General features: G+C 63.0%; 61 protein-coding genes and 2 tRNA genes (2 of these 63 cut by a window edge). 34 read left to right on the top strand and 29 right to left on the bottom strand.

The genetic code is table 11. From position 1 onward, the window contains the following. The 12 genes from SynMINOS11_RS11890 to SynMINOS11_RS11835 all read left to right on the top strand — a co-directional run. On the top strand, positions 1-1271 hold the 3' end of the coding sequence (locus SynMINOS11_RS11890; RefSeq protein ID WP_186548732.1) for an ATP-dependent Clp protease ATP-binding subunit. It extends 1384 nt beyond the left edge of the window; 1271 of the gene's 2655 nt are visible here — the last part of the coding sequence; its start codon lies beyond the left edge, outside the window; its stop codon occupies positions 1269-1271. 38 nt (positions 1272-1309) lie between these two features. Next, positions 1310-1609, top strand: coding sequence for a preprotein translocase subunit SecE (secE, locus tag SynMINOS11_RS13040; RefSeq protein ID WP_255445412.1), 300 nt, complete (start codon positions 1310-1312; stop codon positions 1607-1609). A gap of 5 nt (positions 1610-1614) precedes the next feature. Further along, a complete protein-coding gene (gene nusG / locus SynMINOS11_RS11880) occupies positions 1615-2271 on the top strand; it encodes a transcription termination/antitermination protein NusG (RefSeq protein ID WP_043738429.1) in 657 nt (218 codons plus the stop codon). A gap of 87 nt (positions 2272-2358) precedes the next feature. Next, complete coding sequence (gene rplK, locus SynMINOS11_RS11875; RefSeq protein WP_011936770.1) at positions 2359-2784, top strand: 50S ribosomal protein L11; 426 nt, start codon at positions 2359-2361, stop codon at positions 2782-2784. A gap of 72 nt (positions 2785-2856) precedes the next feature. Next, positions 2857-3564 carry a 50S ribosomal protein L1 gene (gene rplA / locus SynMINOS11_RS11870; RefSeq protein WP_011936769.1) on the top strand — a complete coding sequence of 236 codons (708 nt, stop codon included), beginning with the start codon at positions 2857-2859 and terminating at the stop codon, positions 3562-3564. A 243-nt stretch (positions 3565-3807) separates the two neighbouring features. Then, entirely contained in the window at positions 3808-4332 is a 525-nt protein-coding gene (rplJ, locus tag SynMINOS11_RS11865; protein WP_011936768.1) for a 50S ribosomal protein L10, read from the top strand. A 39-nt stretch (positions 4333-4371) separates the two neighbouring features. After that, the gene (gene rplL / locus SynMINOS11_RS11860) at positions 4372-4764 is read left to right on the top strand and encodes a 50S ribosomal protein L7/L12 (protein ID WP_186548730.1); all 393 of its coding nucleotides are present in this window, start codon (positions 4372-4374) and stop codon (positions 4762-4764) included. 243 nt (positions 4765-5007) lie between these two features. After that, positions 5008-5751, top strand: a complete 744-nt coding sequence (locus SynMINOS11_RS11855) for a ribonuclease H family protein (protein WP_186548728.1) — start codon at positions 5008-5010, stop codon at positions 5749-5751. Beyond that, the gene (locus SynMINOS11_RS11850) at positions 5748-6902 is read left to right on the top strand and encodes a quinone-dependent dihydroorotate dehydrogenase (protein WP_186548725.1); all 1155 of its coding nucleotides are present in this window, start codon (positions 5748-5750) and stop codon (positions 6900-6902) included. Before SynMINOS11_RS11855 ends, SynMINOS11_RS11850 begins: the two co-directional genes overlap by 4 nt. A 50-nt stretch (positions 6903-6952) precedes the next feature. Next, positions 6953-7867, top strand: a complete 915-nt coding sequence (locus SynMINOS11_RS11845; RefSeq protein ID WP_186548723.1) for a hypothetical protein — start codon at positions 6953-6955, stop codon at positions 7865-7867. Next, on the top strand, positions 7864-8538 hold the full coding sequence (locus SynMINOS11_RS11840) for a PilN domain-containing protein (RefSeq protein WP_186548722.1): 675 nt from the start codon (positions 7864-7866) through the stop codon (positions 8536-8538). Before SynMINOS11_RS11845 ends, SynMINOS11_RS11840 begins: the two co-directional genes overlap by 4 nt. Continuing rightward, on the top strand, positions 8535-9239 hold the full coding sequence (locus SynMINOS11_RS11835; RefSeq protein WP_186548720.1) for a hypothetical protein: 705 nt from the start codon (positions 8535-8537) through the stop codon (positions 9237-9239). Before SynMINOS11_RS11840 ends, SynMINOS11_RS11835 begins: the two co-directional genes overlap by 4 nt. Here SynMINOS11_RS11835 and SynMINOS11_RS11830 read toward each other — a convergent pair. Further along, a complete protein-coding gene (locus SynMINOS11_RS11830) occupies positions 9187-9963 on the bottom strand; it encodes a pentapeptide repeat-containing protein (protein ID WP_255445411.1) in 777 nt (258 codons plus the stop codon). The genes SynMINOS11_RS11835 and SynMINOS11_RS11830 overlap by 53 nt on opposite strands. Before the next feature lie 56 nt (positions 9964-10019). On the opposite strand from SynMINOS11_RS11830, the gene cobD reads away from it, so the two are divergent. Together cobD and thyX are read left to right on the top strand one after the other, a co-directional pair. Continuing rightward, positions 10020-11111, top strand: coding sequence for a threonine-phosphate decarboxylase CobD (gene cobD, locus SynMINOS11_RS11825; protein WP_186548716.1), 1092 nt, complete (start codon positions 10020-10022; stop codon positions 11109-11111). Between the two features lie 25 nt (positions 11112-11136). Further along, on the top strand, positions 11137-11859 hold the full coding sequence (gene thyX, locus SynMINOS11_RS11820; RefSeq protein ID WP_186548714.1) for an FAD-dependent thymidylate synthase: 723 nt from the start codon (positions 11137-11139) through the stop codon (positions 11857-11859). A 3-nt stretch (positions 11860-11862) separates the two neighbouring features. Here thyX and dcd read toward each other — a convergent pair whose 3' ends face one another. Both dcd and SynMINOS11_RS11810 read right to left on the bottom strand, forming a co-directional pair. Next, positions 11863-12456 carry a dCTP deaminase gene (dcd, locus tag SynMINOS11_RS11815; RefSeq protein ID WP_186548712.1) on the bottom strand — a complete coding sequence of 198 codons (594 nt, stop codon included), beginning with the start codon at positions 12454-12456 and terminating at the stop codon, positions 11863-11865. Next, positions 12450-12992, bottom strand: coding sequence for a cob(I)yrinic acid a,c-diamide adenosyltransferase (locus SynMINOS11_RS11810; RefSeq protein ID WP_186548711.1), 543 nt, complete (start codon positions 12990-12992; stop codon positions 12450-12452). Before SynMINOS11_RS11810 ends, dcd begins: the two co-directional genes overlap by 7 nt. A 179-nt stretch (positions 12993-13171) precedes the next feature. Between SynMINOS11_RS11810 and ntcA the strand changes: the two genes are divergently transcribed. The 3 genes from ntcA to SynMINOS11_RS11795 all read left to right on the top strand — a co-directional run bounded on the left by ntcA (position 13172) and on the right by SynMINOS11_RS11795 (position 15455). After that, positions 13172-13846: a global nitrogen regulator NtcA gene (gene ntcA / locus SynMINOS11_RS11805; RefSeq protein ID WP_011936756.1), complete on the top strand. Its 675-nt coding sequence runs from the start codon at positions 13172-13174 to the stop codon at positions 13844-13846. Positions 13847-13908: 62 nt separating this feature from the next. After that, positions 13909-15033, top strand: coding sequence for a DUF3084 domain-containing protein (locus SynMINOS11_RS11800; RefSeq protein WP_011936755.1), 1125 nt, complete (start codon positions 13909-13911; stop codon positions 15031-15033). Beyond that, on the top strand, positions 15030-15455 hold the full coding sequence (locus SynMINOS11_RS11795) for a polyamine oxidase (RefSeq protein WP_011936754.1): 426 nt from the start codon (positions 15030-15032) through the stop codon (positions 15453-15455). Before SynMINOS11_RS11800 ends, SynMINOS11_RS11795 begins: the two co-directional genes overlap by 4 nt. Here the strand turns inward: SynMINOS11_RS11795 and SynMINOS11_RS11790 are convergent. Genes SynMINOS11_RS11790 through psbH form a run of 4 tightly spaced genes read right to left on the bottom strand, consistent with a single transcriptional unit; the run spans position 15433 to position 16739 of the window. Then, complete coding sequence (locus SynMINOS11_RS11790; RefSeq protein WP_011936753.1) at positions 15433-15690, bottom strand: DUF3146 family protein; 258 nt, start codon at positions 15688-15690, stop codon at positions 15433-15435. The two genes, SynMINOS11_RS11795 and SynMINOS11_RS11790, sit on opposite strands and share 23 nt — an antisense overlap. Positions 15691-15692: 2 nt before the next feature. Then, positions 15693-16298, bottom strand: a complete 606-nt coding sequence (gene pth / locus SynMINOS11_RS11785; protein ID WP_186548709.1) for an aminoacyl-tRNA hydrolase — start codon at positions 16296-16298, stop codon at positions 15693-15695. Continuing rightward, on the bottom strand, positions 16264-16533 hold the full coding sequence (locus SynMINOS11_RS11780; protein ID WP_186548707.1) for a TatA/E family twin arginine-targeting protein translocase: 270 nt from the start codon (positions 16531-16533) through the stop codon (positions 16264-16266). The genes pth and SynMINOS11_RS11780 overlap by 35 nt, the downstream gene beginning before the upstream one ends. 5 nt (positions 16534-16538) lie before the next feature. Next, the gene (gene psbH / locus SynMINOS11_RS11775) at positions 16539-16739 is read right to left on the bottom strand and encodes a photosystem II reaction center phosphoprotein PsbH (protein ID WP_011936750.1); all 201 of its coding nucleotides are present in this window, start codon (positions 16737-16739) and stop codon (positions 16539-16541) included. A gap of 84 nt (positions 16740-16823) precedes the next feature. Between psbH and psbN the strand changes: the two genes are divergently transcribed. Then, positions 16824-16964, top strand: coding sequence for a photosystem II reaction center protein PsbN (psbN, locus tag SynMINOS11_RS11770; RefSeq protein ID WP_011936749.1), 141 nt, complete (start codon positions 16824-16826; stop codon positions 16962-16964). Here psbN and SynMINOS11_RS11765 read toward each other — a convergent pair. Beyond that, positions 16952-19867: an alpha-mannosidase gene (locus SynMINOS11_RS11765; protein ID WP_186548706.1), complete on the bottom strand. Its 2916-nt coding sequence runs from the start codon at positions 19865-19867 to the stop codon at positions 16952-16954. The two genes, psbN and SynMINOS11_RS11765, sit on opposite strands and share 13 nt — an antisense overlap. A 77-nt stretch (positions 19868-19944) precedes the next feature. Here SynMINOS11_RS11765 and SynMINOS11_RS11760 point away from each other — a divergent pair, with 77 nt between their 5' ends. Together SynMINOS11_RS11760 and SynMINOS11_RS11755 are read left to right on the top strand one after the other, a co-directional pair. Continuing rightward, positions 19945-20064 carry a photosystem II reaction center protein I gene (locus tag SynMINOS11_RS11760; RefSeq protein ID WP_011936747.1) on the top strand — a complete coding sequence of 40 codons (120 nt, stop codon included), beginning with the start codon at positions 19945-19947 and terminating at the stop codon, positions 20062-20064. Positions 20065-20140: 76 nt separating this feature from the next. Then, entirely contained in the window at positions 20141-23245 is a 3105-nt protein-coding gene (locus SynMINOS11_RS11755; RefSeq protein ID WP_186548704.1) for a DUF3769 domain-containing protein, read from the top strand. 5 nt (positions 23246-23250) lie between these two features. On the opposite strand, the gene SynMINOS11_RS11750 is transcribed toward SynMINOS11_RS11755, so the two are convergent. From SynMINOS11_RS11750 to SynMINOS11_RS11720, 7 genes are all read right to left on the bottom strand, one after another. Continuing rightward, a complete protein-coding gene (locus SynMINOS11_RS11750) occupies positions 23251-23724 on the bottom strand; it encodes a pentapeptide repeat-containing protein (RefSeq protein WP_186548702.1) in 474 nt (157 codons plus the stop codon). Between the two features lie 39 nt (positions 23725-23763). After that, positions 23764-24387, bottom strand: coding sequence for a 3-isopropylmalate dehydratase small subunit (locus SynMINOS11_RS11745; RefSeq protein WP_011936744.1), 624 nt, complete (start codon positions 24385-24387; stop codon positions 23764-23766). A gap of 6 nt (positions 24388-24393) precedes the next feature. Continuing rightward, on the bottom strand, positions 24394-25803 hold the full coding sequence (gene leuC, locus SynMINOS11_RS11740; protein WP_186548700.1) for a 3-isopropylmalate dehydratase large subunit: 1410 nt from the start codon (positions 25801-25803) through the stop codon (positions 24394-24396). A 29-nt stretch (positions 25804-25832) separates the two neighbouring features. Continuing rightward, positions 25833-27086, bottom strand: coding sequence for a competence/damage-inducible protein A (locus SynMINOS11_RS11735; protein WP_186548698.1), 1254 nt, complete (start codon positions 27084-27086; stop codon positions 25833-25835). Beyond that, positions 27083-28228, bottom strand: a complete 1146-nt coding sequence (locus SynMINOS11_RS11730) for a glycosyltransferase family 4 protein (protein ID WP_186548696.1) — start codon at positions 28226-28228, stop codon at positions 27083-27085. The genes SynMINOS11_RS11735 and SynMINOS11_RS11730 overlap by 4 nt, the downstream gene beginning before the upstream one ends. A 35-nt stretch (positions 28229-28263) precedes the next feature. After that, a complete protein-coding gene (gene glyA, locus SynMINOS11_RS11725) occupies positions 28264-29535 on the bottom strand; it encodes a serine hydroxymethyltransferase (RefSeq protein WP_186548694.1) in 1272 nt (423 codons plus the stop codon). Positions 29536-29663: 128 nt separating this feature from the next. After that, a tRNA-Arg gene (locus SynMINOS11_RS11720) sits at positions 29664-29737 on the bottom strand. An 88-nt stretch (positions 29738-29825) separates the two neighbouring features. Between SynMINOS11_RS11720 and SynMINOS11_RS11715 the strand changes: the two genes are divergently transcribed. Genes SynMINOS11_RS11715 through SynMINOS11_RS11705 form a run of 3 tightly spaced genes read left to right on the top strand, consistent with a single transcriptional unit; the run spans position 29826 to position 30672 of the window. Beyond that, a complete protein-coding gene (locus SynMINOS11_RS11715; RefSeq protein WP_186548692.1) occupies positions 29826-30056 on the top strand; it encodes a hypothetical protein in 231 nt (76 codons plus the stop codon). A 24-nt stretch (positions 30057-30080) separates the two neighbouring features. Then, entirely contained in the window at positions 30081-30371 is a 291-nt protein-coding gene (locus tag SynMINOS11_RS11710; protein ID WP_186548690.1) for a DUF3181 family protein, read from the top strand. A 49-nt stretch (positions 30372-30420) separates the two neighbouring features. After that, on the top strand, positions 30421-30672 hold the full coding sequence (locus tag SynMINOS11_RS11705) for a hypothetical protein (protein ID WP_011936737.1): 252 nt from the start codon (positions 30421-30423) through the stop codon (positions 30670-30672). On the opposite strand, the gene murJ is transcribed toward SynMINOS11_RS11705, so the two are convergent. Continuing rightward, positions 30665-32299, bottom strand: coding sequence for a murein biosynthesis integral membrane protein MurJ (murJ, locus tag SynMINOS11_RS11700; protein WP_255445410.1), 1635 nt, complete (start codon positions 32297-32299; stop codon positions 30665-30667). The two genes, SynMINOS11_RS11705 and murJ, sit on opposite strands and share 8 nt — an antisense overlap. A gap of 84 nt (positions 32300-32383) precedes the next feature. Here murJ and sfsA point away from each other — a divergent pair, with 84 nt between their 5' ends. Further along, positions 32384-33133, top strand: a complete 750-nt coding sequence (sfsA, locus tag SynMINOS11_RS11695) for a DNA/RNA nuclease SfsA (protein WP_043738413.1) — start codon at positions 32384-32386, stop codon at positions 33131-33133. Here the strand turns inward: sfsA and SynMINOS11_RS11690 are convergent. After that, a complete protein-coding gene (locus SynMINOS11_RS11690; protein ID WP_255445409.1) occupies positions 33066-33320 on the bottom strand; it encodes a hypothetical protein in 255 nt (84 codons plus the stop codon). The genes sfsA and SynMINOS11_RS11690 overlap by 68 nt on opposite strands. Before the next feature lie 84 nt (positions 33321-33404). Continuing rightward, positions 33405-33617, bottom strand: coding sequence for a DUF4278 domain-containing protein (locus SynMINOS11_RS11685; protein ID WP_011936733.1), 213 nt, complete (start codon positions 33615-33617; stop codon positions 33405-33407). Positions 33618-33968: 351 nt separating this feature from the next. Here SynMINOS11_RS11685 and SynMINOS11_RS11680 point away from each other — a divergent pair, with 351 nt between their 5' ends. The 3 genes from SynMINOS11_RS11680 to SynMINOS11_RS11670 all read left to right on the top strand — a co-directional run bounded on the left by SynMINOS11_RS11680 (position 33969) and on the right by SynMINOS11_RS11670 (position 37392). After that, the gene (locus SynMINOS11_RS11680) at positions 33969-35423 is read left to right on the top strand and encodes an ammonium transporter (RefSeq protein ID WP_011936732.1); all 1455 of its coding nucleotides are present in this window, start codon (positions 33969-33971) and stop codon (positions 35421-35423) included. A gap of 101 nt (positions 35424-35524) precedes the next feature. Further along, the gene (locus SynMINOS11_RS11675; protein WP_186548684.1) at positions 35525-36745 is read left to right on the top strand and encodes a 4-hydroxy-3-methylbut-2-enyl diphosphate reductase; all 1221 of its coding nucleotides are present in this window, start codon (positions 35525-35527) and stop codon (positions 36743-36745) included. A gap of 41 nt (positions 36746-36786) precedes the next feature. Then, positions 36787-37392 carry a DUF1997 domain-containing protein gene (locus tag SynMINOS11_RS11670; protein ID WP_011936730.1) on the top strand — a complete coding sequence of 202 codons (606 nt, stop codon included), beginning with the start codon at positions 36787-36789 and terminating at the stop codon, positions 37390-37392. A gap of 3 nt (positions 37393-37395) precedes the next feature. Here the strand turns inward: SynMINOS11_RS11670 and SynMINOS11_RS11665 are convergent, their stop codons facing one another. Together SynMINOS11_RS11665 and purH are read right to left on the bottom strand one after the other, a co-directional pair. Further along, complete coding sequence (locus tag SynMINOS11_RS11665; protein ID WP_011936729.1) at positions 37396-37854, bottom strand: DUF4079 domain-containing protein; 459 nt, start codon at positions 37852-37854, stop codon at positions 37396-37398. Between the two features lie 49 nt (positions 37855-37903). Beyond that, positions 37904-39445, bottom strand: coding sequence for a bifunctional phosphoribosylaminoimidazolecarboxamide formyltransferase/IMP cyclohydrolase (gene purH / locus SynMINOS11_RS11660; protein ID WP_186548682.1), 1542 nt, complete (start codon positions 39443-39445; stop codon positions 37904-37906). Between the two features lie 62 nt (positions 39446-39507). Between purH and SynMINOS11_RS11655 the strand changes: the two genes are divergently transcribed. Further along, entirely contained in the window at positions 39508-40077 is a 570-nt protein-coding gene (locus SynMINOS11_RS11655) for an alpha/beta hydrolase (protein WP_186548680.1), read from the top strand. A 9-nt stretch (positions 40078-40086) separates the two neighbouring features. Here the strand turns inward: SynMINOS11_RS11655 and SynMINOS11_RS11650 are convergent, their stop codons facing one another. Further along, entirely contained in the window at positions 40087-40455 is a 369-nt protein-coding gene (locus SynMINOS11_RS11650) for a DUF3155 domain-containing protein (protein ID WP_011936726.1), read from the bottom strand. Positions 40456-40853: 398 nt separating this feature from the next. Here SynMINOS11_RS11650 and SynMINOS11_RS11645 point away from each other — a divergent pair, with 398 nt between their 5' ends. Next, positions 40854-41960, top strand: a complete 1107-nt coding sequence (locus tag SynMINOS11_RS11645) for a sensor histidine kinase (protein WP_186548678.1) — start codon at positions 40854-40856, stop codon at positions 41958-41960. Here the strand turns inward: SynMINOS11_RS11645 and cobS are convergent. Next, positions 41953-42708, bottom strand: a complete 756-nt coding sequence (cobS, locus tag SynMINOS11_RS11640) for an adenosylcobinamide-GDP ribazoletransferase (protein ID WP_186548676.1) — start codon at positions 42706-42708, stop codon at positions 41953-41955. The genes SynMINOS11_RS11645 and cobS overlap by 8 nt on opposite strands. Before the next feature lie 66 nt (positions 42709-42774). Between cobS and tgt the strand changes: the two genes are divergently transcribed. Further along, positions 42775-43908, top strand: coding sequence for a tRNA guanosine(34) transglycosylase Tgt (gene tgt, locus SynMINOS11_RS11635; protein ID WP_043737433.1), 1134 nt, complete (start codon positions 42775-42777; stop codon positions 43906-43908). A 30-nt stretch (positions 43909-43938) separates the two neighbouring features. Beyond that, a complete protein-coding gene (locus tag SynMINOS11_RS11630) occupies positions 43939-44082 on the top strand; it encodes a photosystem II reaction center protein K (protein WP_011936722.1) in 144 nt (47 codons plus the stop codon). Here SynMINOS11_RS11630 and SynMINOS11_RS11625 read toward each other — a convergent pair. Then, on the bottom strand, positions 44021-44794 hold the full coding sequence (locus tag SynMINOS11_RS11625; protein ID WP_186548674.1) for a WecB/TagA/CpsF family glycosyltransferase: 774 nt from the start codon (positions 44792-44794) through the stop codon (positions 44021-44023). The genes SynMINOS11_RS11630 and SynMINOS11_RS11625 overlap by 62 nt on opposite strands. A gap of 33 nt (positions 44795-44827) precedes the next feature. Here SynMINOS11_RS11625 and SynMINOS11_RS11620 point away from each other — a divergent pair, with 33 nt between their 5' ends. Next, positions 44828-48019 (top strand): glycoside hydrolase family 15 protein, encoded by a 3192-nt coding sequence (locus SynMINOS11_RS11620; protein WP_186548672.1) that lies wholly within the window; start codon positions 44828-44830, stop codon positions 48017-48019. Here the strand turns inward: SynMINOS11_RS11620 and SynMINOS11_RS11615 are convergent. From SynMINOS11_RS11615 to SynMINOS11_RS11590, 6 genes are all read right to left on the bottom strand, one after another. Beyond that, entirely contained in the window at positions 48016-49011 is a 996-nt protein-coding gene (locus SynMINOS11_RS11615) for a Gfo/Idh/MocA family protein (protein WP_186548670.1), read from the bottom strand. The genes SynMINOS11_RS11620 and SynMINOS11_RS11615 overlap by 4 nt on opposite strands. Positions 49012-49044: 33 nt before the next feature. Further along, the gene (locus tag SynMINOS11_RS11610; protein WP_186548668.1) at positions 49045-50346 is read right to left on the bottom strand and encodes a hemolysin family protein; all 1302 of its coding nucleotides are present in this window, start codon (positions 50344-50346) and stop codon (positions 49045-49047) included. A gap of 34 nt (positions 50347-50380) precedes the next feature. Further along, on the bottom strand, positions 50381-50566 hold the full coding sequence (locus SynMINOS11_RS11605; RefSeq protein WP_186548666.1) for a hypothetical protein: 186 nt from the start codon (positions 50564-50566) through the stop codon (positions 50381-50383). Positions 50567-50639: 73 nt separating this feature from the next. After that, positions 50640-51218, bottom strand: coding sequence for a glutathione S-transferase family protein (locus SynMINOS11_RS11600; protein WP_186548664.1), 579 nt, complete (start codon positions 51216-51218; stop codon positions 50640-50642). A gap of 4 nt (positions 51219-51222) precedes the next feature. Next, positions 51223-51295, bottom strand: a tRNA-Ile gene (locus SynMINOS11_RS11595). A 28-nt stretch (positions 51296-51323) separates the two neighbouring features. Next, positions 51324-51806 (bottom strand): Occludin/ELL family protein, encoded by a 483-nt coding sequence (locus SynMINOS11_RS11590; RefSeq protein WP_186548663.1) that lies wholly within the window; start codon positions 51804-51806, stop codon positions 51324-51326. Positions 51807-51865: 59 nt separating this feature from the next. On the opposite strand from SynMINOS11_RS11590, the gene pyrE reads away from it, so the two are divergent. Both pyrE and ygfZ read left to right on the top strand, forming a co-directional pair. Beyond that, the gene (pyrE, locus tag SynMINOS11_RS11585; RefSeq protein ID WP_186548661.1) at positions 51866-52435 is read left to right on the top strand and encodes an orotate phosphoribosyltransferase; all 570 of its coding nucleotides are present in this window, start codon (positions 51866-51868) and stop codon (positions 52433-52435) included. After that, positions 52432-52930, top strand: the 5' portion of a protein-coding gene (gene ygfZ, locus SynMINOS11_RS11580; RefSeq protein WP_186548659.1) for a CAF17-like 4Fe-4S cluster assembly/insertion protein YgfZ. It continues 341 nt past the right edge of the window; 499 of the gene's 840 nt are visible here — the first part of the coding sequence; its start codon is at positions 52432-52434; the stop codon falls past the right edge of the window. The genes pyrE and ygfZ overlap by 4 nt, the downstream gene beginning before the upstream one ends.

The following is a 52930-nucleotide window of genomic DNA, read 5'->3' as shown; positions in this document are numbered from 1 at the left end:
CCATGGAGGAGCGCGTGCAGCACCAGCAGCGCCGCAGCGACGCTCTCGACAAGCTTGAACAACTGCAAGACCGCTGGCAGCACGAGCGTCAGCAGCTTCAGGAGTTGCGTCAGCTGCAACAGCGTGAGGAGGAGCTGCGCCACGGCATTGCTGAGGCCGAGCGGCTCACGGAGTGGGAAGACATGGCGCGCCTGCAGGTGGAACTGGAGCAGGACGTGCAGCGTCGCCGTCAGGAGCTGGAGATGGAGCTGCAGCAGCCCGGCCGCCTGTTGCGGGATTTGGTGGCGGCCCAAGACATCGCCGATGTGGTGGCCCGCACCACCGGCATTCCTGTGCAGCGCTTGATGGCCGGTGAGCGCCAGAAGCTGCTGGAGCTGGAAAACCGCCTCGGCGAGAAGGTGCTCGGCCAAGCCGATGCTGTCGCTGCCGTGGCAGCGGCGATCCGGCGCGCCCGCGCTGGCATGAAAGATGCCCGGCGGCCCGTGGGCTCGTTTCTGTTCTTGGGCCCCACCGGTGTGGGTAAAACCGAGCTGGCCCGCACCTTGGCGGCCAACCTCTTCGATGAAGACGAGGCGCTGGTGCGGCTCGACATGAGCGAGTTCATGGAGCGCAATGCCGTAGCGCGCCTGATCGGCGCGCCGCCGGGCTACGTGGGTTACGAGGAAGGAGGCCAGCTCACCGAAGCGGTGCGCAGCCGGCCCTATGCGGTGGTGCTGCTCGATGAAGTCGAGAAGGCACACCCAGAGGTGTTCAACCTGCTGCTGCAGGTGCTCGATGACGGCCGCCTCAGCGACTCCCAGGGCCGCAGCGTTGATTTCCGCCACACCGTGGTGGTGATGACCAGCAATCTCGCTAGCCGCGCCATCCTCAGCCACGCCCGTGATGGCGATACCGCTGCTTTGGAGGCTGAGATCGATCGCAGCTTGGCGGCCCAATTCCGGCCGGAATTCCTCAACCGCATCGATGAAGTGATTCGCTTCCGTCCGCTGCAGCCGGAGGACCTGGTGCCAATCGTGCGTTTGCAGCTCGCGGAGCTGGCCGCCCTGCTGGCTGAGCAAGAGCTGCCTTTGCAGGTGGATGAGGACGTGGTCCAGTGGCTGGCCACCGAGAGCTACGACCCGGAATACGGGGCCCGGCCCCTGCGGCGACTGCTGCGCCGGCGCTTGGAAAACCCCCTGGCCACTGAGCTGCTGGAAGAGCGCTACCAAGGCGCCGCGGGGGTCCACGTGAGCTTGGAGGAAGGCGGTCTGCGCTTTAGCCCAGTTCTGTAGGCTGTTTGTTTGCGGTTCATCCCCCGCGACGGAGGAGTGTGGTTTTCAGCCAGCCGAACAAATCTGGTGATCCCACGGCCCCTGAGGGGGCGGTGATTGAGGCTGAAGCCAAGCCGGAGAACGGCAACGCTGCAGCGTCTCAGCCCCCTGGCGCCCCTCGGGAGCCGCGTGGGCCTATCGAGTCCACCTTGGCTGAGCTGCGTCGTGTGGTTTGGCCAAGCCGCCAGCAACTGATCAGTGAGTCCGTCGCTGTTCTGTTGATGGTCACCCTCTCGGCTGCTGCGATCGCGTCATTGGATCGCTTCTTCCGCTGGATGTCCCAGCTCGTTTTCCGTTGATCGCCTTGTCAGAGCTCACCGAACCCCTTAACGATCAAGACGTCCTTGAGACGGCTGATTCAGCTGCAGCCGGCGAAGAGCAGGCCGAAAGCAAACCGCAAGTTGCTCGCTGGTATGCCGTCCAGGTGGCGTCGAGTTGCGAGAAGAAGGTCAAAGCCACCCTCGAGCAGCGGGCGGTAACCCTTGGGGTCTCCAATCGGATCTTGGAGATTGAGATCCCCCAAACCCCAGCGGTCAAGATCAAAAAAGACGGCTCCCGTCAAAGCACCGAAGAAAAGGTGTTCCCCGGCTATGTGCTGATTCGCATGGTCATGGATGAAGACACCGAGCAAGCGGTGCGTAGCACCCCCAACGTGATCAACTTCGTTGGCCATGAAGAGCGCCGCACCACCGGCCGTGTGCGCGGCCGCATCAAGCCTCGCCCCCTGAGCCGCTCGGAGGTGAATCGCATCTTCAAGCGGGCTCAAGAGAAAAAGCCTGTCGTCAAGGTCGATCTGGCCGAAGGCGATCGGATCAGCGTCACCGCTGGTCCCTTCAAGGACTTCTCCGGCGAGGTCATCGAGATCTCAGGCGATCGCAGCAAGCTCAAAGCCTTGCTGTCGATCTTTGGCCGGGAAACCCCGGTGGAGCTCGAGTTCTCCCAGATCAGCAAAGACAGCTGATCTCAGGGCCGTCCCGCTGCGGGGGTCGGCCTTTCGTTCAGCGCCCTTCTTCGGGTGCACCGCAGCACTGTCCCGTCCGTCAAATCGATGGCTAAAAAAGTCACCGCCGTCATCAAGCTGGCCCTGCAGGCTGGCAAGGCCAACCCGGCGCCTCCCGTGGGTCCTGCCCTCGGTCAGCACGGGGTCAACATCATGGCCTTCTGCAAGGAGTACAACGCCCGTACCCAGGACAAAGCCGGTTTTGTGATCCCGGTGGAGATCTCGGTCTTTGAAGACCGCAGCTTCACCTTCATCACCAAGACCCCTCCCGCTTCCGTGCTGATCGTCAAGGCAGCCGGTATCGAGAAGGGTTCCGGCGAATCCGCCAAGGGCAGCGTTGGTTCCATCACCCGGGCTCAGCTCGAGGAGATCGCCAACACCAAACTTCCTGACCTCAACTGCAGCAGCGTTGAATCCGCCATGCGGATCATCGAAGGCACAGCCCGCAACATGGGCGTCGCCGTTAAGGACTGAGCTTCGCTCCGCCCTTTGCACACCCTTATCGGGGGAGACGGTTGATCACCGTCGCCTGCACCCCATCTCGCTATGAAATCCATTTCCAAACGCTTCAAGGCCGCCCAGGCCACCGTTGAACCCCGCGCCTACGCCCCGCTGGAGGCGGTGTCGCTGGTGAAGGCCAATGCCACGGCCAAGTTCGACGAAACCATCGAAGCCCACGTGCGTCTGGGCATCGACCCCAAATACACCGACCAACAGCTGCGCACCACCGTGGCACTGCCCAAGGGCACTGGCCGCAGCATCCGCATTGCCGTGATCACCCGCGGCGAGAAGGTGGCTGAAGCCAAAGCCGCTGGCGCTGAGCTGGTGGGCGACGAGGAGCTTGTCGACTCCATCGCTGGTGGCCAGATGGACTTCGATCTGCTGATCGCTACCCCCGACATGATGCCCAAGGTGGCCAAGCTCGGCCGGGTCCTGGGTCCCCGCGGCTTGATGCCCAACCCCAAGACCGGCACTGTCACCACCGATGTGACCAACGCGATCAACGAATTCAAAGCCGGCAAGTTGGAGTTCCGCGCCGACCGCAGCGGCATCGTGCACGTGCAGTTCGGCAAGGCCAGCTTCAGCGCTGACGACTTGCTGGAGAACCTCAAGTCGGTGCAAGAGACGGTGGATCGCAACAAGCCCAGCGGTGCCAAGGGCCGTTACTGGAAGAGCCTCTACATCACCTCCACCATGGGCCCTTCGGTGGAAGTGGACTTCTCTGCCCTGCAGGACCTCAGCAACGCTGAGTGACGGCCTGATACGGTGAATTGATCCGGTATTTCACCGGAATCGGGTTTTGCACCCAGCGTTCGGCCTGAGAGCTTTGTCTCAACGGCCACTCGCAACCGAAGACAGCAGGTGGAGGCGGTTTCCGCAGCCATAAGTCCTGCCGAGGTTTGCGCATCGGTTTCACCCCTTGTGGTGCGGATCGGTTGTTGCGACCTCCACCGGTCCGCACAACCCGGCTTGTTCCCCTGATCCGATCCTCAACCTATGGGCCGCACGCTGGAGAACAAGCAACAGATCGTCGAGGAGCTCAAGCAGTTGCTCGGCGAGGCCGAAATGGCCCTGGTGCTCGATTACAAAGGCCTCTCCATTAAGGAGATGAGCGACCTACGCGGTCGCTTGGCTGCGAACGGCATTTGCAAGGTGACCAAAAACACCTTGATGCGTCGCGCCATCGATGGCAACGACACCTGGTCCGACCTCGACCCCCTGCTCACCGGCACCAATGCCTTCGTCCTCGTCAAAGGGGATGTGGGTGGTGCGGTGAAGGCCGTGCAGTCCTTCCAGAAGGACAGCAAGAAGTCGGAGCTGAAGGGAGGCCTGTTTGAAGGTCGCCTGCTCAGCCAGAACGACATCAAGGCCATCGGAGACCTGCCCTCCAAGGAGGGACTCATGGCTCAGATCGCCGGGTCCATCAATGCTGTGGCCACCAAGCTGGCCGTCGGCGTCAACGAGGTTCCCTCTGGTCTCGCCCGTGCGCTTCAGCAGCACGCTGATAGCGAAAACAGCTGAGTTCCACCGATCTCCCGTTCTGTTGCTCTCTTCTCAACCATGTCCGCAAAAACCGACGAAATTCTCGAGTCGTTGAAGACTCTCTCGCTGCTGGAAGCCTCTGAGCTTGTTAAGCAGATCGAGGAAGCCTTTGGTGTGTCCGCCGCCGCCTCTGCTGGCGCTGTGGTGATGGCCGCCCCTGGCGCCGCTGATGGTGGTGGTGAAGCCGCTGAGGAAAAGACCGAATTTGACGTCATCCTCGAAAGCTTCGATGCCGCCGCCAAGATCAAGGTGCTGAAGGCTGTTCGCGAAGCCACTGGTCTCGGCCTGGCCGATGCCAAGGGCCTCGTCGAAAAGGCTCCGACCCCTGTCAAGGAAGGCGTGGCCAAGGCCGCTGCCGAAGATATGAAGAAGGCCATCGAAGAAGCCGGCGGCAAGGTCACCCTCAAGTGATCGCCCCGGTCCTTTCGGACCACCTTCATGCCCTCCGCTCCGGCGGAGGGTTTTTTTTGCCAAGAAAAAAGCCCCGCCGAAGCGGGGCAGGAATCGGACGAGCTCAGGAGTCTGTCCTTGTTTCGACCCTGAGAAGCGTCCGCACTCCTCACACGAAATAAAACTATTTCCTCAGAGGAAAATGTGCCACCCCCTGGAGAGACGGTTCTCTGAGTGGTCTGCCCCGGTGATTAGGTTCCAGTGATGCCTTCCAAAGCTTCCCCTTCAGTTGAAGATGCCCCCGTGGTGGTGGCCGCTGCCTGTGATGGCGCCTGCCGCGGCAACCCCGGGCCGGGAGGTTGGGGCGCGCTGCTGCGCTTCAGTGATGGACGCGTTGAGGAGCTGGGTGGCTCTGAGGCGCAGACCACCAACAACCGCATGGAGCTCAGCGCTTGTTTGGCGTTGCTAGAGCGCCTGCAGCAGTTGCCGCGGGCCCAAGGCCTGGCCATCCGCACCGACAGCAAATATTTGATCGATGGCTTCACCCGTTGGATCAACGGCTGGAAGCGCAAGGGCTGGCGCACGGCTTCTGGCAGTGCGGTGCTCAACCGTGATCTCTGGGAGGCGCTCGATGCCGCCCGCCTTCCTGATGTGGCCTTGTCCCATGTCAAAGGCCATAGCGGTGATCCTGATAACGAGCGCTGCGATGCCATTGCCGTGGCCCACTCCCACGGCCAACAGCCAGCTGCAAACACAGCCACGCCTGTCGAGCCTGTCGATCCGGCGCCAGCTTCGCTGCGGGATGTGCTGACGCGGCTGGAGGTGGCTGATCGCCTGGCCAGCGGCGGCTACGGCCTCACCTCGGTGGAACTGGCGCAGTTGGTGGAGCAACCCTTGCGTCAGCTGGAAAGCCGTGATGGCCCCTGGCAGTGGCGCGATTTTCAGGTGCAACCGCTGGGCGATGGCCGTTGGCAGTTGCAGCGCTCCAAGCCAGAGGCAACGCCATGAGCTCCGATCCTTGGCAGCGCTGGCTGGGGCCTTTGCTCTCCGCTGATGACGGCGCCGATGCCGAGTGGATGAGCCAGTTCACGCTGAGCGCCCTCGGGCAGGCCAGCCGCTGGCGCGCTCTGCCGCCGGTGCGCGCGACTCTTGATGCCACAGCCAAAGCCTTGCAGCGTCACGACCCTCGCTTGGCCCAGACGGTGTTTGGTTGCCGCTTCGCCAATCCGGTGGGTTTGGCGGCTGGTTTCGATAAAAACGCCGTGGCGGCCGGCATCTGGCAGGCCTTTGGTTTTGGCTTTGCCGAACTCGGCACCATCACGGCCCAGGCGCAGCCGGGGAACCCCAAGCCGCGCCTCTTTCGCTTGGCCAAGGAGCAAGCGGCCCTCAACCGCATGGGCTTCAACAACAAAGGGGCGGCAGCGGTGCAGCGGATCCTGCAGGCCCAGGGCTTGCCGCCGGTCGGCGAGCGCCCTTTGGTGCTGGGTTTGAATTTGGGCAAATCCAAGGTCACACCGCTCGAGCACGCAGCGGATGACTACGCCAGCTCCCTGGAGGCCCTGGCTCCGCTGGCGGACTATGTGGTGATCAATGTGTCCTCACCCAACACTCCGGGATTGCGGGAGCTGCAGGATGAAACCCTGCTGCGCCAGCTGGTGGAGCGCTTGCGCGGTCAGAGCGGTTGCCCGCCGCTGTTGGTGAAAATTGCCCCGGATCTGGCCGATGAAGCGATCGATGCTCTGGCCCGGCTTGCCTATGCCGAGGGTCTGGCCGGCGTGATTGCCACCAACACCAGCCTGGATCGTTTGGGGCTGGAGCAGCGGCGCTTGCTGCAAACCGGCCGCACCTTGGCCGAAGAGGCGGGTGGCCTCAGTGGGGTGCCGTTGCGTGCTCGGGCCCTAGAGGTGCTCAGGCGCTTGCGCGTTAGCGCCGGCCCGCAGTTGCCTCTGATTGGTGTGGGAGGGATCGATAGCCCCCAGGCGGCCTGGGATCGCATTGCCGCAGGGGCCTCGTTGGTGCAGCTCTACACGGGCTGGATTTACCGCGGCCCGGAGTTGGTGCCCTGCATCCTCGATGGCCTGCTGCAACAGCTGGAGCACCACGGTTTGCCCACCATCGCTGCAGCGGTTGGTTGCGGTTTGCCCTGGCAGGAGGGCTAAGGGCGCTCTAGTTTCTGCCAAGTTGCCAGTGATGTGGCGTGTTCTCGGGAGTGACCGAGCAGCTGGCCCCCCTGCGTGAGCAACTGCTCAGGCCGCTGCGCATGGGCCGTGTTGCCCTCGCCATGGAGGCTGATGCGCTCACGCTGCTGGCGTATCAGACCATCGGTGGTCAGTTGCAGCTGCAGAGCTGGCAGCAAGCGCCACTGCCCAGTGGCGTTGTTGAGGCTGGCGTGCCTCTGCTCACCGAGGCCTTGGGTGATCTGATTGGTGATGTCCTGCTTCAAGGTGGTCTGCAGGCTCCGGGTGCTCGCGCCTTGTTGCCCCCAGAAGCTGTGGTGTTGCGCTCGCTGAAGCTGCCGGCCGGCCGGCAACCTGATGCTGAGATCATGCCGTGGCTGATGGGGCAAGAGGCTGCATTGGCCTTGCCCTTCCCGCTGGCTGAGGCGGCAGTCAGTTGGCAGCAGCGAGGCGATCACTGGCTGTTGGCCTGCCTACCCAATGAGCAGCTCGATCGCTGGATCGACACCTTCGCAATTGCTGGCCTTGATCTGCATGGCCTTGAGCCATCGGTGCTCGCTGTTGAGCGTCTATTGCCTGCGCCCCTACAGCAGCAGGATCAACAGCAATGGACCGGCAGCCTCGATGTGCGCGGGGAGTCTTGGCAGCTGCTGCTCTGGCGTGGAGCGGTGCCGCTGCGTCAGCTCAGCTTGGCGTCAGCCTCAGGGCTGGATGAACTCCAAGCTGTAATCGCTGAATTGGATGGTCAGCCGCCAACCCTGTGGGTGTTGGCTGACCCTGAGCTGACCCCACCGCTGGAGAGCTGGAGTCAGCAGGTGGGTTGCCGTATGGAGCGGATCGATGCCCTCAGCCAGGCCGCAGTGAGTGACGCCGAGGCCTGGGTGAGCCCTGCGCCTGCAGCGGTTGATCGTTTGATCGGCTTGGCCCTGGGGGGACAGCCCCGATGACCCTTGATCTGCTCGAGCAGCGGCGCGCCCAGTTGGGGGTCCCGGCTGATCGCATGATTGCCGTGCGGCCACTGCTGATTCGTGGTGGCGTGGTCGGATTGGCCTGCGTCGGTGTGGTCGCCCTGGCTGGCGTGTGGCTGAGCTGGCGCCAGTCCCAGCTGCAGCAGCAGGTCAGCCAGTTGCAGCCAACGGCCTCGGCCAGTGAAGCGTTGGGTCAACAAGCCGAGGGGGTGGGGCGCCAAGCGCAGCGTCTGAAAGCCGCTAACACGCAGTTAGCCGAAGCCTTGGTCTCGGTTCCCTCCAGTTCGGCTTGGCTCACGGCCTTGGCCCAAGAGGTGCCAGCCGGGCTGCAGCTCACCAGTGCGGTTAGTGAAGATCGCCTGCTCAAGCTGGAGGGCGAAGCCACCGATCCCAATGGCTTTGTTCGGATCAATGGGTTGCAGTTGGGGCTGCAGCAGTCGCCGCTGTTTGTGCCATCCAGCATTCAGGTGCAAGAGGCCAAGCGCAGGGATGCCGGCCAAGCTGAGCCATCAAGCAGCATTCGCTTTCGCCTGGAAGCGCAGTTCGGCAGCAGGATCCCGTTGCTCGATGGGGCGCAGTTGCAGGCCCTGCAGGCCCAAGGCATGGCCTACCGGTTAGCGGTGATTGAACAGTTGGGGGTGCTGCCATGACGAACTTTCAGGCCCAACCGCCGAGCCGCTTCGGCATCACGCCAGAGCGCCTGGTGTTGGTGTTGCCGGCCCTGGCGGGAGGCTTAGTGGCCGCAGGACTGGCGTTGGCATGGCTGTTGCCCGCTTGGCAGCGCAACGGAGCTCTTGACCAGCAACGCCAGTTGCTCAAGAGCCAAGGAGAGGCATTGGCAGCCAACCGTGCCCGGCTAGGCCGCTCGCGCCAGGGCCTGCAACAGGCTGAGGCTGATCAGCGCAAGCTGCTGCAGATCGTGGCGGGCACCGATCAGCTCGACACCCTGCTGGCCCAATTGGCGGTGGAAGCGGCTGCTGCTGGCGTCACGCTTGAGAGCTATGAGCCTCAGGTGCCGCCGCCAGCGCCCAGCTCCAAGCGCAGCAACACCAAAGGCAACGAGGCGCCCCCAAGTGATCCTTTGCTCGTTGATGGCGCGCTGGTCAAACGCGAGCAGCTGGTGATGGCCTCCGGGGCATTCCCACAACTGCTGGTCTTTTTGCGCCGCATCGAGAGTCTTTCGCCCTTAGCGGTGCTCAGGGATCTGAATCTCTCGCACCCGGCCCCGGCTGGAGATGGTGAGGATTCGGCCGAGCCCACTGTCCTCAAGTTCAACTTGAGCGTTTACAGCCGCGCCCCTAAAGAAGACCTGGCCCCATCAACTTCAGGGCGTAAGGAGCCAGCTGCTTAAACAGTCCTGCCGCACCGCCCAAGATCGCGCTGCCCCAGCCATTGCCATTGGGCTTTTTGGGGTTGTCGCGCAGCTGCTGGGCCGCCTTGTCCAGCTGATCGGCTAGATCGTCGTTGCCTCCTTGGCGGTAGAGACGGCCGGCCTGCTGCAGATCCGCAGCGGCCTCCAGCTCACGGCCCTGTTCGCCGCGGGAGATGCCGCGGGCGAGCCAGCTGATGGCGGCTTGGGGTCGCCGGCCGATGGCGGCACTAAAGCGCTGTTCTGCTTCTGGATGACGACCTTTCAGCGCCTCTTCCACGCCACTGTTGTGGAGATCGGCATAGCTATTGGCCCCTGTTGGAACCCCTTGCGCTCCTTGCCAGTGGCTCGTGCTGAGGGCGCCAGGATCCAACTTGGCGCCAGTCAGATCGCTTTGGCGTAGGTCACTGCCGCTGAGTTGGGCACCGCGCAGATCAGCCCGGCTGAGGTCGGCTCCCAGCAACACCGCCTGGCGCAAATCGGCATTCCGCAGATCGGCTCCGCGCAGCGTCGCCCGGCTCAAGTTGGCTCCCTGCAGTTGGGCCTGTTGCAACTGTGCGCCGCTGAGCTCGGCGTGCACCAAATCGGCATTGTTGAGCTCGCAGCCTTGGCAGCTCTTGTCTTCCAGGAGCTGCTGAAGATCCTGCAGCTCGGCTGCGGCGATGGGTGTTGCCAGCAGCAACAGGGTGGCCAGGGGCCGCAGCATGGGGGTTGTGTTGCTGCTCCGTTTTATCGGTCCTAGAGCTGGGTCACCATGGGGCGATGGCACAAGTTCCGCCACGCCATGGCGGCAACCTGCAGCAAGCAGCGTTGCGCCTGGGCTGCGCCCCAGAGCAGGTGTTGGATTTCAGCGCCTCGTTGGTGCCCTTTGCGCCACCGGCAGCCGTTCGGCGCAGCCTGCGCCAGGCCCTGGCTCTGCAGGTGTATCCCGATCGCAGCTACAGCGCCTTGCGCCAGGCCATCGCCCTGAGGCATCAGGTGCCTGCTGATGCAGTGCTCCCCGGCAATGGGGCCGCTGAGTTGTTCACCTGGGCTGCCAGAGATGCTGCCGCCTTGGGGCTGAATCATTTGCCGGCTCCTGGATTTGCCGATTACGAGCGCGCCTTGCGTTGTTGGGGAGGCCGCTGGCAGCACGAGCATCTGCAGCTCCCCCATCAACAAGTAGGCCCACAAGAGCTACCCGAGGCGTTTCGATCGCAGTTGGCCCACTTGCAGGGGCCCCTGTGGCTCACCAATCCCCATAACCCAACCGGTCAGCTCTGGAGCCAGGAGTCGTTGCTGGCGTTGTTGGAGCGCGTGCCGCTGTTGGTCGTTGATGAGGCTTTTTTGCCTCTGGTGCCTGGTGGTGAGCAGCACTCCTTAGTGCAGCTGGCTAGCCAGCACCCTCGCCTGGTGGTGATTCGCAGCCTCACCAAGCTGTTTGGAATCGCTGGGCTGCGCCTGGGCTACGCCATTGCTGAGCCCCAGCGTCTGCAGCGCTGGAGCCAGTGGCGCGATCCTTGGCCCGTCAATGGCTTGGCCGCCGCCGCCGGTGAACGGTTGATGGCCGATGCCGCTTGGACCAAAAAGGTGCAGGCCTGGGTCGCGACAGAACGGCCCTGGTTGGTTGATCAATTGGTGCGGCGTGGTTGGCAGGTGAGCCCCAGCAGTTGCAATTTCCTGTTGGTGCAGCGCGGCCACGCGTTGGAGAACTGGCGCCAAAGGCTTGAGCAGCAGCACCGCATCTTGGTGCGCGATTGCCGCAGCTTTATTGGCCTCGATGAGCGTTGGTGGCGTCTGGCCCTGCTGGACCGGCGCCGGAACCGGCGATTGCTGCGCGCTCTTGATCAGGTGCAAGCGACCGATCGCGCTTAAGGTCCCTGCCAGAACGTGCCATGGCATGGACCGCTTCCGGGTTGATTTAATCGCTGCCACTCCGAATCCTCAGCGCTGCATTTACGCGGCGATGCACCAGGACTATTCCGAGGGCTATGTGGTGGCCGATCAAGCCCAGTGGCCTGATGAGGCAAGGGCTGGTGAGGTTTGCGTCAAGCGCCTGCTCTCTGGCGAGCGCGGCCATTACGGACCGCTGGAGCATGCGCAGATCGTTTTGAACGTGGGTTGGTTCCCCCATTCGGTGATGCAACAGGCCCGCACCCACCGGGTCGGCGTCAGCTTTGATGTGCAATCGATGCGCTACACCGGCGATCGGATCTGCCGTGCCGCCAAAGGTGAGCTGGATCTTGAAGAGGTGTTCTACCTGCGCCCCGTTGGCAGCTACAGCGATCGCCAGGGCAAGAAGTACCAATACACCAAGGAGGAACGGGGTAAAGACCTCGAGCACTGCCGCCGCTCAGCGGAGCGGTATGCCGAAATGCTGGAAGCGGGCTTTGCCGAAGAGCATGCCCGCGGCATCTTGCCGTTCGATTATCGCCAGCATTTTGTGGTGAGCTTCACGCTCAGGGCGTTCCTGCATTTCATGGATCTACGCGCCAAGCTCGACGCCCAAGAAGAGATTCGCCAGATGTGCGATCTGATGTGGCCCCACATGGTGCAGTGGGCCCCTGAGATCGCCGCTTGGTATGAGAAAAGTCGTCTTCACAAGGCGCGCTTGGCGCCCTGAGAATCAGATCCGAGCCAAGGTGACGCGTTCGGGTTGGTGCTGGTATTTGCCGGAGCGGTCTTTGTAGGTGGTGTCGCAGGGATCACCTTCAAAGAACAGCAGCTGGCAGATGCCCTCGTTGGCATAGATGCGGCAGTCAGCACCTGAGCTGTTGCTGAACTCCAAGGTGAGATGCCCTTCCCAGCCGGCTTCAGCTGGGGTGGTGTTCACAATGATGCCGAGGCGGGCATAGGTGCTCTTGCCCAGGCAAATCACGGTGATGTTCTCGGGCACCTTCATCTTTTCCAAGGCAACACCGAGCCCATAGGAATGGGCCGGGAGGATGAAGTAGCTGCCGTCCTCGTCACTCTGCATGGGAGCGGGCTCAAGGTTGGCGGGGTTAAACCGCTTGGGGTTCATCACCGTGCCAGGCACATGGCGGAAGATCAGAAATTCCTGGGGCGATAGGCGCAGGTCGTAGCCATAGGACGAGCAACCAAAGCTGAGCACTGCGCTGCTGCGGTTCTCAGGATCGAGATGGCGCACCAAGGTGGGCTGGAAGGGTTCCAGGAGCCCATGCTCAGCTTGTTCGTTGATCCAGCGATCGTTCTTCAGCATCGGTCGCGGCGCAGTTCGGTGACTTGATCGGCCATTGCCATTACAGGCTCCGGCACGGCAGGTCCGGTCAGGATCACATCCATTCGCCCCGGACGGGTCTGCAGGGTGCTGATCACAGCATTGGCATCCAGTAAGCCGTAGTCCAACGCGAGCCCGAGCTCATCAAGAACCACAAGATCGGGCGCTTCTTCCAGGATTTGACGCTGGGTTTCTTGCCACAGCTCCTGCACGGCTTGCTTGTCGTCTGCGCTGTGGTCGGCCTGCAGGCAGCTCGTCACAGCAGGGCGCAGCCAAGTGAGGCGCCCACACATCTGCACCGGTTGATGGGGGCCTTGATCAACGCCGCCGCGCAGGAATTGGCAGATCAGCACGCGGCTGCCGAGGCCCGCGGAGCGCAGGGCTTCGCTGAACACGCTGGCAAAACTGCCGCGAAAGCTGGCGGTGTGGACCTGCAGCAGGCCTTCGGGCTCGCGAACCACCAGCCGCAAGGGTGCTGTGGACGGCCTGTGGTGGCGTTCAGCAACGCGGCTGAGCATGGGCCGTCTAAAGCGGGGTGCTCCTGAATGTAGCGGCGAAAAATCACGAATCAAGTGTCTGGCACCACCAGTAGTGTGAATGTCTGTACTACAGCTGATCGCGACCAGGCCGGACGGTGTTCATTGCTACAAGCACTGTCAAGCCGGCTCTTTACCTTCCTTGAACCGGTACGCGCTTCATGGTCAGCGTTTCGCCAGCGCCCAACCCCCAGCCCACCTTGCAAGAGGTGATGCGCTCGCTTGCTGGCAGTGCTGCTGAGTCGGTTGAACGCGGCAAGACAATCTTTTTCCCAGGCGATCCCGCCGAGCGCATGTATCTGCTGCGCCGCGGGGCTGTGCGCCTGTCCCGCGTCTACGAATCTGGTGAAGAGATCACCGTGGCGCTGTTGCGGGAGAACAGCATTTTTGGCGTTCTGTCGCTTTTAACCGGCCAAAAGTCTGATCGCTTTTATCACTCGGTTGCCTTCACGCGCGTTGAGATGCTCAGCGCTCCGGCCAGCTCCGTGCGCCGGGCCATTGAGCAGGACGCGCGGGTTGGTCTGCTGCTCTTGCAGGGTCTGTCCTCGCGAATCCTGCAGACCGAAACCATGATCGAAACGCTCACCCACCGCGACATGTCATCGCGCTTGGTGAGTTTTTTGCTGGTGCTTTGCCGCGACTTTGGCGTGCCTTCCAGTCAGGGCATCACCATTGATTTGAAGCTCTCGCATCAGGCGATCGCTGAAGCGATTGGCTCCACGCGGGTCACGATCACCCGTTTGCTGGGTGATTTGCGCTCCGCTGGTTTGCTGGAAATTGAGCGCAAGCGCATCACCGTGTTTGACCCCATTGCGTTGGCCAAACGGTTCAGCTGACCGTTGCTTGAAACGCTCGCCTCAGGCCTCGGCGATACTGACCCCACTGTTCTTCTGGCGCTGTGAGCGGCTGGCTGCTGATCCTGGCCGTTCTGGTGCTCGGAGGAGTGCTGTCGACTCTTGGCGACCGCCTTGGTAGCCGCATCGGGAAAGCGCGGCTGAGCTTGTTTCAGATGAGGCCACGCCGCACGGCTGTGGTGATCACGGTGCTCACAGGCAGCTTGATTAGTGCCCTCACCCTCGGGTTGATGGTGGCCGTTAGTGAACGTCTGCGCGTGGGTCTTTTTCAGCTTGATGAGCTGGAAACGCGTTTGCGTTCATCACGCAAGTCGCTGCAGCTGAGCCTCAAACAGCTCGATCAAAATCAAGCGGAACTGGCCCAGGCGCGCTCGGATCGGGCTGCGGCCGAGCAACAGCTGGCTCCTTTAAAAAAGCAGCGCCAGGAGCTAGAGGCTGAGCGCGACCGGCTGGGCCAAGACGTGGCGGCCCGCGATGAGGAGCTGCGCCAGTTGCAGCAACGCACCCGCCGCAGCCAGCAGGAATTGCGCCAGCTGGAGCGCAACGTTTTGGATTTGCGCAGCGGTGATGTGGTGCTCAGCACCGGGCAGCCGCTCACCATGGCCAAGGTGGCGATCCCCAAGCCTGAGTTGGCGCGCCAAGCCACTGAAGATGTCTTGCGTCAGGCCAATGTGCAGGCTTATCAGCGGGTTCTCCCTGGCCAAAAGCCTGAGCAGCAACTGCTGTTGATCCCCCGCAGTGAGGTGATCAAGGTGGAGAAGGCCTTGCGCAGCGGTGGCCCCTGGGTGATCAGCATTCACTCGGCTGGCAATGTGCTGCGTGGTGAGAAGCAGGTGCTGGCTTTTGCTGATGTGCGCCGCAGCCGGCAGGTGCTGGAAGCCGGTCAAGTGCTGGCCAGCCTCAGCTTGGACCCTGAGCAAAGCTCTCAAAAACAAGTGTTTGCGCGGCTCAATCTGCTCTTGGCTGCGGCCCGCAATGAAAGCCAGCGCAATGGTGCGCTGAACCCACGGCTGCAGGTGGATCAAGACGCCCTCAACGCTTTGGCCGCCCAGTTGGTGGAGCGCGAAGGCAATCAACCGGTGCGCTTGGAGGTGGTGGCTGCGCGCGATAGCGACAGCCTCGATCCCATTGCCGTAACAGTGCGCGCCAAGGGTTTGGCTCCTCCATGAGCGGCGGCTGGGCAGCGCTGGATCCTGGACGTCAGAAGTGTGGCTTGGTGCGCACCGATGCCAGTGGAGCTGAGCTGGTTGATCTGTTGATCTGTTCCCCTAGGGAGGCCTGGGATTGGTTGCAGCACTGGCAACACCAAGCCCCCTTGCAAGGTGTGGTGCTCGGCGATGGCACCGCCAGTGGCCCATGGCAGCAGGCCTTGGCTGAGCTTGAGCCGGCTGTGCCGGTGGTGTTGCAGCCGGAGGCGGGCAGCACCTTGGCGGCGCGTGAGCGTTATTGGCAGTTGTTGCCTGCCCGGGGCTGGCAGCGGCTACTGCCCCGCGGCCTGCGGTTGCCGCCCAGGCCCGTGGATGATTTGGCGGCCATGGTGTTGCTCGAGGCCCACCTGGGGGCGCGCTTTAAAAGGCTGCCCGCACCGTGAAGCAGTAATCACCGCCGGCTTCCAGCGCGTAGTCGCTTTTGACCAAAAACCTGAGCAGGGCGTCTTGAATCAGCGCTCGCCCCAGTGATGGCTCCACCACCAGTTCGCCGCGGTCGAAGTGCCAGCGAAATTCCCAGCGAAAACCACCAGCGGCCACTTCTCCTTCCACCATCTGCTCGCTGAAGCTCTGCTGCAGAACCCGCAAGTGGGCTGTGGTGCTGGGCAGGCGTGCCATGGTCAGGCGGCGTCTGGCCGAAAGCTGTTGATCCGGTTGCCAGCGCGCTCAAAGCCTTGGCGTTGAATCAGGCCGATGCCGTGCTCAACCTCCTGCAGCACCTCATCCAACAAGGGACGTTCCGCAGGGTGGAAGTTGCCAAGCACGTGCCCCACCGTGCCTTCCTTGCGCTCTTCGCTGCTGGTGCCGGGAGCGCCGATGCCAATCCGCAGGCGGGCAAAGGCCTCGCCCCCTAGGTGGGCAATCGTGCTCCGCAGGCCGTTGTGCCCTCCGGCTCCACCGTTGAGCCTCAGCCGCAGCCGGCCGAGGGGAAGATCCATGTCATCAACGATCACCAGCAGTTGCTCGGGCGTCCAACCAAACCAATCCAGGCTGGCCCGGATCGCCCGGCCGCTGTCGTTCATATAGGTCTGAGGTTTGAGTAGCCGCAGGCGGCGGTCGCCTCGGCCGATATCAGCAAGATCGCCATGCAATTTGGTGTTGGCACGAAAGCTGCCGCTCCCTGCGGCGGCGAGACGATCGAGCGCCATGAAGCCCACGTTGTGTCGCGTGCCGTCGTATTTGGATCCGGGATTACCCAGGCCGACCAGCAGCATCAGTGGCGTCATCGGCAGGCGTGGTGGCGTCCTGGCTGGAAGTGGCGTCAGTTTGACCTGCGGGGAGTTCGACCGAATCAACGGCCTTGCGGAACTCCTGCTCAAATTCAGAGGAGGCGGCCTGAAAACCCTTCAAGGTTTTGCCAAGGCTGCGTCCCAATTCAGGAAGTTTTTTGGGGCCGAACACCAGCAAACCGATGACGGCGATCACCGCCATCTCTGGAAGACCAACCCCAAAAACGTTCATTGGCTTCAGCCGAGGCCGTTCCAGTTGACGGTGATGCCATCCAGCAGCAGCGAACGGTTGTAGAGCTGCAGGATCACAAGCAGAAAGACCAGGAACAGGGCCATGAAGATGCCCATCACAGGGGTGGTTCCCCAGCCAGGCACGACCTTGCCGTACTCAGAATTCAGAGGACGCAGCAGGTCTCCCAGGCGGGTGCGTTGGGCCATGGGGTGCAATCTCTCCTGCAAAGATTTGGGCCGTTACTCTAATGGCCCTGACCGCTGTGACGGCGGCCCCTGTTGGGAGTCTTGATGGAAAGCACCTCGCCAGCCCTTTCTGTGTCGATTGCGGTGCTGACAGCTCTGCTGGGTTTAACCGGCTTTGGCATCTACACCGCCTTTGGGCCGCCATCGCGCCAGCTGGATGATCCGTTTGATGATCACGACGACTGAGCCATCCCCCAGGGCCAGTGTTTGATTTGCCAAGGACCGGAGGCTGCTGGCCACTGGCTGCGGCAGGGGCTGAGGTTTTGGGTTTGCCACTGCAAGCCGCCATCGGCGGCAGTGTCAAAGCCGAGCCAGTGCTGATGCGGGTTAGGCCAAGCCAGCCAAGAGCGGCGTTCCGCTGGCCCCGCAGCGGCTGGATGGCGCCAAAGCGGTTGGCGGAAGCGGCGCGCTTGCGCGGCAACGGCAGCGTGATGCCAGCTGCCTGTGGTTGGCATTAGAGCCATCCGCAAGCGATGCCAGCCCTGATCGGCGCTGGGATCGGGCCAAGTGGGCCCTCGTAGTAACGACACGCCCAGCCCGTTGTTGTTGCCGCTGACGCCTTGCGGCCCATCGAGCAGCACGGCCAGGCCGGCTTGGTTGGTGCCGCCCCACAGCCAGCTGATGGCGGTGGCTTCCCAGCGGGCCTGCTCTCTTGGGGTTCGGGGTCTGCTGCTGCGCTCTTGGACGCCACCGGGTGTGTCTGCAGACCAAAAGTGCCCTGGTTGGTTCAGCGCCCATTCGCAGCGCAGCAGCTCATGCAGCTGGCGCCATTGCGCCGTGATGATCAGCTCAAGCCAGGGACTACCCGCTTGTAGGCGCACCGAGAGTTGCAGCGGGCTCTGCCCGCAGTGGCCGCGCCAGCGCAGCTGCGTGCACAGAGGCCCCGACTCCAGCTGCTCCTCTTCGGCCTCCCAGCGCATCGGCAACGCATGGCCTGTGTAGTCACTGGCGATGTCCCAGGCATCCCAGAACTCACCGCGATCGCCGTAGCGATGCAGGGCCATCGCTTCAGCTAGCAGCGGCTCTCCCCAGCCGTCGCCGCGGCGTTGCTGCAGTTGCTCCACCCCCTTGGGGCCGAGCTTGGCTTGGAGGTGACCGTTGCTGAGCCAAAGCTCGCCGTTGTCATCGCGATCGAGGCTCACCTCACCTTGGGCCTTGGCTGATGTCTCGGCGGCTGAGCCCAGCACCAGGCGCTGGGCACCAACATCTTCAGAGCTCTGGATCTGCAGCCAGCATCCACCGCTGCGGGCCGGTTGGACTGGTACAGCGCCCGCGTGGTCACACCAGGTCTGACCGTCCGGCGGGCTGGGTAGGCGCACCACGGCCGACCCTTGAATCGTTGGCAGCAGGTTGGCCACCCACCACTGCTGTTGCTGTTGGGATTTCAAGGGGAGCAAGGCCGCTAGTGCCTGATCGCGCCGCTGGCGGCTGAGCCTGCGCGCTTGGCGCCACTGCGGCTCGGCTTGTTCAAACACCTCGGGCACGGAGGTGCCCGGGAGGATGTCGTGAAACTGCTGGAACAGCAGCGTGCGCCATTGCTCTTGCCCGCTGGGCAGCTGGCCGCTGAGGGCTTGCGCCAGATCGGCCTCCAGCAGCAACCGCTCCAAAGTGCGGTTGTGGCGCTTTTGGTCTGGGCGGCTGGTGGCGCACCCGCGATGCAGCTCCAAATAGAGCTCGTCGCGCCACAGCGGCAGCTGCCCCTGGTGCGCTTCGAGTTCGTTCAGATAGCTGCGCACGGTTCCAAATTCAGTTGGTGCGCTGAGGGGCTGCTCTTGCCACAGCTGCAGCTGCTCCAGCATTTCTTGGCTGGGTCCGCCGCCGTGATCACCCACACCAGGCAGCCATAGGCCTTGGGGGATGCCCGTGGATTGCTGCCATTGCTGGCTGTAGGTCGCCATGGCCAGGGGGTCACCACTGGTGCCAATCGGGGCGCTCATCAGCGCCAAGACTTCATCCCCACTGCAGTGCCGCCAGCGAAAGACGCGGTGGGGGAAGGGGTTGGTGCTGTTCCAAAACAGCTTGTGGGTGCAAAACCAGTGCACGCCGCTGGCATGGCAGATCGCCGGCACTCCACTGCTGAAGCCAAAGCTGTCCGGTAGCCAGGCCAGGGCGTGCTCCCAGCCCGGCAAGTGCTGCTGGCTGTAGGCCTGCCCTTCTTGGAATTGCCGCAGCAGCGAGGCGCTGGCCACCAAGGTGCAATCGCTCTCCACCCAAGGTCCATTGAGTGGCTCCCAGCGCCCCTGCTGCATCGTTTCTTGGATCTCAGCGAATAGGGCTGGGCGGTGTTGCTGCAGCCAGGCGTAGAGCGCCGGGGTGGAATGGCCGAAGTGAAGCTCTGGGTGCCGCTGCATCAAGCCCAAGACCGAGCGGAACGTGCGTTCGGCGGCTTGCCAGGTGTCAGCCACGGGCCACAGCCAGGCCAGATCGAGATGGGCATGGCTCAGCAGCGTGAGCCCAGGCGCGCGCTGCTGCTGCCTCAGCCAGTGGCGCAGGTTGGCCACCGCGGCACTGTTGTTGGGATCGCCTTGCAGCAGGGCCTCCAATTCCTCGTCTGCTACGGGCAGGTCCTGCTGCAGCAACTTCAGCTGGCTGGCGAGTAGGAGGCCATCTGGGTCGCTGGGCTCGTTGGGTTCCCGCTCCAGCTGCGCCAGCAACAGGGCGCCATCGTCATGGCGAGGGCTTTGCAGCAGCAGCTCCACCTCCAGCACCTCTCCAGGGCCGAACCATTCAGGAAGTGGCCAGCGGCAGGCGGTGTCAAACAGATCGCCTCGGTGAATGGTGCTTCCGTTGATGCGGCACTCTGCGGCTTCGGCCCACCAGCGCAAGGCCAGGCGGATGGTTTCGCCGCTTTTGCGCTGACCCCAGGCCTGCGGCCAGTGCAGCGAATGGGTCAGATGCAGGCGTTGGCCGCCCCGGGGCCAGATCACCAATCCGCGGGCATCCCAGTCGGGGCGGTTGCGTTGACCCCACTGGTGGTGCAGGGCTGGTGAGCCATCGGGGCGCTTCAGCTGCGGCAGCAGATCGTGCTGCTGGCGGCAGGAAAACGTTTCAATCCACCCCAGAAGCTGTCGATCTAGGCCCGCTTTCATCCCGCGACGTCCAGGTGCCCCATAGGATGGTCGCGCCGCTACGGGTGCGGCGCCAACCCCCGACCCACGGCTCGACCATGCTCGCTCTCAAGATTTCCGTTTATTCGGTCGTCTTCTTCTTCATTGGGATCTTCATGTTCGGCTTCCTGGCCAGCGACCCCAGCAGGACGCCTAGCAGAAAGGACCTCGAGGAGTGATTTGACCGATTGGGCGTGGCAGTATCGCCGCTCCTGAACCCCGCCAGGCTTGAGCTCCAGCTCCACGTCTCCAGTCTTGGCGGCAGCACTTGCTGTATTGCTTCAGCCCATCGCGGTTGCGGCCCAAGAAGCTGTTTTCCCTCTTGGTGTTGATGAACCGCCCCTAGAAGCTGGGGTGGACAGCACCGATCCTTTTGACAATGAACCAGCAACGCCCGAGGACTCTCTAGGGACTCCACAGCCGCAGGCTGTGATCTCGGAGGAGCTGTTGCCTCCCTGGGATCTTGAGCTGCAAGCCAACCGCCAGTGGTTTGAATCCGGCTTGCAACGCTTCGTGGCCACAGGTGATGTGACCTTGCGTCTGGCCGGCGGGCGTCTGCAGGCTGATCGCTTTGAGTACAGCCCGGCCAATCGTGTGATTTGGGCCAGGGGCGCCGTTCGCTTTCAACGCGGCAATCAATACCTTCAAGCCAGCCTGCTTCGCTACAACCTTCTCCAGGGCGAGGGTGAAATCCAAGACGTTTACGGCGTCATTGATTTGGCCACCAGCCCAACGGATTTGAATCTGGATGCGCCGCTGAGCGGAACCCCGCAAGGCAATGCAGCCGAGCAGCAGCAGCGGCTGCAGTTGCGGGCGAATCCCCCGAAGCCAGGAACGCTCGTGCCTCCAGCCTCGGTCGCTCCGCTGCCGGCAGCGGAACCCATGGCTTGCCCGCCTGAAATCCCTCCATTGCGTTCTCGTTTGCCTGGACCGTGGGCTCTGACGGCCTGGGGCGGTCAGATGACCGATGCCACCTTTGGCGAGACATTTGTTTTTAGTGGGACGCCGCGGCCTGAAACCCTCTTTGGCCTCGGGGTGACGCGCCGTTTGGTGGATGCCGATCCCTTTGCCATCGAGCTCGATGGCAACGTGCTTTATCACTCGGCCACCTTGAACCGCCGCCTTCGCTACACCGGCGGCATTCTTGATTCGCAAAAAGATCGTGCGGTCACTGAGGCCCAGAACTTTTGGGAAGGGACCTTGGGCATTGGAATCCGTTGGTGGATTCAGCCTTGGCTGAGCTTTGCGGCCATTGAGGGTGTGAGTCTCAACAGCGCTCTCAGTAATTACGAGGCGGCGTCGTGGGAAAACTCAGCCCAATTTTTGAACTATTTGGCGGCTGAAATCGCCATCCAGTTCAGCCACCAATGGTCGGCCGTGGGGCGCATCCACCACCGCTCTGGTGCCTATGGCACTTACAGCGGCGCTGAGGAAGGCAGTAACGGCTATCTCATCGGCCTTCGTTACAACTTCGGCACCACAGCCCAGCCGCCGCTGCAGGGTGAAACAGATCCGCCACCACTGGGTTGCCCAGGGGCTGAAGCCGTGGATCGTGATCGTTTCTTGCCACTCGAGCAACAGCTTGAGTCGGTGGTTTTTGACGGGCCATCAGCTCAGCAAGCGCCTGAGGCGCAGGCCGCTGTGTCCGACGAGCCCACACTCACGCCAACGCAGCAGCTGCAGCAGCGCCGCGATGCCATCGCAGCATTGGATCAACGGGTGGTTGATGTTCAGCCCCGTTCAGGCTTGATCTTTGAACGCCGGGTTACCTCGGGCGACTTGGCAGGGCTTGGTAATGCCGAAGCTCAGTTCGGCCGGGCCAGGCCTGATCAGCTCAACACCTTGGCTGCCTCTAAAAACGAAGGGTTAATTCGCGGCGAAATCAGCCACTGGCGCTTCCAATCGCCGCAGCTGCTGCTGACGCCCGAGGGCTGGAGCGCACCGCGCATCAGCTTCACCAATGATCCGTTCACGCCTGCCCAGTCTTGGGTGGATATGCGCGACGTGCGCTCTGAGCAGGAGAGCGATGGCACCACGGTGGTTCGCTCCAAGAGCAATCGCTTGCTGCTTGAGAACAAATTGCCGCTGCCGCTACCGAAGACGTTCCGCTTCAGTCCTGAGGAGGAGCAGGAAGTCTCCAACCGCTGGTCGGTGTTGGCGGATACGCAGGATCGTGATGGCATCTTTTTGCAGTACCAGCTCCCGGAACAAACGCTGTTTGGCAGCACTCGGTTGTCGGTGCGCCCTCAGTTCATGCTCGAGCGTGCCTTCGATGGCACCACCAACACCTACCCCGCACCCAGCGCTTCAGCGGGTTCCGGTGATGTGGTTCAAGACAACACCACCGGTGATCTGTTTGGCGTTAAGGCGCTCTGGAGCGGTCCGGTTGGCGACGCCAATTTCAACCTTGAAGCGGATATCAGCAGCTTTGCCCCGTCGAATCTCTCCAATGCCACCCGCTCGTCAGCGCAGTGGAACCAGCCCTTGCAGTGGGCTGCGCTGGGCAACCCCCTGGCCCGCGCTTTTGGCGCGTATCGCTACCGGGTTTGGAATGGTTCGCTGGGCATGCAAGACGTCTACTCCGCCTACGGCGTTTCGTTGCAAAACCAGAGTGATTCCCCACGGCAAGTGGGCCCCTTCCAGGTGTCGTCGTATTGGCGTGCGGGTGTGGGGAACTACCAGAGCAATGGCTTCATTGCAGGTAACACCGAGAGCAACAATTTCGCTGATCTTTGGCGGGCCAATGCCTACGGCACATTGCAGATGAACTGGCCCCTTTGGACTGGCAAGTCGTTGCCGTTGACGCCTGAGGGGGCCTATCGCTACTCGCCGGTGCCGATCATTCCGGGCCTGCAACTCACGCTGGTGCCGTTTGTGAATGCAGCGGCCTATGGCGGCGGCCAGGGCCAAAGCCTGCTGGGTCTATCAGGTGGCCCAGTGTTGACGCTGGGGCATTTCAATCGCCCCCTGTTTGATTACACCAAGCTCTCGCTGTTTGGCAGTGCCACGGCCAAAGCGGGCAATAGCCCATTTGCCTTTGATCGTTACGTCGACACAGCAACGTTGGGGGTTGGTTTAACCCAGCAGTTGATCGGTCCCCTCGTGCTGGATGGCGCGATCAGTTACAACGTCGCCGGTGATTCCGATTTTTACGGCGATGTCACCAACAACTACTTCGAGATCCGTTGGCAGCGCCGCGCTTATCAATTCGGTGTTTTCTATAGCCCTTACACAGGCATCGGCGGTCTTCGCCTGAAGTTGAACGACTTCCGTTTCCAAGGGCCAGGTCTGCCGTTTGTTCCCTATGAAGCCCGCACTGGTGTCGTGCAGGGACCTGGGGCTGAGGACCAACCCTGGTAGGTCGCCTACTGGTTGTCGTCTCCGCCGACGATCAGGTTGCTGCGGTAAAGCTCAGCGCCGCTGAACTCCAGTCCCTCGACTTGGGCTCCTTCGGTGATCGCTTGGATGGCGATGGCATCGGTGAGATCGGCGAAGCGCAGATTGGCGCCGCGCAGATCGGCATTGCTGAGCCGGCTGCCCTGCAGCTGAGCTCCTTCCAAGTTGGCACCGCTGAGGTCGGCACCTTCGAGGTTGGCCCCGCTGAGATCCGCGCCGATCAGGTCGGCGCCGCGTAGATCCGCGCCGATGAGGTAGAAGCCGCGGAGATCACGGCCGCGCAGATCAGCGCCGCTGAGGGCGCAGCCCGAGCAAAAGCCTGTCTCCAATTGTTTGAGCGGATCCGCCAGGCTGGGATTGAGGATGGCCAGCGGGGCCGCCAACACCAGCAGGCTCAACAAGCTCCAGCGGGAGCGATGGCGGTGGGCAGGCACTGGGTCCATCGCATCCGTCTCATCGCTATCTCTTTTGTAGACAAATAATCAGCGGCTGGCCACGAACCCCTGCATGTAGGGCAAGCGCGCCGCTGTGTCTTGGAGTGCTTGCTCCTGTTGCAGCAGCTGGCTGGTGGCATCCCACTGGCCGTTCAGCAGTCGATTTTTGGCATCCGCCGCCATGCTCAGATCCCAGTTGCGGCCATCGATCTTGATCGCAGCTGGCTCCAAGCTGATGCTGGCACTGCTTTGCGGAGCGGCTTCAGCAGCTGTTTGCAGAGCTTCGATCTCCTTGCTGCTGGCCTGCAGGCAGGGAATGCCCAAAGCCAGGCAGTTGCCATAGAAGATTTCGGCGAAACTTTCGCCCACCACGCCGCGGATCCCCCAACGCAATAGCGCTTGGGGGGCATGTTCACGGCTGGAGCCGCAGCCGAAGTTGCGGTTCACGATCAAGACAGCTGCCCCTTGGTGCTCGGGTCGATCAAAGGGGTGTTCACCGTTTTGCTCGCTGCGATCGTCGGCGAACACCTGGGCGCCAAGGCCATCGAAGGTCACGCATTTGAGAAAGCGCGCCGGGATGATTCGGTCGGTGTCGATGTCGTTGCCGCGCAGCACCACGGTGCGTCCGCTGACTTGGCTGATCGCGCCGCTGGGAAAAGGAGTTGATGTCATGGGTGTTTAAGCAGGCGGCAGGGAGCGAACGTCGGTGACACGGCCCGCAATGGCAGCGGCAGCCACCATCGCCGGGCTCATCAGCAGCGTGCGGCCGCTGGCTGAGCCTTGCCGGCCCTTGAAGTTGCGGTTGCTGGAGCTGGCGCTGATCTGGCGGCCTTCGAGGCGATCGGGGTTCATCGCTAGGCACATCGAGCAGCCCGGCTCGCGCCATTCGAAGCCCGCTTGGCGGAACACAGTATCCAGGCCTTCGGCTTCGGCGGCGGCGGCCACTTGCTCCGATCCCGGCACGACAAATGCCTTGATGCCTGAGGCCACCTGGCGGCCAGCGGCAACAGCGGCTGCCGCGCGCAGGTCGCTGAGGCGGCCATTGGTGCAGCTGCCAATGAAACAGACATCCACAGGCAGCCCGGCAATCGCTTGGCCCGGCTGCAAATCCATGTAGCGGTAAGCCTCTTGCGCCAGGGGGCGGTCTTCCTCGGGGGTCTGCTCCAAGGTGGGTACCGCCTCATCCACGCCAATGCCCTGGCCTGGGGTGATTCCCCAGGTGATGGTGGGGGCGATGGCTGCGGCATCGAACTTCACCTCATCGTCAAAGCAGGCGTCCGCTCCGCTGGCCAAGCTCCTCCACCAGCTCACAGCGCGATCCCAGGCATCACCGCTGGGCGCATGGGGGCGGCCCTTGAGGTAGTCAAACGTGGTTTGATCGGGATTGACGTAGCCGCAGCGGGCGCCGCCTTCGATTGCCATGTTGCAGAGGGTCATGCGCTCCTCCATTGAGAGGGCTTCGATCGCAGGCCCGGCGAATTCATAGGCGTAGCCCACACCGCCTTTTACGCCCAGGGTTCGGATGATGTGCAGCACCAGATCTTTGGCAAAGACGCCGGGTTGCAGCGCTCCATCTACCCAGATGCGCCGCACCTTGAGCTTGTTCATCGTCAAGCTTTGGCTGGCTAAGACATCGCGCACTTGGCTGGTGCCAATGCCAAAGGCAATGGCACCAAAGGCGCCGTGGGTGGAGGTGTGCGAATCACCGCAGGCCACGGTCATGCCCGGTTGAGTCAAGCCCAGCTCCGGCGCCATCACATGGACGATTCCTTGGCGGCCACTGCCAAGGCCATTGAGATGGATGCCGTTCTCCTGGCAGTTGCGCTCCAGGGTGCTGAGCATTTCTTCGGCCAGTCCATCGGCGAAGGGCCGCGCTTGGCTCGTGGTTGGCACGATGTGGTCCACCGTGGCCACCGTGCGTTCGGGGTGGCGGACACTCAGCCCGAGATCCTTCAGGGCAGCAAAAGCTTGCGGACTGGTGACCTCATGGATCAGGTGCAGACCAATGAACAGCTGCGTCGACCCGCTGGGCAGCTCAGCCACCTGATGCAGGGCCCAGACCTTGTCGTAGAGGGTGGCTGTGCTCAAGCGCTTTTACCTTCGCCAAATAGAGCAGCCTAAAGCTGCAGCCGCAACAGATTCAACGCGTCCCCCACGCTGAGCCCGCGGATCCAATCGCGGCCGCGGCGGTCGCCATAGCGACGCTCCAAATGGCTGCAGCTATCGGGGCCGGCCACCGCAAAGTGCACCAGGCCAACCGGTTTGCTGTCGCTGCCGCCGCCTGGGCCGGCTACGCCTGTGACGGCAACACCCCAGTCGCTCCCAAGCTGGCGTCGGGCGCCTTCCGCCATGGCTGTCGCCACCGCAGCGCTGACGGCGCCTTCGCTCTCGAGCAGCTCGCTGGGCACCTGCAGTAGGTCTTGTTTGATGCGGTTGGCGTAAGCGATCACGCCGCCGAGAAACACATCGGAGCTGCCGCTGATCGCTGTGAGGGCACTGCCAACTCCTCCACCGGTGCAGCTCTCGGCAACGGCCAGGGTTTGGTTGCGCGAGCGCAACTGCTGCAGCACCACCGAGGCGAGGCTGTCGTCGTCAGCGCCAAAACAGTGCTCGCCGCCGATGCGCCGCAGCTCCTGCTCCACCGGGGCAATGGCGGCTTCGGCCTCGCTGGCTGTTGCTCCGTGGGCTGTGATCCTGAGCTTCACCTCGCCTTGGCCGGCGTAGGGGGCCACGGTGGGGTTTTGCAACTCCAGCAGCGGGGCCACCGACTCGGCCAGGCTGGATTCCGAAAGCCCCCAGAAATGCAGTAGCCGGCTGCGGAAGGTGCCGGCCACTAGATGCTGTTCTTGAAGCCAAGGCACGGCCGTTTGCTGCCACATGGCCCGCATTTCGCTGGGCACGCCAGGGAAGGTCAACACGGTGAAGCCCGGTTGCGGTGTCCAAATGATTCCTGGCGCTGTGCCAGTGGGGTTGGGCAACACCTCAGCCCCCTGCGGAAGCAGGGCTTGCTTGCGGTTGCTGCTCCCAAGGCTGCGGCCGCGCGCTCGCAGTTTGGCCTCGAGGTCTGCGAGCACATCAGCGCGTTCTTCCAAGGCAACGCCAAAGCAGGCGCCCAAGGTTTCGGTGGTGAGGTCGTCGGGGGTGGGACCCAAGCCACCAGTGCAAATCAGCAGCCGGCTGCGGCCGGCTGCTTCGAGCACGGCCTCGCGCAAACGCTCGGGGTTATCGCCCACCACGCCTTGGCGGAAATGGGCAATGCCCAGCGATGCCAGCGATTCAGCCAGCCAGCGGGCATTGCCGTTGAGGATGTTGCCAAGCAGCAGTTCGGTCCCGATGCAGAGGATTTCGCAGCCGCTGCGGGGTGTGCTCAAGATCGATCGTTGGAGCTGTTTTGCAGCACTGGCATGGTCTCAGGCTCTTGCTGTTGATCGGGTGTATCGGTCAAGCGCTGGGCATCGCGGCTGGGGTAGCGGCGGCTGCGCAACACCACCCACACCAGAACAGCTGTGGCCAGGCCAAGCCAGAGGAAGCGCATCTCGGCGTTGGCCGCCACCAGGGCCAAGGCCGCCAGCCACTGGGTAAAGGCATAGATCAATAGCACCGTGCGGCGGTGGCTGTAGCCAGCGCGCAGCAGGCGGTGGTGGAGATGGCGGCGATCGGGATAGAAGGGCGAGCGGCCATCGCTAACGCGGCCCATGATCACTGCCGACATGTCGGCGAGCGGCAGCGACAAGATCAGCAGCGGCAACAACAAGCTGACGGTGGTGAGCTCCTTGGCCGGGCCAATCACGCTGATTGCCGCCAGCGAAAAGCCCAGGAAATAGGAGCCTCCATCGCCCATGAAGATCCGGGCTGGATTGAAGTTGTCTCGCAAAAAGCCAATGCAGGAGCCAGCCAAGGCGGCAGCCAGCAGCCCAGCTCCAGGCTGATGCAGGCTGAAACTGACCGATAACAAGGCCATGGCTGCAATGGCACTGACCCCAGCAGCCAGCCCATCGAGGCCATCAAGCCAGTTGATGGCATTGGTGATGCCGACCAGCCAAATCACAGTGGCGATCAAGCTCAGCCAATCGGGAAAGGTCAGCGAAAGGCTGCTGTCAAACGGAAGGGTGATGGTGCCGATCTTGACCCCTTGGCTCCATACCCCCATCGCCACGCCGATCTGGAGGGCGAGCCTGGGCAGGGGCGGCAGCTGCAGCAAATCGTCGCTGAGGCCAATGAGGAAATAGCCAATGGCCCCAATCAAGGTGGCCCACACCAGTTGATCGCGGCTGGCGGGCAGCACTCCAAAGCCCCCAGCCAGCCAGGTGATCAGCAGGGCCAAGCTGAAGCCCAAGACAATGCCAATGCCCCCCAAGCGCACCATCGGGGTGAGGTGCTGCTTACGGGGATCCGGTTGATCGGTGAGGCCCAGCCTCAAACCAATGGAACGAACCTGCGGAACGATCGCAGCCGTCAAGAAACAGGCCCCACCCAAGGTGGCCAGCGCAGGAATCAGCGGGCTGGAATCCACAGGGCGAATAAGCCTTCCCTCCAAGTCTAGTTGAGCTAGGCCGCCAGCACAGGTGATGCAGGCCCATAAAGCGGGTGCCGCTGGCAGAGGCTGGCCACGCGATCACGGCAGCGCTGTTCGATAGCGGCGTCTTCGGGATTCAGAAGCCGGTCAGCAATCACATCAGCCACCTCGCTGAAGGCAGGCTCGTCGAAGCCACGGGTGGTGAGTGCCGCGGTGCCCAGGCGTAGGCCGCTGGTCACAAACGGTGACTCCGGATCAAAGGGAACGGTGTTTTTGTTGGCGGTGATGTTCACCTCGCTCACCAGCAGATCAGCCACCTTGCCGGTCATGCCAATGCCGCGTAGATCCAGCAGCACCACATGGTTGTCGGTGCCGCCGCTGACCACGGCAATGCCCCGCTCCTGCAAACGCTTGGCCAGGGCCTGAGCATTGGCCACTACCTGCTGGCTGTACTGCTTGAAGCTGGGTTGGAGCGCCTCACCGAAGGCCACGGCTTTGGCGGCAACAACGTGCTCAAGCGGTCCGCCCTGGGTTCCAGGAAACACGGCTTTGTCGAACTGCTTAGCAAAGTCGGCGTCGTTGCAGAGGATCAGGCCACCACGGGGACCCCGCAGGGTTTTGTGGGTGGTGGTGGTCACCACGTGGCAATGGGGCACGGGGTTGGGATGCACGCCAGCGGCCACCAGGCCAGCGATGTGGGCCATGTCGGCCAGCAGGTAAGCGCCCACTTCATCAGCGATCGCCCGGAAGCCAGCGAAATCGATGCTGCGCGGATACGCGGAGTAGCCGCAAATGATCAGTTTGGGCTTGTGCTCAAGAGCCAGCTGGCGAATGCTCTCCAAATTGAGCTGTTGGGTCTCAGGGTCCACGCCGTAGTGGACGGCCTTGAACCACTTACCGCTCACATTCACCGGTGAGCCGTGGGTGAGGTGGCCGCCGTGGGAGAGATCCATGCCCAGGATCGTGTCGCCCGGTTTCAGCAGGGCCAGAAATACAGCGAAGTTGGCTTGAGCGCCGCTGTGGGGCTGCACGTTGGCCCAGGCGGCACCAAAGAGTTGCTTGGCGCGCTCAATCGCCAGCTCCTCGATGGCATCGACGTGCTCACAGCCGCCGTAATAGCGGCGGTTCGGCAAGCCTTCGGCGTACTTGTTGGTGAGAACGGAGCCCTGGGCGGCCATCACCGCTGGCGAGGCGAAGTTTTCACTGGCAATCAGCTCCAAGTGGCTCTGTTGCCGTTCCAGTTCTTTGTTGATCAGTCCGGCAATCTCTGGATCGCCCTGCAGAAGTGCTTGGGGGGATCGCATGGTCGGCTCAGTCACTGGCGATGCAGAAAAAGGGACGTGGGCGGTCCTTGAATCGTAAGAACCGGGGGTTCCAGTTGATGGAACCAAAAAAAAACCGCCCTGGGGCGGTTCTTGGTTTCTGATGAAGGCGCGCCTGGAGAGATTCGAACTCCCGACCCTCTGATCCGTAGTCAGATGCTCTAATCCGCTGAGCTACAAGCGCTTGAGCCACCCATTCTGCCCAGCTCAACTGGGCATCCGTCAAGCCTGCCGCCCGAGCCACAGAATGATGGTTCTGCGATGAAGGGCTCATGCCCCTGGTGATCACGCGGCCGCCGGATCCAAACGATCCGGACTACCAGAAGCTTGAGCAGCTGATCAACTTGGCTGTGCATACGGCCGCCTTTGCGGCGTTCAATAGCGGCCTTTGGGTGTGGCATGGGCTGAAGCCAAGCTTTTTCCCCCAGCTCCCTTGGCTGACTGGGCTGTGGGCTGTGGCCCTAGCGGTGCATATGGTTTGGGTGTTGGCCCAGCGCCGCTAAAACACCATCAGAGCGAGTTTCCTGATGTCGTTGTCATCGGCGCAGCTAAATGAGTTGAGCCAAGCCCTGGCTGATCGGCTGTATGTGCAAGTGGCTGGCTGGCATCTCTACCTCGGTGATGCCAAGTTGGCGCGCCCCTTGGCCGAAGAGCTGGCCGGCCTGCTGGATCAAGGGCCCGCGGTGGCCGCGCGTCAGGGTTTGGAGCGGTTGCAGGTGCCGCTGGGCGGAGGCAGCACCAAGTTGCCGCTCTCTCGGTTGATTTCTCCGGGTCAACTGGTTGACCTGGAGGAGATCCTCGAATCTTTCAGTTCCTGAATCCGCTGCAGGGACAGGCGATACTGGGACACCGCTGCGCTGGCCTCGGATGATCGTGATTGAGGTCACCAACTCGCGCGAGGTCGTGCGTCAACGGGTGGGTCGTCTTGGTGAGCGACTGATTGGCACCGTGGTGGACGCCGAGGCCCAAGTGGAGAAAGCTCTGCTGCAAGAGCTGGAAAAAAACTTCCGCGAGTTCGGCATCGAGGCGCGGATCTTTTCAGTGGATGGTCCAGCGATGGTGGGGCGTAGCCATGTGGAGGTGCCGGTGCACGTGCGTGATCAACGCACCGTCAACTGACTCCTGGCAGCTTGGCTAAGAGCTGACGGCTGAGTTGGCGCGCTTCTGGAACCCCAAAACTGCTGGCCAGCAGTCCGTAGAGCCCAGCGCCCACACCACCGCAGATCGCCACCTGCAGTGCCAAACCCAGCAGATCGCTTGGCCACTGAATCCATTGGGCCATGGCCCAGGCGATCACGCCGGCGGCTAGGGCGGCGAGGCTGAGCAGCAGGCTGTCGCGGCCCCAGATCTGGAGGGGCAGCCGCCCCAGCTTGCGTTGCAGGGCCAGCAGCAGCACCAGGCAGGTGATCACATTGACGGCAACGGTGGCCAGCACCAGTCCTGGTGCTCCTGCATTCAAAGAGGGCACCATCAGCCCGCTCGGGCTGGGTCCCCCCACCAACAACCAGTCGAAACCCACATTCAGGCCAATCCCGGCCACGGAGATGCGGAAGGGGGTTTGCCCGTCACCCAGCGCGTAAAACACCCGCACCAACACATCACGCGCCAAATAGGCCGGCATGCCCAGGCCGTAGGCCATCAGGATCCCAACGACCAATTGGGCTGCAGCGGCATCAAAGCTGCCGCGCTCATAAATCAGCGCCACGATCGGAGCCGCCAGCGCGACCATCAGCGCCCCCAGCGGCAGCATGCTGGCGTTGCTGAGCATCACCCCCTGGCGGATGCGAGTAATCAGCTCGTTGCGCTGCTCCGGTGCGCTCAGCCGCGCGAAGACCGGCAGCAAGGGCACCAAAAGCATGTTGGAGAGAATCCCGAGAGGGGTTTGCACCAGCAGCCCCGCATACCCCAAACCAGCTGCGGCGCCAGCGATGCCACTGGCGAAAAACAGGTCGGTATAAACATTGATTTGCAGCATCCCGGAGGAGAGCGTGGCGGGCCACATCACCTGCAGCACCTCGCGGACGCCAGCCTGCCGCCAGTGGAAGTTCAGCCGCAGCTGCCCTAAGCCCTGCTTCGCAAGGGCCGGCAGTTGCACCAGCCACTGCAGCAGGGCGCCCGCCAGGGTGCTGGTCGCCAGCACGGCCGCCCCCGCCCATGCCCAGGTGGCTGTGCCGATGGCCGCGCCTGCCTGCAGCCACAGGAGACCCAAGCCAATCAGCACCGCCAGGCTGGAGAGCAGTGGGCTGATCGCTGGCAGCCAGTAGACATCGGCTGCATTGAGGGCACCGAAGCCCAGACCAATGAGGCCGGCTAGTAGGGCCATGGGGGCCATCAGCCTCAGCTGCAGCACGGCCAAGGCATGCAATTCAGGATCGAGACCTGGGCCCACCAGGGTGATCAACGGATTGGCCAGCAGCACCAACAGCAGCGTGACCACCAGCAGTCCAAGGCCCACCAAGGTGTTGATGGCAGCCAACAGCTGCGCGCTGTCCTGCCGCTCACGTTTGGCCATGACGCTGACCATGGCGCTGTGGAACGGGCCATTAATGCCGCCCAGCAGGATCAGCAAAAACCCTGGCAACACATAGGCGTAATTGAACGCGTCGTAGGCGGCGCCAACGCCAAAGGCCGCCGCAATGGCCTGCTGACGAAACAGTCCCGCCAGCTTGCTCAGGGCCGTGGCGATCGCCACCAGCATGGCGATGCGGCGCAGATTGCCGCCGCTGCCGCGGGAGGCTTCAGCCATCGATGGTTGCGGCATGCAGAGCTGATTGTGGGGGAACTCGCCGCTGTTGATCAGTCACCATGGCCCGGTCGCTTGCCTGCCCTGATGCCATCTGTCGAGGTCTTGCGCTTTGAGCCCTTGCTTGAAGGGGTGCTGCAGCGTCGCTGGAAGCGATTCCTTTCAGAGGTTGAGCTCGCTGGAGGGGAGCTGGTCACCGCCCATTGCGCCAACACCGGTCCCATGACAGGGGTGCTGCATCCCGGCGGCCGGGTGCGGGTGCGGCATGACCCCTCCCCCAAGCGCAAGTTGGCTTACACCTGGGAGCAGGCTGAGATGCCTGGAGATGGTGGTTGGGTTGGCGTTAACACGGCCCTGCCCAACCGTCTGTTGCGCGCCACGATTGAAGCCGGGCTGCTGGAGCCGTGGCTGGGGCCCATTGCTGGTGTCCGCGCTGAGGTCACTTACGGCCGCGAGCGGCGCAGCCGCATTGATCTGTTGCTGCAGCCAGCTCCAGAGGCTGATGACCAACGCCCCATCTATGTGGAGATCAAAAACACCACTTGGAGTGCCGCTGATCTGGCCCTATTCCCCGACACGGTGACCGAGCGCGGTCAGAAACATCTCGAGGAATTAATGCATGTTTTGCCTGATGCCAGAGCGGTATTGATTCCCTGCGTCAGTCGATCTGATGTGAAGCGTTTTGCGCCCGGCGATAGCGCTGATCCGCGTTATGGCGAACTGTTCCGCCAAGCCATCGATGCCGGCGTGGAGGTTGTGCCTTGTCAGTTCAGCTTTGCTGCTGACGCTGTTCGATTTGAGGGAGTGCTGCCTGTGCAAAGGACGGAATCCGGTTGACCTTCAGTCCGGCTTCAAGCGCATCGGCAATCAGGCTTTCGCTGCAGCTTGGGGAGAGGGCCACCAGGCCTCGGCTGAGCTCATCCCAATGCTCGTCATCGAAGTGGGTTTGCAGCCAAAGCATGCCCATCGCGGATGCTGGAACCAGGCGATTGGTGGATTCCATCGGGGCCAGGAGAAGGTCCACGCACAAAAAAGCTCCTGGACCCATTCAGGTCTCAGGAGCAGACATCCGAAGTAGCAACCGGCACAAACGGCCGAATTGGCTGCCTCAGTTGGCGTTCACCTGGGCTGCAGCTTCTGCGCTGCGGCGCTGATACACCTGGCCCCGATAGGAGAGCTTGGTGGGCTGCACATTGGCGGCATCACGGCGCAGGGGTGCTGCGAAGCGCTGGCCGCGGTAGGTGTGCTCAACAGGGGTGGTTGAGGGTTGCTCGTGGCGGGCGGAGTCGTAAGCGACGCCGTGGAATTGGAGTTTGGTCATGGATCGGGCCTCGAAGTGGGGGTATCCGCTTCAGGGGAAAGAGCGTTGCTTCGCCATGCGGGGGGCTACTTCCAAGTGCTGCGGCCCGAGCCGGCACTTCCAACGTTTTGTCTTTCCAGGTACATGTATATCGCAAAAACGATGTTCATGGTGAACATTTCTAGAGATTGGGTGTTCGGCTCCTGATTTTGTGTATCTAGATAAACCTCGGCTGGCGACAATCCTTCGGGCGCAGTGGTCGTTGAATTGTAAAAATCTTGTTTTGTATCAACGCAAACAGTTAGTGGACTGTTCGCGCCGCAACATTTGGTTTATGGCGGATTTCCGCCCCTATGACTGCTTGCGTTCTTTATGACTGCATCTCCTCTGCCGCGGTCTGTACCGCGGACCCTGAGGGAGGCGACCCTGCTTGAAGCACCCCAGGTGATGCTCAATCAGTTCCGTGGCCTGTCCTCCAACCGTTCTTTGACCTGGCTGGCTTGCGTCCCTGTGGCGCTGTTTGGCCTGGGCTTGTTCAACCTCTCGGCCAAAGCCGCCGAGATGCCTGAACTCAACGCTGCATTTCTGGCCAACAACCTCTGGCTGTTCATTGCAACGATCCTGGTGATCTTCATGAACGCTGGCTTCGCCATGGTCGAAGCAGGGATGTGCCGTCAGAAAAACGCGGTCAACATCCTGGCTAAGAACCTTTTCGTGTTCGCTCTGGCCGTAACGGCCTACTGGTTCATCGGCTATTCGCTGATGTACGGCAACGGCGACAACGGCTGGTTCTACTTCGCTGGTCTGTTCTTTGATCCAGCAGTCACTCCGGAAATGATCACCGAGGCGTCCCTCGTCCCGACGGTTGATTTCCTCTTCCAGGCTGCTTTCGCCGGCACCGCCGCCACCATCGTTTCTGGTCTGGTGGCTGAGCGCGTCAAGTTCGGCGAGTTTGTGGTGTTCGCCCTTGTGCTCACCGCATTTATCTATCCCATCTCCGGTTCCTGGCAGTGGAATGGTGGCTGGCTCAGCGAGCTCGGCTTCATCGACTTCGCCGGTTCCTCCATCGTTCACTCCGTTGGTGCATGGGCTGGTCTGGTGGGCGCCATGCTTCTTGGTCCCCGCCTCGGCAAGTTTGTTGATGGCCGTCCTCAGGCCATCCCCGGCCACAACATGGCCATCGCCACTCTGGGCGCTCTGATCCTGTGGATCGGCTGGTACGGCTTCAACCCCGGTTCCGAGCTGGCCATGGACCAGTACGTGCCTTATGTGGCTGTGACCACGACCCTGGCTGCTGCTGGTGGTGCCATCGCTGCCACCATCGTCTCCACCCTGACCTCCGGTAAGCCCGACCTGACGATGATCATCAACGGCATCCTGGCCGGCCTGGTGAGCATCACAGCAGGTTGCGGAAACATGACCCTGGTCGGTTCCTGGGTGGCTGGCGCCGTTGGCGGCATCATCGTCGTCTTCGCTGTCTCCGCCCTCGATGCCTCTGGTATCGACGATCCCGTTGGCGCCTTCTCCGTGCACGGTGTGTGCGGCGTTTGGGGCACCCTGGTGATCGGTCTTTGGGGTGTTGATGGCATGGATCCCGGCGCTGCTGGTCTGGGCCTGTTCAACGGTGGTGGCATCAGCCAACTCGGCATTCAGGCCGTGGGCTGTGCTGCTTACGCCATCTGGACGATCATCACCTGCTGGATCGTTTGGAAGATCATCGGCGCCATCTTCGGTGGCATCCGCGTGACTGAATCCGAAGAGATCGAAGGTCTCGACATCGGTGAGCACGGCATGGAGGCCTATCCCGATTTCGCCTCGGCCAAGTGAGCTTCTGAGCTCCTTTGCATCGCACCCGCTGCGGCGGGTGCTTTTTTTTTGTCCGGGATCAGCCCATAGATTGGGCGTCTCGGTGCTGTTTTCGCCCTGCTATGGACACTCGCGCCTTCAAGCGATCGCTGCATCATTCCGAGCGCTACAACCGCCGCGGTTTTGGCCGTGCCGAAGAGGTGGCCGGAAGCCTGGAGCAGGCCTACCAAAGCGAGCTGATCCAAAGCATCCGTGAGAACGGTTATGAGCTGCGCGAGGGGCGCGTCACGATTCGCTTGGCGGAAGCCTTTGGGTTCTGCTGGGGGGTGGAGCGCGCGGTAGCGATCGCCTATGAGACCCGCCGCCACTACCCCACCGAGCGCATCTGGATCACCAACGAGATCATCCACAACCCCTCGGTGAATGCCCATTTGGTGGAGATGAACGTGTTGTTCATCCCTGTGGAAGAGGGGGTCAAGGATTTTTCGGGCGTGGAGAGCGGCGATGTGGTGATCCTGCCGGCCTTTGGCGCCACGGTTCAGGAGATGCAGCTGCTCAATGAGCGTGGCTGCCACATTGTCGACACCACCTGCCCGTGGGTGTCCAAGGTGTGGAACAGCGTTGAGCGCCACAAGAAAAATTCGTTCACCTCGGTCATTCACGGCAAGGTGAAGCACGAGGAGACCTTGGCGACGAGCTCCTTTGCTGGCACGTATTTGGTGGTGCTGGACCTGGAGGAGGCCCAGCTGGTGTGTGACTACATCCTTGGCAATGGCAATCGCGAGGTCTTCTTGAAGCGATTTGCTGGAGCCACCTCACCCGGTTTTGATCCTGATCGGGATCTGTCGCGCATTGGTGTCGCCAACCAGACCACGATGCTGAAAAGCGAAACCGAAGACATCGGTCGCCTGTTCGAGCGCACGTTGCTGCGCCGCTATGGGCCCACTGATCTCAACGACCACTTCTTGGCTTTCAACACCATTTGCGATGCCACCCAAGAGCGTCAGGACGCGATGTTCTCCCTGGTGGATGAGCCGCTCGATCTGATGGTGGTGATTGGCGGTTACAACTCCTCCAACACCACCCACCTGCAGGAGATCGCCGTCAGCCGGGGCATTCCTTCGGTGCATATCGATGCCCCTGAGCGCATCGGCCCCGGCAACGCAGTGGAACACAAACCCCTCGGTCAGGATCTCGAGCGCCTCGAGCCGTTCTTGCCCGAGGGTGATCTGCGCATTGGCATCACCTCCGGAGCCTCCACGCCCGATCGTGTGGTGGAGGGGGTGATCGACCGCCTGCTGCAATTAGCAGAAGCTGGGCAAATTACCGCTGAGATTGCTTAATGCTCCGTTACATTGGGCTGTGATGGGTCCTATTCAGCTGGATGACGGCCACGTTTTCTTGGCGCCAAAGCAAGAGGTCTCAACCCCGCGTGGATGAGGCCTGCCTGCGGACTTACAGCAGCCAGTTCTCCGATGTGATGGAGATGCTGGCTCCTGTGGCTTCGGTGTCGGACTACCTCGATGCGCATCAAGAGTGGTTCACCCGTTGTGCCGCACCGATGACGGTGCAGCCCCTCGATGTGAACGCTTATCGGCTGCAGCTCGGGAAGTTCGGCAACTTTGGTTTTGAAGTCGAGCCCAAGATCGATCTGGTGCTCCTGCCCCAGCAACAAGGGGTTTATCGCATCGAGACGTTGGCTCCCGCCCTGCCTGTCGATGAGGGCTACAACGTTGATTTTCAAGCCAGCCTCAAGCTCTGCCCCCAGGAACAACACACCCTGGTGCAATGGGAGTTGGATCTTTCCGTTGGCATTCGTTTGCCCGCTTTTATTGGCGTGCTGCCTGAGGCCCTGGTCCAGTCCAGTGGCGATCACCTCCTGCGGCAGATCGTCCGCCAGATCTCACGTCGCTTGACCTGGAAGGTGCAAGAAGACTTCCATGCCCATGCCGGGCTGGCCTGCCCGCCGCGCCGCCGGGCTCTGTTCTGAGCCTCAGCGGTTCGTCCAGATCTTGTTGAGGATCTGCAGCCCGCTGACGGCCTGCCACAGGAACAGGGTCATCACCAGCATGTTCAGTCCCACGTGGGCTTTGCGGGCGATCAGATTGCCGCGCTGCATCAGCGGAGAGAGGGACGCCGCCAAGGCAATCAGCCCCGTCATGCCCAAGCCCACCAGCAGGTGCGGGCTGACAAACAGCTTGCCGTTATTCAGGTAGGTGACAGCCATGCCACCCAAGGTGCCGAGCACCATCACCGCCAGCACACCGCTGCCGATCAGGTAGTGGCGCTGGGCAAATTTGCCTTTGATCAGCTCCTTGCGATCTTCCGCGGAGGCGGTGCGGGTTTTCTTGGCTTTGATGCCAAGGAACAGGGCGTAGCCAGAACCGGCCAGCAGACCCCACATCAGCAGGGGATGCAGGAAGTTCAGATTGAAAAGCAGGGCCTCGGGCATCGGCTCAGCGTGCGATGGGAGCGACGCTACTGGGTCGCCTGATTCCGCTTCAGTGCAGGAAATGGCGACGGCCCGTGGTCACCATCACCAGCCCAGCGGCATCACAGGCGGCAATCGAGTCGCTGTCGCGCTTGCTGCCTCCGGGTTGGATCACCGCGCGGATGCCCCGCTCAGCGGCCAGCTTGACGGTGTCATCGAAGGGGAAGAAGCCATCGCTGGCGAGAACGGCGCCACGGGCTTGATCGCCGGCGGCATCGAGGGCAATGCCTGCTGAGCCCACACGATTCATTTGACCGGCGCCAACGCCCAGGCTTTGCCCGGCTTTGGCCACCACGATCGCGTTGGAGCGCACATGGCGCACCACACGCCAAGCAAAGCGCAGATCAGCCATCTCTTCGGCATCGGGTTGGCGTTGGCTCACCACCTGCCAGGCGCTGTCGTCGTCGCTGATCTGATCGCGTTCTTGCAGCAGCACGCCGCCTAAGACCGAGCGCAATTGCTGCCGGGTGGCTGCTGCTGAGGCCGCTGCTGGCAGTTCCAGCAGCCGCAGATTGCTTTTGCTGGAGAGGATCTCGCGTGCTTCGGCGCTGATCTCCGGCGCCACGATGCATTCGAGGAAGAGGCCCTGCAGGCTGGCGCAGGCCGCCCCGTCGAGGGGTTGATTGAGGGCCACGATGCCGCCGAAGGCTGAGACGGGATCAGCGGCAATGGCCCTGGCCAGGGCATCGCTGGCATCGCGCCCTGTGGCGACGCCGCAGGGGTTGGTGTGTTTGATCACCACAGCGGCTGCCCCTTCGCTGGCGGGGAAGCGCTCCACCGTGGCTTGGGCCGCATCGAGATCGAGCAGGTTGTTGTAGCTGAGCTCTTTGCCCTGCAGTTGCTGGGCACCGCCCCATCCCGCTGAGCTGCTGTACCAAGCCGCCGCTTGATGGGGGTTTTCTCCGTAGCGCAAGGTTTGCCGCTGCGGCAGCGTCACCGCCAAGGTGTGGGGGCTGGCGGCATTGGCTTCCAACTGGGTGCCCAGCCAAGTGCTGATGGCGCTGTCGTAGGCGGCGGTGTGCTGGAAGGCTTCCAGTGCGAGCTGACGCCGCAGCTCGGCAGGGATGGGCCCGGCGTCGAGAGCACCAAGCAGTCGCTCGTATTGGGTCGGGCTGGTTAAAACGCTGACGTGGGCATGGTTTTTGGCGGCAGCCCGCACCATGGCCGGTCCGCCGATGTCGATCTTCTCGATGGCCTCATCCCAGCTCACATTGGCCTTGGCGATGGTGGCTTCAAATGGGTAGAGATTCACCACCACCAGCTCGATCGCGGGGATGTTCTGGGCCTCCATGTCGGCCTGGTCGGCCGCGTCGCTGGGGCGGCCCAAGATGCCGCCATGGATGCGCGGGTGCAGGGTTTTGACGCGACCCCCCAGGATTTCTGGGGCACCGGTGTGCTCTGCCACCTTGGTGACAGGCAGCCCTGCATCCGCCAGACATTTCGCGGTGCCGCCGCTGGAGAGCAGCTGGAAACCATGGCGTTCCACCAGGGCCCGGGCCAGAGGTTCAATCCCCTCTTTGTTCGACACACTCAGCAGAGCCAGACGGGCCATGGAGATCGCAGGGACAGCCAATCTCTGATGGTATGGGGTGGTCCTGACGCTGTTGCTGGTTGATGCGCTTGATCTTTCTGCACGGCTGGGGGGCCAATGCCGCTGACCTGCTGCCCTTAGGCGGGGCCTTGCAGGCTCAGTTGCCCCCTGGATCCGCAGCGTTGCAGGTGCAGTCGTGGGACGCGCCTGATCCCCATCCAGCCGGTGGTGGGGCGAGGCAGTGGTACGACCTCAACACCCCAGGCTGGCCGCAGCATCCGCAGGCTGTGCAGGATTTGGCGGCCAGGCTGGATGGCGAATTGTTGGCGGCTGGCTCAGAACCCGTGGTGCTGTTTGGGTTTTCTCAGGGAGCCGCCATGGCCATTGAGGTGGGACTCAGCAGGCCCCTCGCCGGTGTGATTGCTTGCAGTGGTTATCCCCATCCCAATTGGAGCCTGACGCAAGCGCCCCAGGCTCCAACGCTCTTGATGCACGGTTCAGAGGATGTCGTGGTGCCAGTGGCGGCTCAAGCCGCACTTGCCACTGAAATTGCTCGCGTGGGCGGCCAGGTGGAGGTGTTGACCTTCACAGGCGGCCACACGATTCCGATTGACGCCGTGGAGCGGGCCGCCCAATTTTTGGCGGCCCTTTAAGCCAGTGGCTTAAACGAAGGCGTACTCGTACTCCTCCATCTCCTCCCAGTCGTCGGAGGTGGCTTCCAGGCCAGCAAAGATGGTGTCTTCGCCCACGGAATCAACGATCGTGCGCAGGGACGGGAAGAGGAAGTGGTTTTCTTCGGCGTATTGAGCGCTGAACAGCCCTTTCTCGCCCCAGAAGAAGCGGTCGGTGGTGTGCTCGTTGCGGCGCACGTTCACCAGAGCCGGCGGCACCAGATTGGATTTGGCGATGTAGCGACGGGCGGCGGTCACGGGCTTGTGCTCGCCGGTATCGAGGTTGTGGGTTGGAACGTGGGCCAGAACGCGTTGACCAGCTAGACGACGACGGCTGATGCGCTTGCGCTTTTTCGACATGGAAAGAACCCCTTACGGGGTGGGCTGTGGATCGGACAAAACAAGTCGACCGGAGTCGCAAAACGACACCGGAGCCGGCTCTTAAAGGCGCAGGTAAACCTGCAGCGCCCATACGTCTGTCGACCGGAACTGGGATCGGGAAAGATCCATGGCTGGGATGGCCCCACCGGTCTTCACCATTCGGCTATGGGAAGGACGCAGGGGTACGAACAACCTCTGCTGTAACCTTTCCGGCAAGGAAACGCCAGAAAAGTACCGGTGTGTGATGGGACCTGTTCCTCAGCACCAGTAATCCGGGACTGGGAAGTAGTGGTCGTAGATACAATCTTAAGAGTTTCTCCGAATTTGGCAAGTCCCTCGTGGTTGCCATGTTCAGGCCCTTGCGGCCCTGTGGCGCCATGATTTCTGAGCGCTTTCGCCAGCTGGTCGCTCAGCAGCTTGACCAGTTCTGTGATTGTCAAGAGCTGGTGGGCCTCGGTGTGTACGTGGCCATGCCAGCGGCAGACGGTGAGCTGCAGCTGCAATTGGTGCAGGCCTGGCCGCGAACGGCCACCCGTTTGGAGCCCGCCGCTGAGGCGGCACCGTTATTAACCCCCCGGCAATCGCGCCGCTGGCTGCCGTTGCGGCAGGAGGCCGCCGTGATTGGTGCGCTGCGGGTGGATAGCGCGCTTGGGCAGTGGCCTGAGCCGCTCAATCAGCGGTTGCATAGTGCTGCCCAGGTGTTGGCTCAGGCCTTGCTGTTGGACCTGGAGCAGCAGCGCTGGCAAGGCGAGTTGCAACGGGAGCGGCGTCAGCGCGATCTGCTGGTGCATCAGATGCGCAACCCTTTGGCAGCCCTTCGCACCTTCACGCAGCTGTTGCTGCGCCGGGTTGAAGCCAGTGATGAACGCCGCGAACTGGTGGAGCATCTCCTTGATGAGCAGCAGTCGTTGGCGGGTTACCTCGATGCCTTGAGCAGCTCGGAGGCCGGCTTGGTGTTGCCCCAGGCCAGCGGCAGCGAGGCGCCTCTGCTGCTGCCACCGGTGTTGGCGCCACAGCAGCCGCGTTTGCTCAGTGATTGTTTGGAGCCTCTGCTGGCTCGCGCCGCCGCAACGGCCAAGCTTCAAGGCCGGCGTTGGCATCCCCCAGGACCTGTGCCGGAGGTTTCAGTGCCGGCGGCCACGGTGGGTGAAATTTTGGCCAATTTGCTGGAAAACGCCTTTCGCTACAGCGATCCAGGTGGTGATTTGGGGCTTTGGATCGCCTCGGGGCCCGATCAACTGCAATTGGCGGTTTGGGACAGCGGTCCCTTGATCGACCTTGATGAGCGTGAACGGATCTTTCAGCGCGGTGAGCGCGGCCGCCATGGCGCCAAGCTCAGCGGCACGGGGTTGGGTTTGGCCTTGGCTCGCGATCAAGCCGAAGCCAGCGGCGGCAGTCTGCAGCTGCACTGTCCTGCCAGTGCTTTAGCGCCTGGTTTGGCGGCTGCGGGGAACGCGTTTGTGTTGACGCTGCCGCTCAGCTGAGCAGACGCAGCATCAGCCAGCCGCTCCACAGCGTGCAGGCTTCGGTCCATTCCACGCAGGCGCCGTAGCTATCGCCGGTGTGTCCTCCCAGGCGTTGGCCCAGCAGCCGAGGCACCAGCAGCGTTGGGATCACACCGCAAACCCCAGCCAGCACCGTGCGCGTGCCGGGGGGGCTGAGGCTGAGTCCTACCAGCAGCCCCAGCACAGCCGCTGCCGGCAGCAGTTCTTGCAGCAGGGGTTGACGCTGGAGCCGGTGGAAGCCACCACTGCCTTCGGCCCTGAGATAGGGGAACCAGGCGATGGCCAGCAGTGGTGCAATGCGGCCCCACACCGCACTCCAGATCAACAGGGTGGGTGCCAAGGCCGCGAGGGCCAGCAGGGCACCCAACTTGAGCAGCAGCACCATCAGGCCAGCCACCAAGCCGCTGGCGCCGATGCGGCTGTCGGCCATGGCCGCTAGGCAGCGGGGGCCGGCGGCCAAGCCATCTCCGGTATCCATCACCCCATCGAGGTGCAAGCCGCCGGTGAGCCAAAGCCCCAGGGCCAGCACCAGTAGGGCGCAGCTGGCGCTGGGCAGCCCCAGTTCGCGGCCCAGCAGCCAGAGGCCAGCTTGGGCGCCACCAATGAAGACGCCAATCACCGGAGCAAACCGGGCAATCCGCTCAAAGCGCGGGGTCACCCCCGGCCAGAGCGGGAGCGTTGTGTAGAAGATCCAGCTTCCGGCCAGATCCGGCCACCACCTGAGCATCAGCGGTTGGGTGCTGCCTCCATCCTGCGCCTCGCCATAGGGTGAGAGTTGCGCTGTCTGTGGGTGTTGAGCACTGCTGCTCCGTTCCAATTCGAGCTGCTGCATCGCTGCCCCCACACCCAGGCCCGCACGGGTCGTTTTCACACCCCCCATGGCGTGGTGGAGACCCCACGCTTCATGCCGGTGGGCACCGCGGCCACGGTGAAGGGCATTAGTGCTGAGCAACTGCGCAGCACCGACGCGCAGATGGTGCTCTCCAACACCTTCCATCTGCATCTGCAACCGGGGGAGTCGATCGTGGCGGCCGCTGGCGGGCTGCACCGTTTTATGGGTTGGCCTGGGCCGATGCTCACCGACTCCGGCGGGTTCCAGGTGTTCAGCCTGGCGAGCCTCAATGCGATCAAAGAGCGCGGTGTCACCTTCCAGTCCCCGCGCGATGGCTCGGTGGTTGAGCTCACCCCAGAGCGCTCGATGGCGATCCAAGAGCAGCTTGGGGCTGATGTGGCCATGGCCTTTGATCAGTGCCCTCCCTATCCCGCCAGTCATGAGGATGTGCGGGAGGCCTGCGACCGCACGCACCGCTGGTTAGAGCGCTGTGTCACGGCCCATCAGCGCCCGGATCAGGCGCTGTTTGGAATCGTGCAAGGGGGTGTCTTCCAAGACCTGCGCGAGGAATCGGCCCGGGTGATCGCCAGCTTTGATCTGCCGGGATGTGCCATTGGCGGGGTCAGTGTGGGGGAGCCCGCGGCGGCGATGCATGAGGTGGTGCGCTGGTGCACACCGCTGCTGCCGGAACACAAGCCCCGCTATCTGATGGGGGTGGGCACCCTGCCGGAGATGGCACAGGCTGTGGCCCATGGGGTGGATCTATTTGACTGCGTGCTGCCAACGCGCCTGGGCCGCCATGGTGCAGCGTTGGTGAATGGTGAGCGCTGGAATCTCAAAAACGCGCGCTTCCGGGAGGATCACACCCCCCTGGATCCCAGTTGCCCCTGCGCCTGCTGCCAACAGCACAGCCGGGCTTATCTGCATCACTTGATCAAGAGCGATGAAATCCTCGGGTTGACGCTGCTGAGCCTGCACAACCTCACGCAGTTGATCCGCTACACCAAATCGATGGCCCAAGCCATTGAGGAGGGTTGTTTTTCAGAGCATTTCGCTCCTTGGGAGCTGAACTCACCGGCGTTCCACACGTGGTAACGTCCAGCGACTGCTTGGTTTTCGACCACGATGGTGAACGCTGCACTGCCTCTGTTGGCCCAGCTTCCCGAGGCTTACCGCGCCTTTGGCCCACTCGTGGACATCCTTCCGCTTATCCCGGTCTTTTTCCTGCTTCTGGCCTTTGTGTGGCAGGCCTCGGTGGGTTTCCGCTGATTACAGCCCAGGCAAACTGCGGCAAGGCCAGCATGCGGCGCCAGCGGCTGGGTTCCTGAAGCAATCGGTACAACCATTCGATTTGAAGGGCTCCCATCCATTGGGGGGCCCTTTTCTTTTGCCCTGACCACACATCAAAACTGCCGCCAACGCCCATCCATAGACCTGCTTGGTGGTGATGCAGACGTTGGATCCAGGTTTCCTGCCGCGGCACCCCCAACGCCGCTAGCACCAGATCAGGCTTGAGGGACAGCAGTTGCTGTTCCAGCCCAGGCCATGCCTCGGGTGCTTGAAAGCCATGCACGGCCATGACCAGCTGCAGGCCAGGGTGGTGTTGGGGGAGCTGCTGAGTGAGCTGCTCCATCACAGCCGGGCTCGCCCCCACCAGGGCGACGCGCCAGTGGTGTTGGGCGGCATGGGCGAGCAGGTCATGGGCCAGTTCGATGCCAGGGCTGCGGCGCACCCGAATGCCCTGGCGCCGCAAGGCCCAAACCACGCCTGCACCATCGGGAATCACGAGGTCAGCGGCCCGAATCGCCTGCCCGAGCTCTGGCTGGGCCAGCGCCGTCATCGTCATCTCGGCATTGAGGGTGACCAGTTGCCCGCCACCGCTGCGGTGCAGCTCCACAGCCGCTGCCAGCACATCGGGGCAGGCGTCTACCGGCATCCCGAGCACCTGCTGGCGGTCACAGGGACTAGGGGCTGGGGACATGGGCAGAGCCGCTGACGCGAGAGAATCTGATTGATGATGACCAGCCTGACAACGCAGACCAGTGCTGGCCCGGTACTGGAACAACTGGAACGCCTCGATGCCCAGGTGGACCGCGTCTTCCTGGCCAGGCAGCACCCGATCACGGGCCTGATGCCGGCCAGCACCGCCAACACGGTGCATGGCAACTATGGCGATGCCTGGGTGCGCGACAACGTGTACACCGTTCAGGCGATCTGGGGACTGGCGCTGGCCTGGCGGCGTCAAGGGCAACGGCCTGCTCGCGTCTATGCACTGGAGCAGAGCGTGTTGGCGCTCATGCGCGGTTTGATGCGCTCGATGATGGCTCAGGCGGCCAAGGTGGAACGCTTCAAGGCGAGCCAGGAGCTGCTGGATGCCCTCCATGCCAAGTACGACACCGAGACCGGCCAGCCGGTGGTGGCTGACAACGCCTGGGGCCACCTGCAACTCGATGCCACGTCCCTGTTTGTCCTGCAGCTGGCGCAGCTAACGCGCTCAGGCCTGGTGGTGGTGGCCAATGGCGCCCAGGCCGCCTTTGTGCAAAACCTGATCTATTACCTCTGTCGCGCCTACCGAGTGGCGGACTACGGCATCTGGGAGCGCGGCGACAAGGGAAACAATGGAGCCCCTGAGCGCAATGCCAGTTCGATTGGCTTGGTGAAAGCGGCCCTGGAGGCCAGCAGCGGCTTGGATCCCTTCGGCCCCCATGGCGATGGCCGCCACACCCTGTGGGTGCCGCCCGATGCGGTGCTCCGCCTCAGGCGCGCCTTGGAGGCACTGCTGCCGCGGGAATCAGCCAGCAAAGAGGTCGATAGCGGTTGCCTGGCGGTGATTGGCTATCCCTCTTGGGGGGTTGAGGGTGAGGAGTTGCGCGCCCGCACCCAAGCCTCCATCCACCGGGAGCTAGGCGGCCGCTACGGCTACAGCCGCTTCCGACGCGATGGCCATCAGACCGTGGTGGAGGACAGCACGCGGCTGCATTACGAGCCCGAAGAGCTGGCTTGCTTTGAAGGCATCGAATGCCAATGGCCCCTGTTTTTGGCCTTTGAGTTGGTGACCGCCTGCATGGAGGAGCGTTGGCAGCAGGCCGAAGACTTGGATCAGCGGCTGCAGCAACTGGCCGTTCAGCGCGGCGAGGATTGGTTGCTGCCTGAGCTGTATCGGGTGCCGGCGTCGGCGGTGGCGGCTGAGCGCCAAACGCCCGGCAGCCAGCCGCGTGAGCCCAACGACAACGTGCCCTTGCTCTGGAGTCAGAGCCTGTGGTTGCTGGGTCAGCTGCTGATCGGCCGCTGGATCACGCCGCAGGAGTTGGATCCCTGCGGCCGGCGTTTACCGCGCCGTCCTGGCTGCCAACGGGTGAGGCTGGCGCTGGTGCCTGGCGATGCCGCGGTGGCGGCTGGCTTGAGTCGTGAAGGTCTGCCGATCGTCACCCCAGGCGATGGCGATGTGGGCATTGAGTCATCGCATCGGCTGGCCCAGGCCTTGGCCCTGTTGGGGCGTTGCGAGAGCTTGGGGCTCAGCGGTCCACCGGAAGGGGCGACGGCCACCTTGGCGGTGGCCCGGCTCTACCGCTGCGGCGAGCAGCTGACAGCGTTCTTGCCCCCTGTGCTCGAGGAGAGCACCTTCTATCTGGCCGATGACCCCGAGCAGCTGGCCGATGCCCTGTTGGGGGAGCTGCGGCTGCTGCAACGCCATTGGCTGGCCGATGGTGAGCCGCTGCTGTTGGTGCCGATCGCTGCGGCCCCTTTTGCGCGCCGCCGTGAGCAGGTGTTGGAGCTGGCCCGCACGTTGGCCACTGGATCGTTTGGGGGTGTGGAGGTGCAGTTGGGCACCTTGGCTGATCACATCTCAGCGGCGGCCTGTGAGGCGGTGGCGCTACCAGCACTCCCCCCAGCTGTCCCGCTGCCGGCGGTTCCGCTGCAACTCGCCCAAGCCAGCGGTCACCGCTCGCTCACGGTCGACCGCGAGCAGGAGCTGGAGCTGGAATCCACCACGCCCCTCGATTTGGCCGCCCAGCTGTGGGGCAGCACCTCCCTGCGGGAGCAGGCGGAATTGCTGGAGCAGTTGCAGTTGCGCTTGGGTGCCTCAGCCCAGTTGCAGGCGCCTGATCAGGCCTTGCCAGTGCCGGTGACCCAGATGGTGGAGGCTGTCTATCGGCGCAGCCTGGAGGCTGGTGATTGGGAGCCGGTGCGCCGCTGCGCTGGGTTGCTCGGGTTGGTGCACCCCCATCTCGAAGATGCGCTCGATGATTTGCTCGCTCGCAACCGCCAACTGGTGGTGGGCCGCAACTACACCAGTCGCTCGCGCATCAGTGAGCCCCTCGATAGCGCTGCCATCGCCCAGCGGATGCGTCAATTCAGCGGCGAAGACAGTCGCGAGACGATCCTGCAGCAGGAGTTGCTGCTGGCCCTCGAGGGTTTGGCCCGCCAGCGTCCGGCTCTGCTTCAGGGCACCTTGACCTTCCAGCTCGGGCAACTGCTGCTGCTGCTCACCAGCGAATTAGCCACCGAGCGCAAGCTCGGTTCAGCCGAAGCGTTTGAAGCGCTGTGCGCTTTGCCTCCTCACGGCATTTTCCGGCGTGTGGGGGTGGTGCTGGCGGATCTCACCCGGGCTCGAGCAGCCTTACAGCGCTGCGAACAGCTGCATCTGCGCGGCAAAGCGCTGTGGCAAGCACCTGCGCCAGTGGCGGAGAAACCCACCGGGGGCTGCTGGCTGCAGCACCGGGTGCGCCGCGGGGCCCTTCAGTGGGTGCCGCGCAATTTTTATCCCGGTGTGTGGGGGCTGCTGCAGCACTGCCGCGGGCTATTGATTGGCGACAAGTTGGAGCGCCGCAATCGTTTGGACAGCGCCTTGTTGGCTGAGAAAACGCCCGATGAGCAGAACTTTGCGGTGTTGGTGGAGCACCTGCTCAGCAAGATCGAAGCGCCGGAGTACCGCCAACTCTCGATCGAAGCGCTGTTGTCGTTGATGGCCTTTTTTGAGGCCAACCCCGATGTCTGCTTTGACGACCACATCGCTTTGGATGTGGTGATTGGCCATGCCGTGCGGCTGGGTTGGTTGGAGCAGGACCCCAGCCACCGGCTCAGTGACTACGGCTCCCACAAGGCCGCTGCTTGGGACGGCTTCTACCGGGCCTCACCAACCCGCTGCCGTGAGCTTTGCGTGGGGGCCTTGCACCAATTGGTGGACAGCGCGATTGCGGCCTAGAGCGGTGTATCGAGCTGCAGCAAGCTCTGCTGCGGCTGCTCAACCGCCTGCTCAATCAGGTCGGCCAGCCGTAGAGCCCGGGACGCTTGCAGACCATCGACGGCTGGTTTGGCCGCACCACGCACGCACTGCAGGAAATGCTCGAGCTCGGCATAGAGCGGTTCAGTGGGGGAGATGCTCACCTCTTCGATGAAACCGTCGTGGCGATAAAGCAGTTCCCCCCGGGTGGCGGAATAGGACTCATGGGCCCGCCTGTGGATGCGCAAGTTGCGGTTGAGGAAGTCCGCCTCCACCAGGCTGTCGCGGCAGTGGGCCGTGAGGCAGCGCTCCTTGCGGTGGCTCATCTTGCTGGCGGTGAGGCTGGCGGCAACGCCATTGGCGAAGTTCAACGTGGCGGTGACGTAGTCGATGGGGCCGTCGCTGCTGCGGCCACCAGCCGCGGCGAATCCCACCACGGGAGCTCCTGACAGTTCCAGCGCCAAGTCGATGTCGTGGATCATCAGATCCAGCACCACCGACACATCGTTGGCGCGATCGGCATGGGGGCTGTGGCGCCGGCCTTCTAGCACCACCACTTCTTCATTGGCCACCACGTTGAGCAGCTCCCGAAAGGCCGGGTTGAAGCGCTCGATGTGGCCCACTTGCAGCAAGCGGCCAGCCTGCTCCGCTGCGGCGATCAATTCTCCGGCTTCCTGCTCATTGGCCGCGATCGGCTTTTCGATCAGCACATGCACGCCGGCCTTGAGGCAGGCCATGCCCACCGGATGGTGCAGCAGGGTCGGCACGGCAATGCAAACCGCTTCCACTTCCTCGATGAGGTCGTTGTAGTCAGCAAACCAGCGGCAACCGAACTGTTCGGTGGCTAAAGCGCCGCGGGCGGCATCGGGGTCAGCAACGCCCACCAGCTCGGCATCGCGCAACAGGCTCAGCACACGGGCGTGATTCCAGCCCATGTTGCCGATGCCGATCACGCCCACCTTGACTGGTTTCATCCTGGTGAGCTGGGCAGTGTTGCAGGCAGGGGACTAGTCCTGCTGGGGGCTCATTATCAACGCATTGCTGCGTTCTCCGAGGCAGATCTTCACGTCCTCGATGCGGGGCCCGTCCATCGTCAGCACCGTGAATTGGTCACCCTCCCAGTTGAGGGCCTCGCCAGCGGCGGGGATGTGCTGCAGCCGCTCGAGCAGAAACCCAGCCAGGGTGTGGTGTTCATCGGATTCCGGCAGCTTGAGCCCCAGTTGGCGATTGAGCTCAAAAATCTCCAGATCACCGGCCACGCGCCAGCAGTTGCCGCCCAGCGGAATCAGATCGGCCTCGTCGCCGTCATCTTCCAATTCATCGCCCACGATTTCGCTGGTGAGATCAGCGATGGTCACCAGCCCTTCGGTGCCGCCGTGTTCATCCACCACCACCAGCACAGGTTCCCCGCTGCGGATTTGGGGCAGCAGATCGGCCAGGGAGGCACTCTCTTGAATCCGGGCCACCGGGCAGATGTACGGGCTCAAGGGAGAGTCAAGGGTCAGCTCACCACGGACGAGCGGTGCGGCCAGCAGGCGGAGATCCAGTAGGCCGCGGACATCATCGAGTGATTCGCCAATCACCGGGAAGCGGGCATGGCGGGTGGAGACCACCGCCTCCATCAGGTCGCTGAGGCAGGCCTCCAGCGGCAAGGTCACCATCCCGGAGCGGGGCACCATCACCTCGCGCACCTGGGTGTCCCGCAGGGAGAACACCCCCTCAAGGATGTTGCGCTCATCCGGCTCCAGGCCAATGACGGCGTCGTTCTCAATCAAGCTTTCGAGCTCACTGGCTGAGAGCGATGGCACCAGCCGGTCCCATTGCAGCGGTAGTCCAAAGGCGCGTAGCAGCACGTTGGCTACGGCCTCAATGGCGCTCAGCAGCGGGGCTAGGGCTTGGTTGACCGATTCGAGCAGGGGGCCAAGCCGCAGCGCTGCGTTCTCAGGGTCATCGAGCACCCAGGCTTTGGGCAGCAATCCGCCCAGCAGGGTGGCCAGCAGGGCGAGCACCGCAAACACCACCAGCTGCAGCCAGGCCGGAGGTGTGGGCCCATGCAGCAGGGTGAGCAAGCTGTGGCTGCCCCAGCCGAGGGCCAATAGGGCCAGGCTCAAGCCCAGTTGAGTGGCCAGCAAAGCCCGGCGCAGATGCCGCTGCAGGCGTGCAATCGCTAAAGCCGCCGCATTGCCGCGCTCGGCCAGTTCCTGCACCCGGGTGGGCCGCAGCCGCATCAAGGCAAATTCACTGGCGGCAAAGAAGGCCACCAAGGCCAACAGCAACACCAGAGTCAGCAACCGCAGGGAAAGCCCCATGAACTCTGTAGATGCCAGCTGGCGAATGGCTGAATTATGAGTCGCCGGTGGCGCTGTGCCAGCTGCGGTGCAGATGCTGCAGCAGGGGCGCCAACGGATCGGCCGTCATCGAATCGGGCGCAGCTGCCGCAGGATCAGGCCAGCGCCGGCGAATGCGTTCCCCTGCTTTCATGCGGCGCCAAAGCTGCTGAAGACGTCGATCGGCAGACGGGGAGGGCATCCATCCGGGCTTGGGCCGCCATTCTGCAACGACTTGTTTTCCATCCCTCACTGAACAATTCACAGGGCCCGCGTTAGGCCAGTCCCATCACCTTGCGGTAGGCCGGCCGCGCCTGGGTGGCGGCAATGTTGGCCTGAACAGCTGGATAGGGGCTGAGGTCTAGATCGGGGAAAAACATCGGCAGATAGGCCAGGTAGGCGTTCACGGCGCAGTCAGCCACTCCCCAGCTGCCGCCCATCAGCGACTTGCCGCCATCGAGGAGGCCGTTGAGCACGCCCATCAGCCGCGGAAACTCCTTCTCTCGATTGCTGGGAACAAACAACGCCGTCGCCAAGGTGGCGTTGGCAAACAGCACCCATTGGGCCGCCAGGCTGCGCTCGGCGCTGCTGCCGCATTCACCGCTGAGTTCCGCCAGATAGAGCAAGATCGCGCCGCTTTCGAACAGCTGCAGGCGGCCGCCCGGCACGGCTGGGTCTTCGTGCACCAGGGCTGGCAACTTGCCGAAGGGGTTGATGCTCAAAAACGGCTCGCGGCTGTGCTCGCCAGCGCGCATGTCGAGCATGCGCCAGTCGTAAGCGATGCCCTTTTCCTCCATGTACCAGCGGGGCATGGAGGCGCGGGTGCGAGCACCGCCGTAAAGGGTGAGAGCCATGGGATGGGGGTCGCGAGGATCGAACTCGCCTAAGGCGAATTATGAGTTCGCTGCATTCACCAGATTGCTAGACCCCCGGCCAGCACAGCCATTGTGAACCAGCTGTCACCACAGGCCGCGAACGGGCTCAATCTCGATCAGCGGCTCGATCTTGCGCATGCTGCCGCTGTAAGGGGTTTCCAGGTCCGCCACCCGGCGTGGCAGGGGGCTGCTCTGTTCATCAAGCAGCGAGCGGTAGGTGTTTTCAATCGCTGATCCATCCCAAACGATGGTTTGGTCGGGGAAGCCGAAGCCCATCACCTTGGTGCCATCGCCGCCACCCATCGAAATCCCCAGCAGGTCAGTGATCTGGTGGGTGATGTCGATGCCACGGGCGAAGGGTGCTGTGTAGGAGAAGGCCCGTCGGTCGATCAACTCTGATGTGGTTTCGATGGCGCCGCAGCGGGTCACCTCCACGGGTTGGCCAGGCTGCTCATCGGGGTAGCTGCCGACCGGGGCTTCGAAGGTGGTGGTGCAGACCATGGGGCCAGCGGCAGCCGGCGCGGCCAGCAAGGCAACGCAGGTGCTGAGGAGGGCTTGGCGGACCATGGAGGCGTAACGGAGTCCGGGCTCAAGGTAAAAACGATGAAGCCTCCGCGCCAGAGTTCATGACCGCTGCCGATCCTCTTCTCGAACTGCTGGCCTCGCGGGCTTACCGGCGCGGTCAGTTCACCCTGGCCTCCGGCCGCAGCAGCGAGCACTACGTCAACTGCAAGCCAGTCACCCTCAGTGGCCGCGGCGCCCAGCTGTTGGCACCGAAGTTGTTGGCCTTGGTCGAGCCCAATGCGGCGGCCGTGGCGGGTCTCACCCTCGGCGCGGATCCGATGGTCAGCTGGGTGGCCCATGCCGCCGCCCTCAGTGGCCGCGAGTTGGATGCCTTGATCGTGCGCAAGGAAGCCAAAGGCCATGGCACCGGCGCTTGGCTGGAGGGTCCGCTGCCCGAGCCCGGTGCGCGGATCACGCTGTTGGAAGACGTTGTCACCAGCGGTGGCTCGGCGCTGAAGGCCGTCAAGCAACTGCGCGCTGCTGGTTACGAACTGGAGCGGGTGGTGGCGATTGTTGATCGCGAGGAAGGTGGTGCGCCGGCTTTAGCCGCTGAAGGGCTGGAGCTCAAAGCCCTCTATCAGCTCAGCGCTGTGGCGGCCGAGCATCAGCGCAGCCAGGCGGCTCAGTCATGAGTGCAGGCGTTTGGGCGCTGCCGGCGTCCCCCTTTCGTTTCACGCTTCCGGTTGCCCGGATCCCCCTGCGGGGTGAGGGCAGTTTGCGGGTGCTGCACGGCCAAACCACCCAGGCCATTGAAGGTGCTGCCCCCGGCAGCCTGATCGAAACCTGCTGCGTTACCCCCACGGCCCGATTGGTGGCCTTGGCGGCTGTTGCGGTGCTCAGCGATGGCGCCGATTTGCTCGTCACCGCTGGCTCACCGGCTCAGGTGCATCAATCCCTTGATCGGGTCTTGTTTCCCGCTGATCGCGTGGCCCTTGGTGAGCCGCAAGCTCTGCTTTGGCATGGGCTGGTGCAGCCCGGCGGGGAGCCGGGCGGTGCTGGTTGGTCGTTGCCCGGGCAGCACTGGCTGCTGGCGGAAGGGGAGGCTTTGCCGGAACCGCTGATGGCGGCGGCGGCCTTGAGCTCCGAGCAGCAGGAGCAGCTGCGGATCCACCAGGGCATCCCCGCCC

This window comes from Synechococcus sp. Minos11 (assembly GCF_014279855.1).
Classification (GTDB): domain Bacteria; phylum Cyanobacteriota; class Cyanobacteriia; order PCC-6307; family Cyanobiaceae; genus RCC307.
This window is presented reverse-complemented; position numbering and strand designations above follow the sequence as displayed.

Coding starts and splice junctions, on each gene's coding strand:
- SynMINOS11_RS11620 (WP_186548672.1), top strand. CDS start 44,828: ATGATGACCAGCCTGACAACGCAGACCAGTGCTGGCCCGGTACTGGAA.
- cobS (WP_186548676.1), bottom strand. CDS start 42,708: ATGCTCAGGTGGTGGCCGGATCTGGCCGGAAGCTGGATCTTCTACACA.
- sfsA (WP_043738413.1), top strand. CDS start 32,384: ATGCCATCTGTCGAGGTCTTGCGCTTTGAGCCCTTGCTTGAAGGGGTG.
- murJ (WP_255445410.1), bottom strand. CDS start 32,299: ATGGCTGAAGCCTCCCGCGGCAGCGGCGGCAATCTGCGCCGCATCGCC.
- SynMINOS11_RS11795 (WP_011936754.1), top strand. CDS start 15,030: ATGAGCGGCGGCTGGGCAGCGCTGGATCCTGGACGTCAGAAGTGTGGC.
- ntcA (WP_011936756.1), top strand. CDS start 13,172: ATGGTCAGCGTTTCGCCAGCGCCCAACCCCCAGCCCACCTTGCAAGAG.
- SynMINOS11_RS11630 (WP_011936722.1), top strand. CDS start 43,939: ATGGTGAACGCTGCACTGCCTCTGTTGGCCCAGCTTCCCGAGGCTTAC.
- dcd (WP_186548712.1), bottom strand. CDS start 12,456: ATGCTGAAGAACGATCGCTGGATCAACGAACAAGCTGAGCATGGGCTC.
- SynMINOS11_RS11855 (WP_186548728.1), top strand. CDS start 5,008: ATGCCTTCCAAAGCTTCCCCTTCAGTTGAAGATGCCCCCGTGGTGGTG.
- SynMINOS11_RS11600 (WP_186548664.1), bottom strand. CDS start 51,218: ATGGCTCTCACCCTTTACGGCGGTGCTCGCACCCGCGCCTCCATGCCC.
- SynMINOS11_RS11705 (WP_011936737.1), top strand. CDS start 30,421: ATGATCGTGATTGAGGTCACCAACTCGCGCGAGGTCGTGCGTCAACGG.
- SynMINOS11_RS11590 (WP_186548663.1), bottom strand. CDS start 51,806: ATGGTCCGCCAAGCCCTCCTCAGCACCTGCGTTGCCTTGCTGGCCGCG.
- SynMINOS11_RS11745 (WP_011936744.1), bottom strand. CDS start 24,387: ATGACATCAACTCCTTTTCCCAGCGGCGCGATCAGCCAAGTCAGCGGA.
- SynMINOS11_RS11625 (WP_186548674.1), bottom strand. CDS start 44,794: ATGTCCCCAGCCCCTAGTCCCTGTGACCGCCAGCAGGTGCTCGGGATG.
- glyA (WP_186548694.1), bottom strand. CDS start 29,535: ATGCGATCCCCCCAAGCACTTCTGCAGGGCGATCCAGAGATTGCCGGA.
- rplK (WP_011936770.1), top strand. CDS start 2,359: ATGGCTAAAAAAGTCACCGCCGTCATCAAGCTGGCCCTGCAGGCTGGC.
- SynMINOS11_RS11670 (WP_011936730.1), top strand. CDS start 36,787: ATGACGGCCACGTTTTCTTGGCGCCAAAGCAAGAGGTCTCAACCCCGC.
- cobD (WP_186548716.1), top strand. CDS start 10,020: ATGGCACAAGTTCCGCCACGCCATGGCGGCAACCTGCAGCAAGCAGCG.
- SynMINOS11_RS11850 (WP_186548725.1), top strand. CDS start 5,748: ATGAGCTCCGATCCTTGGCAGCGCTGGCTGGGGCCTTTGCTCTCCGCT.
- pth (WP_186548709.1), bottom strand. CDS start 16,298: ATGACGCCACTGATGCTGCTGGTCGGCCTGGGTAATCCCGGATCCAAA.
- SynMINOS11_RS11760 (WP_011936747.1), top strand. CDS start 19,945: ATGCTCGCTCTCAAGATTTCCGTTTATTCGGTCGTCTTCTTCTTCATT.
- SynMINOS11_RS11650 (WP_011936726.1), bottom strand. CDS start 40,455: ATGTCGAAAAAGCGCAAGCGCATCAGCCGTCGTCGTCTAGCTGGTCAA.
- SynMINOS11_RS11655 (WP_186548680.1), top strand. CDS start 39,508: ATGCGCTTGATCTTTCTGCACGGCTGGGGGGCCAATGCCGCTGACCTG.
- SynMINOS11_RS11610 (WP_186548668.1), bottom strand. CDS start 50,346: ATGGGGCTTTCCCTGCGGTTGCTGACTCTGGTGTTGCTGTTGGCCTTG.
- rplJ (WP_011936768.1), top strand. CDS start 3,808: ATGGGCCGCACGCTGGAGAACAAGCAACAGATCGTCGAGGAGCTCAAG.
- SynMINOS11_RS11710 (WP_186548690.1), top strand. CDS start 30,081: ATGTCGTTGTCATCGGCGCAGCTAAATGAGTTGAGCCAAGCCCTGGCT.
- pyrE (WP_186548661.1), top strand. CDS start 51,866: ATGACCGCTGCCGATCCTCTTCTCGAACTGCTGGCCTCGCGGGCTTAC.
- SynMINOS11_RS11765 (WP_186548706.1), bottom strand. CDS start 19,867: ATGAAAGCGGGCCTAGATCGACAGCTTCTGGGGTGGATTGAAACGTTT.
- purH (WP_186548682.1), bottom strand. CDS start 39,445: ATGGCCCGTCTGGCTCTGCTGAGTGTGTCGAACAAAGAGGGGATTGAA.
- SynMINOS11_RS11680 (WP_011936732.1), top strand. CDS start 33,969: ATGACTGCATCTCCTCTGCCGCGGTCTGTACCGCGGACCCTGAGGGAG.
- SynMINOS11_RS11685 (WP_011936733.1), bottom strand. CDS start 33,617: ATGACCAAACTCCAATTCCACGGCGTCGCTTACGACTCCGCCCGCCAC.
- psbH (WP_011936750.1), bottom strand. CDS start 16,739: ATGGCCCAACGCACCCGCCTGGGAGACCTGCTGCGTCCTCTGAATTCT.
- SynMINOS11_RS11615 (WP_186548670.1), bottom strand. CDS start 49,011: ATGAAACCAGTCAAGGTGGGCGTGATCGGCATCGGCAACATGGGCTGG.
- SynMINOS11_RS11830 (WP_255445411.1), bottom strand. CDS start 9,963: ATGCTGCGGCCCCTGGCCACCCTGTTGCTGCTGGCAACACCCATCGCC.
- SynMINOS11_RS11665 (WP_011936729.1), bottom strand. CDS start 37,854: ATGCCCGAGGCCCTGCTTTTCAATCTGAACTTCCTGCATCCCCTGCTG.
- SynMINOS11_RS11605 (WP_186548666.1), bottom strand. CDS start 50,566: ATGCCCTCCCCGTCTGCCGATCGACGTCTTCAGCAGCTTTGGCGCCGC.
- rplL (WP_186548730.1), top strand. CDS start 4,372: ATGTCCGCAAAAACCGACGAAATTCTCGAGTCGTTGAAGACTCTCTCG.
- SynMINOS11_RS11810 (WP_186548711.1), bottom strand. CDS start 12,992: ATGCTCAGCCGCGTTGCTGAACGCCACCACAGGCCGTCCACAGCACCC.
- SynMINOS11_RS11645 (WP_186548678.1), top strand. CDS start 40,854: ATGATTTCTGAGCGCTTTCGCCAGCTGGTCGCTCAGCAGCTTGACCAG.
- SynMINOS11_RS11715 (WP_186548692.1), top strand. CDS start 29,826: ATGCCCCTGGTGATCACGCGGCCGCCGGATCCAAACGATCCGGACTAC.
- psbN (WP_011936749.1), top strand. CDS start 16,824: ATGGAAAGCACCTCGCCAGCCCTTTCTGTGTCGATTGCGGTGCTGACA.
- SynMINOS11_RS11835 (WP_186548720.1), top strand. CDS start 8,535: ATGACGAACTTTCAGGCCCAACCGCCGAGCCGCTTCGGCATCACGCCA.
- thyX (WP_186548714.1), top strand. CDS start 11,137: ATGGACCGCTTCCGGGTTGATTTAATCGCTGCCACTCCGAATCCTCAG.
- SynMINOS11_RS11780 (WP_186548707.1), bottom strand. CDS start 16,533: ATGAACGTTTTTGGGGTTGGTCTTCCAGAGATGGCGGTGATCGCCGTC.
- SynMINOS11_RS11675 (WP_186548684.1), top strand. CDS start 35,525: ATGGACACTCGCGCCTTCAAGCGATCGCTGCATCATTCCGAGCGCTAC.
- SynMINOS11_RS11790 (WP_011936753.1), bottom strand. CDS start 15,690: ATGGCACGCCTGCCCAGCACCACAGCCCACTTGCGGGTTCTGCAGCAG.
- SynMINOS11_RS11840 (WP_186548722.1), top strand. CDS start 7,864: ATGACCCTTGATCTGCTCGAGCAGCGGCGCGCCCAGTTGGGGGTCCCG.
- SynMINOS11_RS11750 (WP_186548702.1), bottom strand. CDS start 23,724: ATGGACCCAGTGCCTGCCCACCGCCATCGCTCCCGCTGGAGCTTGTTG.
- rplA (WP_011936769.1), top strand. CDS start 2,857: ATGAAATCCATTTCCAAACGCTTCAAGGCCGCCCAGGCCACCGTTGAA.